The following is a 57,671-nucleotide window of genomic DNA, read 5'->3' as shown; positions in this document are numbered from 1 at the left end:
TTTGCCGGAAGGGGAATACGAATTTGTGGGACGCAAAGTGACGGTACGCGACGGAGCCGCGCGCCTGGAAAACGGTTCGCTTGCCGGAAGCATTTTGATGCTTGATCGCGCTGTCAGAAACATGGTAAATCTTGTCGGATTGCCATGGGCCGAAGCCATACGTATGGCAACACAAACGCCCGCGCGGATTGCCAGCCTTACCCCTCGCAAGGGCAGTATTATGCCCGGTGCCGACGCGGACCTCGTAGCGCTCGATGAGCAGGGATATGTGCAGCACACCTGGACACGTGGTATGCTTGCTTACAGCCGCAATAGCGAGGGAGAAGACCTTCGCAGCACAAGGTCGGGAAGCAGGCAAAACCGCTTATTGAGCGAAGCGAGATGATATAGAGGAGTATATCAATGCAGGAGCAACCACGTCTCCAGGGACGCACGCATATGCTGAACGAGATTCGGGAACAGCCGGAAGCCGTCCGTCGCGCGCTGGCGAATACAGGCGATCCAGTAAGTCGGGTCGCTCAGGAGGCCAGGCAACGCGGCATAGATGTGATTCTACTCGCCGCCCGCGGAACTTCAGATCATGCTGCCCTGTATGGGCAATATCTTTTCCAGTATCTCAACGGCATTCCCGTGGCTCTCGCGACACCTTCATTATTCACGCTCTATGGGGCCTCGCTGCGGCTTGAGCATGCGCTGGTGATCGGCATTTCGCAGTCTGGCGAATCGACCGACATCGTACAGGTCGTTGAGCGTGCGCGCGAGGCGGGAGCGCTTACCGTGGGCATCACCAATATCGAGGGTTCGTCACTGGCAAAAACTGCCCAGCATACCTTGCTCTGCCATGCTGGACTCGAACGCAGCGTAGCCGCGACCAAGACCTACACCACCACTTGCGCCGTGCTTGCGATGCTGGCGGCGAGCCTGCCGGGCGGCGAAGTCCTGCGACATGGCATCCAACAAATTCCTGATCTTGTGACAGCCGCGCTCCAAAGCGAAGATCACATTGCGCGACTGGCCGAGCGTTACGTATTCGCGCGCGATTGCGTGGTATTGGGTCGCGTCTTCCAGTATAGTACCGCTCGCGAAACGGCGCTGAAATTGGAAGAAACCTGCTACATCGTATCCACGCCATTCTCCACCGCCGATTTCCGGCACGGTCCGGCGGCGTTGATCGAGCGCGGATTGCCCGTCATCCTTTTTGCCCCACCCGGCAGGACGGTCGATGAATCGCTCGAACTGTTGCAATTGCTGCATGAGCGCGGCGCGGACTGCATGGTGATTACCGAAGAGGAGCGTTTACTGGAGGCAGCCACGAACTCGATCCTGCTCAAACTGCCGGCTATAGAAGGCGGCGAGGCACAACAAACAGGCGCGGCAACCAGAAACGCGAACATAAATGTGGCCGAATTGCTGGCACCGATCGCTTATATGGTGCCGGGCCAGCTCTTTGCCCAATACGTTGCGCTCGCTAAAGGACTCAATCCCGACCAGCCGCGCGGGCTGACAAAGGTCACACGTACCCTTTAACATGATAAGCCACGTATTACTCTCGGACGGAGAGGGTAGGAGCGACCCTTGCGGCTGTCTTGACAGTAGCAGAGAGGAAGGAATATATGCCAGACATACAGACCGGAATACGCATGCCGCGCGGAAAATTCGATGGTATCAATGCGCTTGCCAATGAACGTGGAGTTATAGCGGCCCTGGCAATGGATCAACGCGGCTCATTGCGCAACTACATAACAAAGGCGCAGGGGCATCCGGCCAGCGAAGCCCAATTAAGCGAGTTTAAGGTGCTGGTCTCGGAGGTGCTTACGCCATATGCCAGCGCCATATTGCTGGACCCCGAATACGGGCTGGAGGCGGTGAAGCGCCGTGCCCAGGGCGTCGGGGTCCTGCTTGCCTACGAGGAAACCGGCTACGATCCCAATATACGAGGCCGCCTGCCAGCATTGCTTCCACTCTGGTCGGTCAGGCGATTGCTTGCTGCCGGGGCGAATGTGGGAATTGGGGAAGGGCGACCACCAGGGTACGCCCCTACTATCAAGGTCTTATTGTATTATGACCCTGACGATGATGAGCAGATAAACAGCATAAAACAGGCCCTGATTGAGCGGGTAGGAGCGGAATGTTCCGCATATGAAGCGCCGTTTTTCCTGGAAATACTGGCGTACAGCGACAAAATTGGTGACGAAAAGAGCCTGGAGTTTGCCCGCGTCAAACCCTCTAAGGTGATTAAATACATGCAGGAGTTCTCGAAACCACAGTATGGTATCGATGTACTGAAAGTCGAAGTGCCGGTGAATATGCGCTATGTCGAGGGAAGTAGAGCGAACACCGGCGGGCAGGTAGCCTATAGCCGCGAGGAGGCAAAGCAGTACTTCCAGCAGGCAGCTGCGGCCTCTCGATTGCCGTTCATCTACCTCAGCGCCGGCGTCAGCAATGAGGTTTTTCTGGAGACGCTCGAACTTGCTGCTGAGGCGAATACACCCTACTCCGGCGTACTCTGTGGTCGCGCAACATGGCTTGATGGCGTCGAAATCTACGCTAAGCAAGGCCCAGACGCCTTGCGCAAATGGCTGCAAAGTCAGGGCGTGCATAATATCCAGGGCGTAAACTCGGCCCTCGCCAAAGGTGCGAAACCCTGGTGGGATTTCTACGGTGGAAAAGAGCGTATCGAGGTCGTAGACACCCCCAATTTTTATTCGCTCAAGGGATAACAAATCCCTCGAATAAACTTGAACAACCAAAATCGGCAATCCACGCGCTCCTCGCTGTGTCATTCTGAGCGCAGCGAAGAATCTCTGCCGGGGTCTGTAGAGATTCTTCGCTGCGCTCAGAATGACATGAGTAGCCGATTCTTACTGATTTTGATTGTTTAAGCTCGCTATCGACCTTTATCACTGATAGCTGATAGCACAGGAAATATACAGGATAAAACAAATGGCAACTATAGAACAGGATATTCGCAGCATTCCCAGCATCTTGCGCCAGGCACATGCACGCGTAGAGGAACAGCGGGACGCGATAGCTCCACTGCTGGACGGCCCGGTGGTCTTCCTTGGCAGCGGCTCATCTTATTGTGTTTCCATGGCCATGGCCGCGTTCTACGAACAGGAACGCCACGCGGCAGGGCAGGCTATCATTCCATCCGACTACCTGCCGCGCCCAAACTGGACACATATCGCCATCAGCCGCACGGGCGAGACGACCGAACTGGTGCATGCCTTGCAACGGGCGCACGAAACAGGAGCACGCTGCATCTTGCTGACGGGGCAGAAAGACTCGCCGGCAGAAGCGCATGCCGATCTGACCCTGACATTGGAATTCGCCGCCGAAGAGGGCGTCATCCAAACACGCTTTATCGTTGCAGCCGTAGAAGCGCTGCGCGTATTGATTGCCGGTGCTGCTGGCCATGGCTTCCTGACCCTCGACGAGTTGCCTGAACGTATGGAGCAGGCGCTTACGAGCTTTGATCCATCCCCCTTGCTGCGATTTGACCATATCGTTTACCTTGGCAGGGCGTGGCGCTATGGACTTGCCTGTACCGCCGCGCTCAACGTTCAGGAGACGGCCTTACTCGTTCCCGAATCCCACCAGACCCTCGACTATCGCCATGGTCCCATCGCCTGCGCCGGTGAAAACACGCTCGTATGGTGCTTCGACCTGCTTGAAGATGCCGCCAGCGCCGCCGTAATTGCGGATGTGCGCAAAACGGGTGCAACTGTGCAATGGGCAGGGATTGACCCGCTCATCTCGGTCGCCCAGAGCCAGCTTTTCGCGCTTCGCAAGGCGCAGGCGCTTGGCGTCGACCCCGCGGCCCCACGGCATCTGACACGAGCCGTGATCCTGTAATAGTACCTGGAGTTATGTCATGTCCTATATCCTTACTGTCGCCTTGAATGCCGCCATCGATACCACACTCACCGTTTCTACTCCTTTAACATTGGGGGAGTCATACAAGGCCGATAGCGTTCTAAAGTTGCCCGGCGGCAAGGGCATCAATGTCGCCCGCGTCCTGCATACCCTTGGAGTGCCGGTTCATGTCACCGGCCTGGCCGGAGGACCGGCTGGCGAATTCATTAAAAATGGGCTGGCGAGGTCCGGTATCAATGCAACCTTTTCGCCTATTGGAGGCGAATCGCGCACCTGCAATGCCATTGTCGAAGAGCCGAATCATCGAGTGACAGAGATCAATGAGCCAGGACCAACCATTTCGCTTGCGGAAGCCGAGTCATTCCTGGACCTCTTCGAAACACTACTGGCGGATGCAAGCTGTGTCGTGCTTTCCGGCTCGCTGCCACCGGGCCTGCCTGACGATTACTATGTGCCACTGCTCCGGCTCGCGAATATGGCCGGTTTACCTGCTGTTCTAGATACCAGCGGCGAGGGACTACTACCGGCACTCGCCGCTCGTCCCCTGCTGGTCAAACCTAATGCAACCGAGCTGGCGCGGTTCGCCGGACACGAGGTGCGCGAGGTTGAAGATATCGTACGTGCCGCACAACGCATGCGGCAGATGGGAGCGCATATCGTTGCCGTCACGCGCGGCGAGCAGGGTGCTATACTAGTAAGCAGGGTTGGCACCTGGCAAGCGAGGGTACATGTACCAGAACCGCTTTCACCAATCGGCAGCGGAGACGCATTCATCGCCGGTTTCATCACCGAACTGTACCACGCTCTCGGCGAAAAAGGAATCGCATCGCTGACTAAAGCCTCGCTTGAAGTGGATGTACTCGAGCACGCTCTTGCGCAGGCTGTAGCCTGTGGCGCGGCCAACACACTACGGCTGGGAGCAGGCATCTTACAGCGCGAAGACGTGGAGCGGCTCAAACACAGGGTCAGGGTATCAGCCGTAGGGGCCAATTGATCGCGCCCACCGCCGATTCATCGGCCCACGTCCGCTGCCGGACTAATTTGCTCAAACTCATCTTCTGTCAAAGGTCACAAAGACCGGAAAGGAATGGAGCATGCGCACCATCACAATCGAAGAACATTTCATGGCTAATGGGTTTAGAGAAGCAACGCAGAGAAACGCTTCGACGGGCGCAAGCGCCTCAAACCCGGCATTCGCCAGTGATCTACCGGCAAAGCTTGCTGACCTTGGCGAAATTCGCCTGAAGGACATGGATGCGGGTGGCATTGATCTGCAGGTAATTTCTCAGGTGGCGCTAGAAATCGGATCATTATCAAAAGAAGAGGTTATAAAATTGGCGAGGCAGGCAAATGATCAACTCGCTACCGCCATCGCCGCCCATCCCACGCGCTTTGCCGGTTTTGCCACGCTGCCCATGACCATGCCGGAAGCTGCTGCTGACGAACTGGAAAGAGCGGTACGCCATCTCGGTTTAAAAGGAGCCATGATCAGTGGCACAATCAATAGTCAATTCCTGGACAATCCCGCTTTTTTGCCGGTACTTGAGCGCGCGGTCGCGCTTGATGTGCCCATTTATATTCATCCGGGCGTGCCACCCGCGCCTGTGCGAGAAATCTACTATTCCGGTTTCGATCCGGCAGTAAACTATGTGTTAGCAACCAGCGCCTGGGGCTGGCACTCCGAAACCGCTATCCATGCGCTGAGACTGGTACTCTCCGGCATATTCGACCGCTTGCCCAACTTGCAAATCATCATCGGGCACATGGGGGAGATGATCCCGTTTATGTTCGTTCGCATCAACGACCGGCTGGCAGCGGTGGCAAAGAATTTGCAGCATCCCGTGTCCGACTATTTTTTGCGAAACTTTTATATCACTACCAGTGGCTTCTTCACCGGGCCCCCGTTCCTGCTTGCCCTGCAGATCATGGGCGCTGACCGCATTATCTTCTCCGTCGATTATCCATACAGCCGGAACGAGCAAGGGCGAGCCTTTCTAGATAACCTGTCCATCAGCCCGGCTGATAAGGAAAAAATCAGTCACCTGAACGCTGAGCGAGTGCTGAAGCTGGAGAACGCTGGCTAACATTCCAGGACTTGCTGTGGTACACTAAAGACAACTCAGCTAAGACTGTACATTCTTTGAACAGGGGGAGCTATTCATGTCTACTTCTGCTCGTCGCGTAGCCACGTTTGGCACAACGGTCTTCACCGAAATAAATATGCTGGCACAACAATATAACGCGCTGAACCTGGGGCAGGGCAAACCCGACTTTGATACGCCGCCAGATATCGTCGAACACCTGATAGAGGCTGCCCAGGCAGGGCAATATAACCAGTACGCGCCAGGTTCCGGCACCGCTTCGCTGCGCCAGGCCATTGTTGATCATGCCGCGCGCTTCTACGACCTGGATATCGACCCTATGCATGGGATTGTGGTCACATCGGGGGCAACCGAGGGCATCTTCGCCGCCATTCTGGGATTGGTCGACCCTGGCGATGAGGTCATCGTCATCGAGCCATTTTACGATTCCTATGTACCAGACATTCTTATGGCAAACGCCGTGCCCATCTGCGTGCCCCTGCATCCCCCAACATGGATATTTGACTTTGATGAATTGCGGGCGGCTTTTAGCAATAAAACACGCGCGTTGATCTTGAATACACCACAAAATCCCAGCGGTCGTGTCTTTACACAGCAGGAATTACGTCAAATTGCTGAACTCTGTATTGAGCATGATGTTACAATCATCGCCGATGAAGTCTATGAACACCTGGTCTTCGCGCCCGCGCAGCATATCCCAATAGCCACGCTTCCAGGTATGTTTGAGCGTACCGTGACGGTGAGCAGCGCCGGGAAGTTGTTCAGCGCGACAGGTTGGAAGATTGGCTGGGTGTCAGGACCGCCCGATCTGATCGATGGTGTAGCGCGCGCCCATCAATTCATCACCTTCGCCGTACATCATCCCTCACAGGAAGCGATTGCCTACGCGCTTAATTTGCCTGATTCCTACTTCGAGGCATTTCGCGCCATGTATGAAACAAAGCGCCGGTTGATGCTCTCTGCCCTCGACAGCGCGGGGTTGAAGTATTGCGTTCCAGAGGGAACCTATTTCGTGATGGCCAACTACTCGGATATATTTGCCGGAACCCCGCTTGAATTCACACGCTATCTCACGCGAGAAATCGGCGTGGCCTGCATCCCACCCGAGTCATTTTACAGCCAGGAACACGCGCATATCTGCCAGGGCTATGTACGCTTCGCCTTCTGCAAAAGCGACGAAATGCTGGGCGCAGTGAAAGAACGACTGGCGTGGTTACGACCACGCTAAAAAGAATTTGACAAAACTCTTGAGACCGTGTAGAGTAGGAGGGGAAAGGTATGGAGGAGATAGCAATGAACAACAATGGGAACACGAATACCGGCCAGACTCGGCAACTCTATCCTCGCATTGTGAGTAAGCCAGGTATCCTCTATGGCAAGCCGGTGATAGAGGGCACCCGTCTGAGTGTTGAGGTTCTTCTCCAAAACCTTGCCAGTGGCTATACCCGTGACGATTTGCTCGATGCCTACCCTTTCCTGGCACCTGAAGATATTACTGCCGCAATTGAGTACGCTGCACGGCTCGCTGCCAATCCTCCTGACTTCTCAGATGATAAAGAGCGCGCCATCTCATGACGTTTCTAGCAGATGTGAACATTGATCGAGGCATCATTGATCGCCTACGTGCAGATGGGCATGATGTGCTATGGGTAGCCGAGAGAAACCGTGAGCTCGATGATATTGCTCTGCTTCGCCTGGCATGGCGGGAAGGAGCTATCATCCTCACCAATGATAAAGACTTTCAGAAGCACGTCCTTAAAGAGAATCATCAAACCCATGGACTCATCTGGCTTCGACTTGGGCTTGTGAGGATGCCCCGTTCTCAGCAAATTGAGCGTACACTTCAAGCTATTCATACCTATCAAGATCGACTCTCCGGCCTGATTACCACGATCTATCCTGACCGTGTTGAGCAAGAAAGCATACTAATGTATCATCGTAGAGCGTCAGAACATAACTAGCCAACCCTTGAACTCCTTTATCATTCTCAAATTTTTTGGTATAATGAATCGCGTCAACCTCTGCTTTTAACAGCTTTCATCTGTACGACACGCGTCGTACTTTGCTGCCTTAAGCGGGGCAGCAACATACCAACATCACGCATTAGACATATTTTTACATTGAAAATCAAAAATTGCATCATTTGGAATTGGGAGGTGTTATGATGACAACGGATACACACAAGGAAACACTTGGCTTTCAGGCCGAAGTCCAGCAATTGCTCAACCTGCTGGCCCACTCGCTCTATAGCAATAAGGAGATCTTCCTGCGCGAGTTGATCTCCAATGCCTCGGACGCCATTGATCGCCTGCGCTTCGACGCGCTCTCCAACCCGCAACTTTATGAAAATGACAATGATTTCAAAATTCGCGTCTCCTATGACAAAGATGCGCGTACTATCACAGTCTCTGACAATGGCATCGGCATGAGCCGCGACGAGGTGGTAGAGAACATCGGCACCATCGCACGTTCGGGCACGCGCCAGTTTTTCCAGTCGTTGACCGGCGACCAGCAGAAGGATGCCAACCTCATCGGGCAGTTCGGCGTCGGCTTCTACTCCGCTTTTGTCGTCGCCGACCATGTCACATTGATAACGCGCCGCGCCGGTTTGAGCGCGGATCAGGGCGTGCGTTGGGAATCTGATGGCCAGGGTGAGTATACGCTGGAAACCGTCGAAAAGCCCACGCGCGGCACGGATGTCATCCTGCACCTGCGCGAGGGCGAAGACGAACTTCTGAGCGCCTATCGCCTGCGCTCGATTATTCGCAAGTACTCCGACCATATCATGTTCCCCATCGTCATGAAGGCCGAGGGAGAAGGTAAGGATGAGGACGAGGTGGTCAACCGCGCTTCGGCTTTGTGGACGCGCCCGCGGGTTGAGATCAGCGTGCAGGAATATAACGAATTCTACAAGCACATCTCGCATGATTTCGAAGATCCCCTGGCCTATGTCCATAGCCGCATGGAGGGCACGCAAGAGTACATCCTGCTGCTCTACATCCCCGCTCACGCGCCATTTGATCTCTACACGCGCGAATTTCATCATGGTGTCAAGCTTTATGTGCGCCGCGTCTTCATCATGGACGACGCCGAGAAGCTGATGCCCAGGTACCTGCGCTTCGTGCGCGGCATCATCGACTCCAGCGACCTCCCTCTGAACGTCTCGCGCGAATTGTTGCAGCATAACCGGTTGATCGATACGATGCGCAACAATGCGACCAAGAAAGTCCTGGGCCTGCTCTCCGACCTGGCAACCGGCGAGAAGGAAAAATACGCGCAGTTCTGGAAAGAATTTGGCCGCGTGCTCAAAGAGGGCCTGATGGAAGATACGGCCAATCGCGAAACCATTGCCAAATTGCTGCGCTTCGCCTCGACCGCGTCAGCCGATGCCACGCAGGATGTCTCGCTCGAAACATATGTCTCTCGCATGAAAGAGGGCCAGGACAAGATTTACTACCTCATCGCCGACAGCTATGCCGCCGCGAAAGATAGCCCGCTGCTCGAAATCTTCAAAAAGAAGGGCGTCGAGGTGCTGTTGCTTTCCGATCCTATCGATCATTTCGTCATCCCCGAACTCACCGAGTTTAACGGCGTGCAGTTGCAATCCATCTCGCGCGGTGAGATCGACCTGTCGAAGCTGGAAAACGAGCAGGAAAAAGAGGAAGAAAAGAAGTCCGCGGATGAAGCCCGAGGCTTGCTTGAGCGTATCAAGACGGTGCTGGGCGAAAAGGTCAAGGACGTGCGTACCACCAATCGCCTCACCACCTCACCTGCCTGCCTGGTCATCGATGAATATAGCATCGATCCCAGTCTCGCCCGCATGCTGGAAGCTGCCGGACAACCGGTGCCCCATGACAAGCCCATCCTGGAGATCAATCCACACCATCCCATCATCACAAAATTGAAGGATGAAAGCGATGAGAAGCGTTTCAGCGATTGGGCCTACATCCTCTTCGACCAGTCGGTTCTCAGCATGGGCGAAAAGCTGGATGACCCCGTAAACTTCGTCAAGCGCCTCAACGACCTGCTGGCACAACTTTAAGGGAGTATGTACATGGCCAGGTTTGTATCACTCTTCCGCGGTATCAACGTCGGTGGCAACCATCCGGTACGCATGGATGAACTCAAAGCCCTGCACGAATCGCTGGGCCTGCGAGATGTGGCCACCTACATCCAGAGCGGAAACGTCGCATTCAGCGGAGAAGATATCGACCTGGCCCAACTTGCCGCCCAAATTGAGGAAAGCTTTGCCCAGCGATTCGGCTTTCGGGCCAGAGTCATGGTTCGATCTGCTACTGAGCTAAGTGAGATTATCATAAACAATCCCTTTCACGATCAGCCGGAGAAAGAATCGAAATGGACGGTCGTGCTGTTTCTGTCATCTCGCCCCGAAAGCTCTGCCCTGGAAGACCTGCGACAAGCGTATACAGGCCCCGAAGAGTACTACTTAATCGGACAGGAGCTATATATCTATTATCCCAACGGCCAGGGACGTTCAAAACTGACCAACACCTTGCTAGAGAAAAAGCTGAAGACCAGCGGCACAGCCCGAAACTGGAATACCGTACTCCAATTGCAGAAAATGATGTAACGCGGCGAATCCGCAAGGGGCGTTTATGAACTTTCACGATCAAAATCGGTAAGCATCAATAAGTCATGTCATTCTGAGCGGAGCGAAGAATCTGGCCCCGGAAGACCGAGATTCTTCCCCATTCGCTCCGCTCAGGGCTCCGGCTTCTTTCGCTCAGCATGACATGATAAGGCCGAGTCGGATGACCGATTGATAAAAATCCAACATCGGCCCCGCGGCGAAGCCACGTAGGGGCCGATTGATCGGCCTCGCGTCCATTGTTGGACTATTTTGTCAAAATCCATTATCGACCCCACATGCTTGTCCAATACGTTTGTTAATCCCGCAAATTACACTCCAGACAACGACAGCGCATCTTCTGGTGTCGTGTAGGTGGCCTCGTGGAGAAGGCCACCGCTCGGCGGCGTGGCAACTTCGATCACGGGAAGGGCATCATCATCGGGCAATATTGTTGTTCCGATGTAATCGCCAGCGAAATAGCCGCGCGTGGTCTTTGCCAGCCAGTCAAGCTTCATTGGACCTGCCAGCTGCTCTTTATTTTGCCACGTCTTGCCGCCATCGGTTGATGAGATAAAGCCAACATCAAGTTTGCAGGTGGAGACGGAGCAGTTGGTATCCGGGAAGTAATAATAGGTCAGCGCCAGGTGCGTGCTGCCGTTGAATGTTCTCGCTGCTATGGCCGGATTGAAGTGATCGACTCCGCTACCGATAGGGTCGATGGGGATGCGCGCGACGGGCGTCCACGTCAGACCATCGGTCGAGGTGGTCATGACCAGGTCATTGGCGGTACACCCTTTTTCGAAGCGGCAATCGTTCCAGATGAGGTAGACTTTGCCGGAACTATCGATAGCCGCGGTGGGGTCGCCATAGTTGGTGCGCATCCTTGGCTCTTCGGGCAGCACTTTCTGGAACGAAACTTTGATCAGCTTGCTCCAGCTCTTGCCTCCATTGGTGGAGATGAAGGAAGCCACATAGTAGATTTTTGGTGTTTCCCCTAAAATGGGGATGATGACTCTGCCATCCGGCTGAACCACGGGTTGGCCGCCCGTGCCGTTGGCCTTATCGGCGGTAGTTGCCGGCTTGCTCCAGGTTAATCCTCCATCCGTAGAGGTACTCACCTGGATAAGGTTGTATTGCTTGTTATTGATGAAGGTGTCCCATTGATCGTAACAATGCCCGTAGTAGGGACTGCTCGGTGTGTTATCGCAGGTGATCCAATCTTTATCGAAAAATATGCCCGTCGAATTTTGCACGATGATGACAGGCTTGCTCCAGGTCAATCCATCATCTTTGGAGAGGCTGACGGCGACCGCGTTGGGGTTGGCAATTTCGTCGAAGATATAGCTGGAGATGATCCAGGTCTTGTGTCTGGCGTCGTAGACGACCACAGGATCGCTGGCGCGGTGATACGCCTTGCCACCCGAGTAGATAGTGAGATCGGGGAGCGAGCCATGCACCCAGGTCTTGCCCCCATCATGTGAGGTGGCCCAGCCATTATCCGAGGCGCCGCCGGTACTAAAACGCCCCTGCTGGAAAGTCGCGACCACCGTCTGCCCGTAGGAATAGACATCGGGTTCGACCTCAGTCGCGTGCTGGCTGTTGCTGTTCGTGAACGGGTCGCTGCTCATCTGTACCAGGCTCTCATGTTGTGGGCTTGATGAAGCATTCGCTGAGGCAGCGAACGCGAGCGATGGAATGAGGGCCATCAAAGTAAGGATTGTTGCCAGGCGAATAGACCATCGAAAGCGAGATAAGACTGCCATATGTTACCTTGCCCTTTCTTTTACATGACAAGCATATTTCCCCCAGCAATCCAGAGAAGAGGAGACGCGCGGATTGCTACTATATAATATTACCACGCTTGCTCAGTAGCAAGGGAATACAGGCTATATTTTAACCGGTTTTTCCTGCATAATTTAGGAAAAGACCGACCAGAATGTAGTGTATTGGATAAAAGGAGATGAAAATGAGTACTTCGATGGAGTCGCCGCGCTCCGGCGCGGACTTTATTCGCCAGTTTTTCCCCACTTCGCCATACGTGAAGCACCTGGGAATGCAACTTACCTCAATCGAGCCTGGCCGGGCTACCGTATTCCTGCCGTTCGCGGATTCGCTTGTGACTATCGGAACAGTCGTACATGGCGGAGTGATTGCCTCGCTCATCGATACCGCGGCCATGGTGGCAGCGTGGTCGGATGCCGAGATTCCGGCGAAGCTTCGCGGCACTACTGTTAATCTAACGGTAGCCTATCTCGCGGCGGCTGAGCGAGAAGACCTGCAGGCAACTGCCTCAGTATTGCGACGCGGGCGCAACCTGGTCTACCTGGATGTCGAGGTCAAGAGTGCATCGGGGAATCCGGTCGCCAAAGGGCTGGTAACCTATAAGATTGGCTGACCGGATATAACGATATTTCACACGTTCCCGGCCTCAAACGCCGGGAAATCATGCCGCGTTACAAAGAGTGCCGGGTCGGGGATAGTTGGCACCAGCCTCTCCAGCACTTTATCATCGATGGCGACCTGTGCCGCCTCTAATGCCGTGAACAGGACGCCGATAATCGGCTCAAAGCGACTGCGCACAGGCTTTACATCAGGTGAAGTCGTGCGCACGCGCTCAATAATGGCGTCGGCCAGAATCGTTGAGGGATGGCGCAGTACGCCTCCGGCCAGGACGAGCGTGAATGGCGTCCCTTCTATGCCTACTTTACGCGCCCCGGCCTGCGCGAAATCGCCAAGCGCGAGGCCATGTTCGCGCACCACCTGCGTGGCGATGATATCACCGGCCTGCGCCTCATCAAGCAGAATTGGCGTTAGCCGATCAACACGATCTGGCGCCCGTTTTTCGCGACTCGTAAACAGGTGCAGCATTTCCTCGACCGTGTTGAGACCGAAAAATTCGAGGAAGCGCGGTTTCAGTGTTGTTGGTGGCTCGATACCAAGTTCTGAACGATAGAGGGCATCGAGCGCCTTGTGAGCCAGCATGGAACTGCCCTGAACCTGGTTTTGCCACATACTGGAATGCCATACGCGCCCATCAGCCGAACGCGCTCCCGTTCCGGCTCCCGTTCCGCACACAACCGACACGCCGGTGGCGTCGGGTGAGACCGCCTGCAAAGCGCCCAGCGCGTCGTTCTGCACCAGGATCGTGCGACCAAATCCACGCTCCTGCATGGCCGCGCGAATATAGACAAAATCTTCTGGCCAATCGGCACCGGCCATGCTATACACGGCCGTCAGCAGGTCAGATGCTTTCACCTGCGCCTCCTGCAGCGCGCTCGTCACTGCGTATTCAACATTCGCCATAGCAGCCGAGGCGCTATCGGACCAATCGCTTCCTACAGCGGCGTTGTAGATATCGGCACAGCCTCCCCGCCCCGCTCCCAGAATAGTTCCATCAAGAGCCGCGACCAATGCGATAGTTTTCGTATTCCCCCCGTCGACGGCTAAGACATAATCCATGCGTGATCTCCTAATGTAACAACCGCTCAGGCAAATATTGCCGGTGCGCGGCAGCCATTGCGTCGTAAATCGCTTCTGCTTTGTGCAGCGAGAAGATGAGCGGGTTGCTTGCCAGGGCGCGGATGGCATCCCTGCGCGTGCCGCTCCATGCCGCCTCCGCCGCCAACGCCTGGTATTCGCCCAGCATCTTTACCAGCCCGACCACGTGGCGCGGCATGTGACCCTGCACCAGGGGCGTGACACCGTTGCGGTCCACGTATGCCACCATCTCGACCACCAGGTCATCGGGGAAGTCCGCCAGTGCGCCCCGGTTGGGTACGTTTACATACCAGACCTCCTTGCGGTCATTATAAATGGCATCCATCACATCAATCGCCAGTTCCAGTTCGTTGAGGCCTCCCCGCGAGCGAGCCGGGTTCAGTTCGGGCACATCCTGCGCGGCCTGCTCGCGATAGTGCGCCCAGTAGTCCGGCACGCCGGCCATAATATCCTGCGCCCGCGTGGTCGGCCTGGCCTGCAATTCCGCCAGAATCTCGTCTTTGAAGTAGTAGTACTGGAAATAATGGCTCGGCAATGAATCCATCATACAGGCAAGCACTGCCAGGCGCAGTTCTTCGCGCGGTATTTCTGGATTGCGCAACATCTCCTCAAGGGCATCGCGCAATATGGGCATGAAATCCTGCCCGTCGTACAAATGGCGTATCGTCCAGGAACCATGATTCAATCCGATTGATACGGCGTCTAGCTTATCAGGGTCAAGACCGGCCATTTCCACAAAATCGCGGTTGCCGTTAATCGGTCCCTCGCACAATGAAATGGTTGAAATAGTGGTATGATGCGTCACAGCCTCCGAAACGATATTGATGGGATTGGTGTAGTTGAATAATCGCGCGTTGGGACACACCTCCTCCATGTCTTTGATGATGCTCTTCATGACGTGAATCGCTCGCAGCGCCATGAAGAAGCCGCCAGGCCCCTGCGTTTCCTGCCCGATCACACCATATTTCAGTGGAATGCTTTCGTCAAGGTAGCGTGCCTCGAATCCACCCGGGCGGAAACTGGTCAACACTGCGTCGCATCCCTGCAATCCTGCGCGCCTGTTCGTTGTTGTGGTAAAGGTCAGGTCCAGGCCCCTGGCGCGTGCCATCTTTTGCGCGATGGTCCGTACAATCTCCAGGCGCTCCTCATCCAGGTCGATCAGCACGACTTCGGAGCCATTGAAATTCTCTCCCTGCTGCACAAATGAAGCCATGGTACCGGCGGCGCGCGTGCTGCCGCCGCCAATGTAGGCAAGTTTTATGCGTGCCATAGATTGTTTTTAGCCTTTCTTTTTCAATTGTGGCCGATGAATCGGCGGTGCCCGCAATCAATTGGGGCCTACGGGCGTTTTTTCAACTTTTTTGCTTTGGGTTCTTTACGCAGACGCGGATTGGCGATTTCGTCGATACCGAAATTAATAAAGGCCAGCCCGGCTCCCAGTACTGCAATGCACAGACCCGGCGGAATGATCCACCACCACGCGCCCAGCAGAATAGCGTCGTTATTGCCCGCCCAGTAGAACATCGTCCCCCAGCTAACGGTAGTGACATCTCCCAGGCCCAGGTATTCCAGCCCGGTTTCCGCGAGGATGGCATAGATGATGGTGCCCAGAAGTTCAGCCGCTACAATCGCGATTTCGTTGGGCAGAATTTCAAAAAAGATGATGCGCATCGATGACTCGCCGCCGGCCTTCGCAGCCTCCACAAAATCGCGGCTGCGCATCGAAAGCGTCTGCGAGCGCAGCACCCGCGCGCCCCACGACCAGCCCGTGATGACCGTGACGAATCCTATCGTAAGCGGGCCTTTTTGGGGTGAAAATGCGGCCAGCACAATTGCCAGCGGCAGCCCGGGCAGCACCAGGAAAATATTTGTAAACAGCGAGAGGACATCGTCAATCCAGCCGCCGAAATAACCACCCGCAAGACCTACAACTACGGAAATGATGGTGGCAATGATGCCGGTGGCAAATCCGAGGATCAGCGAGACTCGCGTTCCCACTACGACTTGCAAGAACACATCCTGGCCCGTTTGCGTCGTGCCCAGCCAGTGCTTTGCCGAGGGCGGAGAGAGGATATCGGCGCTGAAAGCGTTGGGGTCCTGCCGAAAAATAATCGGCCCGAAAATAGCGACCAGCACAAAGAATATGATGATCCCCAGCCCGAAAGCCACCTTGCGGTTCATCGTAATTAAGCGCCACAAATCGCGCAGGGCATGTACCTGTGAGGAAAAAACATTCACTTCCGGAGAAGGCGGTATGCTCACCTCTTGCGTCTGAATGCTCACTGTATTTATCTCTCCTTCTATGAACTTCCCAGGCGTACCCGCGGATCAAGCACGACATAGAGCAGATCGGCCAGGAAATTCGCGCCCAGCACCGCGATAGAAATGATCAGAAAGAGGCCCTGCAACAAGGCGTAATCAAGATTCTCGGCGGCCTGGTAGAGCGCGTAACCAACCCCAGGATACGAGAAAACGATTTCGGTCAAAAGCGCGCCACTCACTACAAAGCCAAGTGAGAGCGCGAAGCTCGTAATATTGGGCAGGATAGCATTGCGCGCCGCGTACATCATCATAATTCGCCGCTGCGAAAGTCCCTTCGCTTCAGCCATCATCACATAATCTTCGGCAAGCGTGGTGATCATCGTATTGCGCATACCGAGCAGCCACCCGGCAATCGAACTGATGACGATGGTGAATGCGGGCAGGAATCCATGTTGAATGGCGCTGGAGATAAAATCGGGACTCCACGCCGGAACGGTCGAGCCTGTGTCGTATCCACCATTGATGGGAAACCAGTTCAGCACATAGCCAAGCAGGTACAGCAAAATCAGGGCCAGCCAGAAATAGGGTATGGCCGAGAGAAAGGTAAACAGCGGGGAAAGTACGCTATCCAGGCCCGAATTGCGCCGCCAGGCTACGAGAACGCCAATCAGCGATCCGATTACAAAGCTGATGACCAGCGAAATGCCCACCAGCATCAGCGTCCAGGGTATTTCCTGGCTGATTACCACCGCTACGGGCGTGGGAAAATAGGTGATCGACACTCCCAGGTTCCCATGCAAGAGGTTATTGAGGTATTGGAAATATTGCGACCACAATGGGTCATGATTAATACCGAAGGCAATTTCCAACGCGTGTTGCGCCTGGGGAGAAACTCTTCCTCGCAGCCGCGCCATCAAGGTCTCGGCAGGATTGCCGGGCGCCAGGCGCGGAATAATAAAGTTCAGCGTGGCCGAAGCCCACAACGCTACCAGATAAAAGCCGATACGCCGCAGCAGGTGTCGCATGTGACTACCTTTCTAAAATGTCCCTGATAATTGTTGTCAACCGAATTGAGGAAGACCCGCCCATCTTGATGAATTTTACCGGGCAAAATCGGGAGACATCGATGATGCATGTCATTCTGAGATTCCCAACTTCATGCACTAGCGTAAAGGCTTCTCGAAAATCGGGAGACATCGATGATGCATGTCATTCTGAGGGCAGCGAAGAATCTGCACCTCGCCGTACCCAGATTCTTCGCTGCCCTCAGAATGACACGGCCTGGGCGGCTCAAATGACCGATTTTGAAAGGTAAAATTCATCAGCACGTCCTCACCAGGATGGTCAGAGAAACAACAATCAATCAACCGGACGCAGATTCAAAAGCACGATCTCTCCATCCGGGAATTGATATGGTGAGGGTTCCGCGTACTGGTGTTTCTGGTCTGGCCAGCCTGTAAAGTGCGCCGTGCTATATTCGTACCAGTATGGCTCATTCACCAGCGGAATGCTTGGCAGCTCGGTCACCATGATTTGCTGTAGCGTATCGTAGGCTTGCTGCTGCATGGCCGAATCGAGCGATGTAGCAAGGATATTCAGCATATTGTCGGTAGTGGCATCCTTCCAGCGCTCCCAGTTGGAATTGGCGGCCTGCCCTAAAGGAGCCGTATTCTGGCTGCTCAACAATCCATAGTACAAAAAGTATGGCGATGGACCAGGATTCGTCCAGGAAATCCCCATATCGAAGTTGCCCACCTGCAAGGCATTATAGTAGGCATCATACGAGATGGTATTCACATTGGCCTTGATGCCAACGGCTTTCAGATCGCTCGCAATGATCTGGCACGTCGTAATCCAGTCCGTATAGCCGGTCACAACATCGATATTAAAAGACAGCTTCTTGCCGCTCTTATCGGCAAAGATGCCATCGGAACCCATCGTAAACCCCGCGCCTTCCAGCAGCGAAATCGACTTGTTGGTATCGACTGTGAACGTCATATTGGCATAGGAGGGCGAGAGAAACTTCTTGCTCTGCGGCAGCAGCAATCCGGTGGGACTGGCCGGTGGCTCATAGCCATTTTCTCCAACCTTGTATATCTGCTCGCGGTCAATCGCCGAACTGATGGCCTGGCGCACCGGCAGCAGGTTGAACGGATATTTCGCCGTGTTCAAATACAGCACCACGATATCACTGGGCGGGAACCAGTAATGATTGTGCGCCGGGTCGCGATTGATGTACGTCTGCTGGATGTTGGGAATGTAGAGGCCGGCCCAATCAACGGTGCCGCGATCCAGCGCCAGTTCGGCGCTGTCGTTGGAATCGAAAGCCGGGAATTCCAGTTCGTTCACCTGCGGCTTGCCCGGCTGCCAGAAATTCGGATTCTTGACCAGGGTCACCAACTGCGGCGTAAATGTATGGAACAGGTATGGCCCCGTGCCCACCGGATTCGGGTCCGCGAACTGGCTGGGATCACCCTTGACGGTAGACCACGTGTGTTTGGGCAAAATCCAGGTCTGCCCACCCAGGTACCACAGGATGGGAACATTGGGCGAGGTAAACGTTACAACAACGGTACTCGCGTCTGGCGCGGTCACGCTCTTGATCGATGAATCGATGCCATTGTAATCCATGGCCGGATATTTCTTGAGCAGGTTCAGCGTAAATACAACATCATCGCTCGTGAACGGCTGCCCATCCGACCATTTCACTCCCTGCCGCAAGGTGAACGTCACGCTGGTGGCATCGCTTGAATACTTGTAGGCGCTTGCCAGCCATGGTTTGACGCTATTATCCGCGCTGTTGAAAAAAAGCAGCGTCTCGTAGATCAGTCCCCGCGACCAGAAGGTAGAGAGGCTGTTATTATAGGGGTTGGAGTTGCGGGTGAAATCGCCGCCCGTGTTCGCTACAATCGATAGAGGACTCTGCACATGTGATCCATGCGATTGCGAGCCACCGCAGGCCGTAACGACGATGGTAAGGATCAGCAAGAACGATAGGGGCACCATGCTCCTTCTTGTCTTTAGTATTGTCACGAGGGATGGATTGAGAGTCATCGAAAACCTCCTGGATGAACAGGTCACGCATATACCTTCCTCTTGCATAGACCGTAAAAAGCCGACCGCGGATTGGCGGCAACAGCAGCAATGACAGATGAACAGGCTAGCGGACCCAAACGCACGATTTATTTGGACAGGAACGGTTTACCAGATGATGTCGAAAATTCATTTTCGAGCGTTGCCCCACACGATTCACGCACTACAAGGCGGGTAGGAAGTGAAATACGAACAGTAGAGGCCTGAGCTTGCTCCGCCCTCGTCCCCGTTTGCGCCTCAATCATGGATAACAATAATTCAATCCCGCGCTGGCCCATTTCAAAATAGGGCTGCCGGATGGTCGTCAGCGGTGGCCGCGTATGCGCCGAAGGTCGATCATCGTCAAAGCCGACAACAGCGATATCTCCCGGCACCGACAGTCCATACACTTCAGCCGCGGCCAGCACACCATAGGCCATCTGGTCGCTGCTGGCAAAAATGGCGGTAGGACGTTTTTCCGGTGGCAGCGCGAAGAGTTTTTCGGCACAAGCTCGCCCTGATTGGGGCAGAAAATCCCCCGCTAACACCAGTTCGGGATCAGGCTCGATACCTTCTTCAAGCAAGGCCTGGCGGTAGCCATTATAACGATCATGCGACACAAGATAATCTGCTGGCCCCAGGATGTGGGCGATACGCCGGTGCCCAAGCCCGATGAGGTGACGAACCATAGTATAGGCGCCCCCGCTATTGTCGACTCCAACCCATGGAGTGACCTGTTCCTGCTGGTCATCAATAATCACAACGGGAAATCCCTGCTTATAGAGGCGCGTCAAATGCTGGGAAGCTCGCGCGGGATAGATCGCCAGCAGTCCGGCCGTCAACTGGGTTGCCAGCAGGCGATTAATCACCTCGCTGCGATCTCTCTCGATATCCTCGTCATTAATGCTGTAGAGCACCAGTTCGTATGGTGTTTGCTTGATATACTCGATGATGCCGGGAGCAAGATCTGAGATCATCCACCATGCCCAGGCCGGTATGAGCATGCCGATCAATCGACTGCGCCCGCCTGCCAGCCCGGAAGCAGCTGTGCTGGGAACGAAGTTCTGTTCCGCTATAATGCGCAAAATACGCTCCCGCGTCGCCGGGTCTACATCCGGCTTATGATTCAAGACACGCGAGATCGTCGTCCGTGATACACCGGCCAGGCGCGCGATATCGTCAATTGTTGGCTTCTTACGCATAGACAAATATCCTGAACGAGTAGTGACAACGTTTTCGGAAGCGCTTCCGAAAGCGACCCTTGATAAGCGATTACGGAAGCGCTTCCGTAATCGCTTACGAACAAGTATACTGACAGGTTGAATGAAAGTCAAGGTTTTAGGGCAAACGATAATGCTCACGTTCAAGAAGGTTCATTATGTCCTTTTTCTTTCGCAATAAAGGATATCTTTTTGGTGCATTCAAGATGTTTAAGAGCAGCATGAACTAGAGTAATATACGAGCGTGATTGGCATAGTGCTGGGAAAAGAAAATATATAACTGTCCGTTCAGGGCTTGAGGTACATGCCTCGCATTACCCTGCCCATCAGCTTAATCGCCATCTTGTGGGGAAGGACGCGCTGCATAACGATATTCGCCATGCGATTACTCCAACCGGGAATAATGAGCGGCTGTTTTCCAAGCGCCGCCAGCGTTTCAGTCACCACTTCGGCAGGTGTCATCGTTGAGGCCGATATGCGACCTGAGCGGGGCGCGCTCGCGAGGTAATTGGGGGTGCTAACCGCGCTGGGGCAGCAGGCCATGACATCGACACCCTGCCCGCGTAGTTCTTCCCACAAACCCTCGGCCAGTAGTCGATTATAGGCCTTGGTTGCCGTATAGCTGCTAATCAATGCCGAGCCTTGCGAGGAACTGAGCGAAGACAACAGCACAATTCCACCGCGACCACGTTGCTGCATCTTCTGCCCAAAAAGATAAGCAAGCGTCATGGGGGCGCGGCAATTGATGGCGATCTCGTCCAGGTGGTCTTGCAGTGAAGTATTTAAGAATGGGCCAATCTTAGAGAGGGCCGCGTTGTACACCAGCAGGCCCACGTCGATATCGCTCGTAGCCGCCTCAACTACCGAACCGGCATCCTCACGCGCCAGGTCCAATTCTAACGTTCTGACCTCTACCGCGTAATCCTGCTGCAATTTCGCAGCGAGTTCGTCTAATACATCTTTGCGCCGCGCAATCAGGAAGAGGTTGAGTTTTTTCACGGCCAGTTGTGTCGCAAATTCAGCGCCGAGGCCCTGTGAAGCCCCGGCAACCACCGCCCATGGACCATAGCGTGCATGAAAATCCCTCATAGTTGCGCTCCTAACTTGATGTTATGGCGCATTATATCACGATGCGGCAGGCGCCCTGGCCCATTGTCCCTAATGATTTTTAACAATTGTGTGATAGAATAAGAGCAATGTGACATGCTCTTATAACTCCTGTACCCTAAGTAGGAGAATTTCCCTGCTGGTGGGATAGATGGTAGGGAAAGCTTCCCATTTTCCGAAAGAGTTGGGGAATTGCCATTGCTGCCCCCGGTGTGGAGTTAACAATAAGCGCTACGACTTCCCTTGCCCGGATACGCGGCAAATTCGCTAGAAGGAGATTCAACCAGCATGGCAACCCCGCCCAGGGAGCAGAACAGGCAGCACGAGAAGGGCCGCAATAGACCGCACAAATCACATCGCTGGATGAATGGTCGCCTGCCCTACAGACCTGTTGGCGCACCCATACGGTATACGTCCCCGCTTCCGCCGCTAGAGCCTCCACCTACACCCAGAGTAAAGACTGTACAACGGCGCCTGGAGGGCCTCTTCCTGGCCGCATTTATTAACCGCAACTTTGCATTGATGTGGTGGGGGCAGGCTATCTCCAGCATTGGTGACTACGCCTGGGATACCGCGCTTGTGCTCTGGATAGCTTCTTATCTCGCGGCTGGTCAGTCCTGGGCGCCGCTTGCCGTCAGCGGTGTTGTCCTGGCAGCCGCCCTGCCACAGATCGTCGTCGGCCCCATAGCAGGCGTCTTTGTAGACCGCTGGGATAAACGGCGTACCATGATCATCATGGCCATGCTGCAAGCAATTGTCGCCACTATGCTCGTGCTGGCGGCCCTCAATATCCGTTTTCCTTTTGTGGGGAGCGAGCAGTTTCAGAATTTCTGGCGCATTGTTGCCGTCTACATTGATGTAGTCGCACTCACCATCTTCGCCCAATTCTTCATCCCCGCACAGTTCGCGCTGATTAAGGATATCGTCCCTGAGCAGAAGCAAGACCAGGCGCTGGAGACAAGCCAGGCTATCCAGGGACTCTCAATCATCATTGGCCCGCCTGTAGCGGCGGCGCTTGTCTTCGGCCTCGGCGTCGCCTGGGCTTTAGTACTCGATGCTTGCTCATTCATGATCGTCCTCTTCGCCATCTTTGCAATCCAGGCGCCGCCATCGGCCCACAGCCTTGCGCCGGGCGAGGCCGGACATTTTTCCCGCGAATTTCTCGATGGCCTGGGCTACGTCATCAACCATCGCGTCCTGCGCACCATCCTGGTCGCCGAGGTCCTCACCTGGCTCGGCTTTGGCGCCCTGCAATCTCTCGGCTACTTCTTTATCACCGAGAATTTGCATGCGCCTGCCAGCGACTATGGATTATTCGGCGCGGACTTTGGCGTCGGAGCCATAGTGGGCGCTTTGCTGGTCACCCTCATTGGACAGCGCATCGGTCTGAGCCGGCTTCTGTGGGTCTCTCTGATCACATCTGGCCTGTTCGTCATCCTCATGTCGCATGTGAGCAACTTCCCTATCGCGTTGGGAGCAGCTTTCCTTTTCGGTGTCTCCACTACCGCCATCATCGTCACCGCCGGGCCTCTGGCCTTGCATGGTACCTCTCGCGAGTACGTGGGCCGCGTCATGGCTGTCATCAACCCGATTGGTCGCCTTGCCGCCCTCGTCTCCGTTGTACTGGCCGGTTACTTCGTCAGCACCGTCTTGCAAGGCTTTCATGCCAGTCTGCTCGGCATCACATTTGGCCCCATCGACACCGTTTTCACCTTCATGGGCCTGCTCGCTATGGCCGGTGGCTTCTATGCCCGTGTCAGCCTGCGCGCGATCGCTGAGTCCGTTCCCGCACCCGCGGAGCCTGGCCAGAACAATGTGCAAGGCCACATGAATCAGTCGCAGCATGCATCATAAAACAAAACACGATCCCTATCGCGCCCTGCGCTTCGGCTCTTTCCGGCTCTTATTCATTGGCACGTTCATCGCCACCATCGGCGAGCAGATGATCAATGTCGCCATCGGTTGGGAATTGTACCAGCGTACTGGCTCCGCCCTGGCGCTCGGATGGGTCGGGCTGGTACAGATCATTCCCGTCATACTGCTTGCGCTTCCCGCGGGTCAGCTCGCCGACCGCTTCAACCGCAAGCGCATCGTCATTGTCACGCAGATTCTGCTGGCCCTGGCCTCCATCGGATTAACCATGCTCTCCTTTACGCATGGTCCGCTGCTCCTGATCTACGCCTGCCTGCTGTTGATTGGCTGCGGCGTCGCATTTGGCAATCCCGCCAGCTCGACGCTGATCCCGCAGATTGTGCCTGAGGACGTGTTCGCCAGTGCCGCCACGTGGTCGAGTAGTTCCTGGCAGCTCGCCGCCGTGCTTGGACCGGCCCTGGGCGGATTCGTCATCGCGGTAAGCGGCGGCGCGACGCTCGTCTATGCGCTGAACGCCACAGCCGCCCTGCTGTATGCCATCCTGCTTTTACCCATCACCGTGAAAAGGCAGGTGCCGCTACCGGCTGAAACAACGACCACCGGTTCGCTATTGGAAGGTGTCAGATTCCTCAAAAAAAGCCAGGTCATCCTCGCTGCCATCACGCTCGACCTCTTCGCCGTCCTGCTGGGCGGCGCGACCACTCTGCTGCCAATCTACGCCAGGGACATCCTGCGCGTCGGGCCAACCGGCCTGGGTTGGTTGCGAGCAGCGCCCTCGATAGGCGCGGTCTGCATCTCCCTTTCGCTTGCCCATATCCCGCCTTTCAAAAAGGCCGGCCTTACGCTTTTGCTGGCCGTGGCGGGTTTCGGTATCGCCACCTTCATCTTCGGCATCTCCACCTCGTTCTGGCTCTCCATGCTCATGCTGTTCCTGCTGGGCGGCCTTGACAATATCTCCGTCGTCATTCGCAGCACCCTGCTGCTGACGCGCACTCCGGACTCCATGCGCGGGCGCGTTGCCGCCGTCAATACGCTATTCGTGGGCGCCTCGAACGAACTGGGCGGCTTCGAGTCCGGCCTGGCCGCGCAGTTATTCGGCCCCGTCATCTCAGTCGCGGCGGGCGGCATCGGGACGGTACTGGTGGTGCTGGCGGTTGCCCTGATCTGGCCTGAGATGCGCAGGCTGGGACGGCTGTAAGTTAGATTTTGATGGCAATGCGAATTACATGCACTCCCGCGCAAACATTCGTATCGAATCCAACTGCACGGCATCAACGAAGCGCACAATGATCTCCTGTATCCCCGCATCTTCGTATTCCCGCAGGCGCTCGCGAATCTGCGCAGGAGTGCCAATCAGGGATTCCGGGAGCAACTCATCGAGGTTCTGGCGCTCGTCCGGCGTCAGTTTCGCGATAGCCTCCTCCTCTGTGCTGGCGATGGCGCAATAATCGATCAAAGTCGTGCGCCGGATTGAGTTGTAGTCCCGTCCCACCTCCTCGCAGTGCTGCTTGAGGACATCCAGTTTGTGCTTGATGGTCGGTATGTCTCCGCCGATGTTGCAGGCATCCGCGTATTGCGCGACCAGCCTGAGTGTCACCTTTTCACCACCTCCGCCGATCAATAAGGGAATATGTGGCTTTTGCGCTCCTTTGGGCTGATTGATGGCTCCTCGAATCGAATAGTATGTTCCCTCGAATGTCGGTTCCTCCTGCGTCCACATAGCCAGGATAATCTGAACGGCCTCGTTCAGACGCTGCAATCGCTCGTGGGTGCCTGGATAGGGGTAGCCATAGGCGAGATATTCGTGTTTATACCAGCCGGCGCCAATGCCCAGTATAAGCCGGCCATGGCTGAGTACATCCACGGTGCTGGCCATCTTTGCCAGTAGCGCCGGATTGCGATAACTGTTACACGTCACCATCTGGCCGATACGGATTTGCTGCGTATCGCGGGCCAGGGCCGCGCAACTCGTCCAGCACTCGAACGTTATTTCCTGCATTGGAGCGGGGATAGTATGAAAATGGTCGTAGAGCCAGGTCGAGACAAAGCCAAGCGATTCGGCCTCCCGCACCACGCGCGTCATCGCTTCATACGCTTCCACCGGGTCGGAAATGTTCACTAAATCCAGGCGCCATCCCTGTGGCGCGATAATACCAAAATCCATCGCCATGCGAATAAATCCTTTCGTTGACTATAAAATAGATCCGTGGCTATGTAAAAATTATACCGTTTTATTCCGGGGTAGGAGAGGATTGGATGGCTTACGATGCCGCAAGAACCATGTATAATAGCCATGTGCGCGGATATGAAAAAGAATAGATACAGAGCGACACTGCAAACAAATCTGTGGCCGATTATGAATTTAACCAACCAAAAACGGTAAATATCCTCTGGCCATGTCATTCTGAACACAGTGAAGAATCTGCGTCGATGCCTACCGGGATTCTTCCCTGCGCTCAGAATGACATGGCCAGAGGGGTGCTTACCGATTTTGATGGTGAGAGTTCATCATTGGCCTTTCCTGGAGAATAGCATGGACGAACACATTGACTACGAAAACATTTTTACGCCCCAGGGCATGCTGGGACACGTCTCGAAGAATCCCAACCTGGATTTCCTGATGAATATCTTCAACATTCCCAGGGTCTATAGCGTTTCCGGCTTTGGCACCTGGAATGTCGGGCAGCATACCGTCGCCGTCGCCTTCCTGGTGCTCTACTGGTCGGTGTTCCATTCCTACCCACAGGAAAAACGCGACCGCCTCGTCACGCTGGCATTAATGCACGATGTGCATGAGGCCGTCATCGGAGATATCCTGCCCTTTTTCAAAACTGCTGCCGTCAAAGAGGCCATCGACTCCATTCAGAACGATATCCTGCAAGCATTTGGCATTGAAGAAGACCAGGAACTGCACGATGAACTGAAATTACTGGACATGATCGGCTTTCTCTACGAAATCGGCCAGTCTTCACCAAGAGGCATCGACCCATCTAAGAGCGAGCTGATCAAGCAGATGTATGCACGGCAAAAAGAGGAAATCCTGAAATATGCCGAGAAAACAAACATCGAGCGGCAAACGGTCAGCGATTTCCTGGCAGCGATGAATCTGTAATGGCCGGTGCTTCCACAAAAGTGTGCCAGTGGGCTGAAATCGGGACGGCTGGACGATATTGGGCGAGAGATTCTTCGCTGCGCTCAGAATGATATGCTCCCGGAGACAGCCAGGTATCTCCGGGAGCATGTCATTCTGAGCGCAGCGAAGAATCTCTCGCCAACTTTTTGGGAATCGCTAGCGTAATTGACCTTGAAAACAACTAATCCGTACTTATCGCATCATCTTGCTGGGTCGGCGCGACATCTTCAGGTATAGGCCCACCAGCATCGAACAGCTTGCGCAGGTAATCGTTGAGAAACATGCCCTGTGGATCGAGCCTGGAGCGGATACGCCGGAAATCATGCCAGCGCGGGTAGAGCGCCGCCAGTTCCCCTGCTGTGCGCGTGTGCATTTTGCCCCAATGCGGCCTGCCGTCGTAGCGGCGGAAAATTTCCTCGATGTGCTCAAAATAAGATTTGTAAGGCATGCCACGGTACATATGCACCGCGATATAGGCCGAATCGCGCTCGTAGGCCGGGCTGAGCCAGATATCATCCGCGTGGACAAAGCGGCACTCCATTGGAAAGTGAACCTGAAATTGCTCGCGGTTGATGCACTCCTGAATTTCCGTGATAACTGCCCTCGTATGCTCTGCCGGGATATTGTACTCCATCTCTTGAAAACGCACCATGCGCGGCGTTGAGTAGAGCAAGTGGCTGTAGTTGATCTCGTCGATATGCGAAATGCTGGCCGCTGAAATATGGCACGCCGTCTTCGAGAGTCCAGGAGCCAGGCGGCAGCATTCCGAAAGTAGCCAGTAGACCCAGTTTTCCAGCACGATCTTATTGAAGGTGCTCCACAGGGTATTCTTGCTCGCCGGCTCATCCGTCTCATTCAGGAATTTGGCCTGCACCCATTCGGTATAGGGGAACCAGAAAAACTCGAAGTGCGAATTCCCCTGCTTATACTGCTCCAGGTGATCCAGGCAATCGGCCAGCTTCTTACGCTGGCCCACGTAATGCAGGCGCTTGGCAGGCACTACCCGCAGCGTCACCTTCGCAATCACCCCCAATGTGCCCAGCGATACCTGCGCCGCCTTGAATATATCAGCATTCTGTTCGGGCGAGCATTCCAGTAGCTCCCCGGAAGCTGTGACCAGCGTCAATCCTTCAACCTGCGTCGCCAGCGAGCCAAAGCGCACTCCGGTGCCATGCGTACCCGTGCTGATAGCACCGGCGATACTCTGCACATTGATATCGCCCAGATTCTCCTGCGCCAGCCCATGCGCGAACAACACATCGCCCAGGTACTTCAGCTTCGTTCCGCCCAGCACCGTTACCCTGCCATGCTCGGTATCGACCTGCTCAACCCCTTGCAGATTATCCAGCGACATCAACACATCGCCGGTCTGTGCCAGCGGCGTAAATGAATGGCCAGAACCAACCACCCGCACTTGCCGTCCCTCGCGCCCAAATTGCTCGATCATATGCACCAGCCCGTTGATGCTGCCCGGTTTCACGATCTGCCGTGGAGCAGCGCGAACGGACCCCGACCAGTTATGCCAGCGTGCCGGGCGTGAGGCCTCTCTATTGCTTAGAGCCATCCGTTTTTTCTCCTTTGCAGTGGGGTGAAAGGAACGACTACAGAAAACATTGCCCATCGCCGCGATAAGTCGTTACCTCGTCCACGACCGCTCCGTTCTGGACAAGCAGCAAATGCGTAAAGCGCTCGCAAAGCTCGCCGGCCTTGCTATGGCGCAGGAATATAGGATCGCCGATTGCAAGCGCTACCGGCCCATTGTAACGTATAGGCGTTTGCACCTCGCCTGCTCCTTCGAGCGCCTCAAGCGCGGCCCCTTGTGGCAAATAGGGTTGGGGTAGCTTCTCGGGGCCAGCAGAGCCGGAAGCAACATAACCACCACCCAGGCACGTGTAGATGGTTGGCTGCGGGTGCCGCACGATCTCAATGGCGAAGCCCGCGGCAGGTTGGTAGCGGAAATTGCGGTAGTTATCGAAGAGAGCCGGAGCGTAGAACGCGGATCCCACCGTGATCTCCGTCACCACATCTTCTGCTCGCGTGCTGTCGATGCTGCCCGTTCCACCACCGTTCACGAAACGCAGCGCTACCCCATATGAGCCAATCATCTCAACCAGCGCGGCCCGCCTTGTGGCAACCTCACGAATTGAGCGCCGCTTCAACTGTCTCACCAGCGTATTCTTGATTGTTTGCCCCACGAAATTATCGCCTACGCCCGCGATCTGCGCCTCATAGCCCATCAAGCCATCCAGCCACACGTGGTCGGACGCTACAATCCGCCTGACCACCGGTCGCGCCTGCTCAGCCGTGCGTAAAGAAGACCGCCAGACACCAAAATGAAGGCCAGGCACATCTAGCGACATATCGACTTCCAGGCACAACGGCAATCGCACGCCATATTGCCGGGCCACCTTCTCGACCTGCTCCACGTGTTCGAGACAATCAACCATCAACGTGATATGCGCCCCCTCTGCCGTCTCGCGCGCTATCGCCGCGATATCTTGCTCGTTATAAGCCGGGTAGCCGAGAAGCAGATCATCGAAGCCCTGCTTCGCCATGTACACAACTTCCCTGGCCGTAAAGCACATCAAGCCTTGAAAACATGGATCGGACGCCAGGATGCGCCGCGTAATGGCAACACAGCGCAGCGACTTGGATGCCAGCCGCACGCACTTTCCCGTTTTTCCCTCGTTTCCCCTGACCCGGGCGATCACCTGGCGTATGTTTTGCTCGAGCAGATCAAGATCAACATAGGCAAGCGGCATCGGGCGGTTACCAAATACCGATTTGTAGTAGGCATAGTCTTTCATCATATCTCAGGAATATTGTAGCATATGGAGGGAGAAGCTATGTCGCTGCATATTGCCCAACGCGTCGTATAAAAGGCAATGCCAGGAAAATCAGGCAGGCCAGCACCGGCGGGCCATATGTCACGACGCAGCTTAGCGGGTTCCATATATAGCCAGGAGGGGCGCCATTGTAGAAGTAGAGCAAGAAGGCCGATGCCGAGAATACCAGCGCGAACGCCAGCAATGCGCGTCCTTTAGGATCATACGACACCGGCAAGCATACAATCGCCAGGGCTACCAGCCATGCAACATACCATGTCAGGAACCACGGCGCAACCAGCAGAAATGCCTCCAATACCAGCAGCGACGCCATTACAAATGTGCGTACCTGCGGCGCCTTCCACATCCACACCATTCCTACCAGCATCCCCAGCGCCAATACCACAACATTAATAAGAGTCCATACCTTGTGGCTGCTCAATTCATGGCTCAGTTGGTACTGTAGCGTGTTATGCGGTAAGGGATGGCCAGCGAGCCACCTCTGCGCGGCATCCAGCATCGACTTATGCGCCCCTGTTGAGGAGGGCGGCGAGGTAAAACTCTGGATAATGCTATGAACATTATGGCCGATGAAAAAAGGCCCATAAAAAAGCAGCACCACGACCGCACTGATAATGCTCGCGTAAATTGCCGCGCCCAACACCTGCCTGGTCGCTTCCTTTGTTGCCGCATCTGTCCTGATCGCTAAAAGGGCATCGCCCACCGCCTGTATGGGCCGATTATGCACTTTAACGGAATACTTCGGTAATGGACGCGAGGCCGATAAATCGGCCCCCTGTGATGACCGACTCATCGTGCCCGGCAATTGACCATCCTGGTGAGAGAACGGCCATGAAATCTGGCGCAGGCGGTAGAAGACCAGCAGAACAATAAATAGCACCACAAGCGGGGCGAGAGTAAACTTCACCAGCGCCGCCAATGTAAAGGCCACGACCGGCAAAACGTAATCCCCGAGCCGCATCTGACCCCTCTGCTCGGCGCGAACGGCGAAGAGAATGCCTGACAAGATGAAGATAATCATGAAAATATCATTGTGACCACCATTGCTGGCCTCAAAAAGCACAAGCGGATTCCAGGCATAGAGCAGCGTGCCGAGCAGAATAGTACGCCGCGAACGGCCCATTGCTCGCAATATGTTTGTGACCAGCAGCGTATTCACTAAGTGCGCTGCCAGGCCGAGCGAGCAGAAGAAGAGGACATAGCGTATAGGATCGGTTCCGCCGAACAATTCGCTTACCGCGCAGACGAGCAGCCAGAGCGGACCATAGGCGGCAGTAGAATTTGTCCAGCCATTCAGATAGTACAGTGGGTCGTGCGGAAATTGATCTGGTGGCACAAAATAGGGATTAACGTGATAGACAAGCATCAAACGGCCATAGCCGGTATATATGAAAACATCGTGTGAAAGTGATGCACCCTCGAGCATCAGGAGAAATCCTGCTAGCAGCGTCGTCAACCATACCAGGAGCAGCCAGCGATTATTTTTGTGTTCAGGCGCTCGTAAAGAGATAAGCAAGGCACACAGGCCATAGATGACAAAAGTAACCGAGAGCAGGATCAGGAAGGATACCGTATCTACTCCCAGTTGCCCCTTTTGCAGGTTCAGAAAGAGGTGGAGTTGACCGAACACCCACAATGCCGCCCCTGATAGCAGCCTGCTCAATGGCCATTGAGAAAGAGGAGATGACAACTCTGAGAGAGGAGCAAGCAGGAACAGGATAGAGATTACAAAGGCGACCGCGCAAACAAACATCAGCGTGCCAAATAGCAGCTCGCCCGTAGCCCGGCCAGGTCTCTCCGCCAGGGATGTGCCGGGTGACACCGCCTGCTCAACCTTATTTTTAATCAACATCAGCTATACCTCTCTATCACCTGAATGGATACCGGGAATGCATCCATGTGGGGGCAAGCATGTGCTGGATACTTCCGCGCACTATCATCTTCTTCCGCTCGCCACTTCTGTTATAGCAAGCAATACTCCATATTTCATAAACGAACATCCAGAAAAAAAGTGACCGCACTGCTGGAAAGTACCGCCTGTGAGTAGGGGAAGCCTGTCACATTTGTTTTCATCTATGCCGCCTGCTTGCTCTATTGATAGTACTCCCATGTGCCGATAGCACGATGTAAGGGCGCGAGTGTGAACTTTGCGCGATCTTATGATAATGGCTTGAAGCATATATGGAGCAATAGCTATGGCTGCGAACTCGACATCTCAGGCATCCATGCCTGCCACAGGGTTTTCGGGAGATGCAAGCACGCCGGATAATCGAGATGAGCAAGGCGAGATTACGTTTACTGCGGAATCGGGCGACCAACGATTGCCTGCTGTGCTGGGACTGCGCGATCTGTCGGTCTTCATGATCCTGACCGTCCTGTTTGTCAATAACAATAATGGTGTTCAGTTCGCGGGCCCGGCAGCTTTTTTCTACTGGACGCTTGGCCTGCTGACATTCCTCGTGCCGTGCGCGTTCTTCACACGGTGGCTCGCGCTGCGCTTCCCCGGTGAGGGCGGCCCTTACCTGTGGGCAAAGCGCGTTCTTGGGGCCAGGTGGTGTTTTTTCTTTGCCTTTTGCGCCTGGTTGCCCGGCGTGCTGGCAGTTGTTTCGGTAGTAGAGGCCTGTATTGTCTTCGTGCAGTATCTTGCCCCCACATGGTTTACTGCTCCCGCGCAGCAGTGCCTGGCAACGATGCTGGTGCTGATTGTCGCCACTGCGATAAACTGCTTCCCCTTAACATGGGTCAAACGGCTGTTGCTGGCTCTTACCGCCCTTTACCTGGCGGTTTTCGCGCTGATCGGAGCGACCGGAATCTGGTGGCTGGAGAGCGGCCACCAGGCAACTCTAGCGCTCAATATACCTGCTGCCTGGGGCCCGGCGATGTCGAATTCTGGCCTCTATGGACTGATTGTACTGGCTTTGCTTGGCGCTAATATCCCCATCATCATGGGGAATGAGATACATGGTGGCAAAGCAGGCTTCAAACGGGCCAGCCGCTACGTCTGGTGGGGAACCGGCATCTCTTTTACTGCCTATATACTCGGCACATTTGGCATTATGGCCATCGTACCGCCGGGTCAATCGGGAGCAATGATATCAAATGTGCAGGCCATCAATATCACCCTTGGTTCAACTGCCGCCAGCATCGTCTCGGTAGTGCTGGCACTGAGCCAGATTGCCCTGGTGGCCGTCTATATCCTGCTATTCTCGCGTCTGCTGGTAGTCCTTGCCGCGGATCGTCGCTTACCGGGCCGGCTAGCAAAACTGAACCGCCGTGGTGTTCCCATCAATAGCATCATCGCCCAGGCGACCGTTGTAGCGATAGTGACAATTCTTTCTTTCGTGGCTATTCCAGGCATCTTCGAGTACATCATCCCACCTGCCGAACTGGCCTTTGAAATCTACAATTTGTTGCAGGCGGCTACAACGGTGGTCTGGGTCTTCTCGGTCATCCAGATGTTCCTGCTTGTCCCCTGGCTTGTTCTGCGTCACAGACGACGCATGCGTACTTCAATCAGGCAGGGATTGCTGCTCTTGAGTATGGTAGCGATTGGTACTATTGCCTCCTGTACCGGCATCTGGGCCACCATATCCCAATCATGGCTCCCCACGCTCATCCCTGATCAACGCTGGGCCATCCTGGTAATAATCATCACTGCCGTTGCGCTCGCGCTTGGATGGATTGTAGGCGAACTACCGCGCGTCAACGCCATGCTGAATGAGCAGCGCCGCCTCAATGACCGCGAAATTGCCCTGCGCGCCAGGCTGCAAGAGGCCTACAATGAGCAGCAAATATTGGTGCAGCAGCAGCAGCTATTGGTTTCCGAGCTAGACAGGCTCTATCGCGAGCAGGCCAGCGCCGCCATCACTGACCCGATCACAGGACTGCCCAACCATCGCGCCGTGATGAGCAGGATCAACGAGGAAGTATCGCGCTGCCAGCGCTCGCAGGATTCATTCGCCATCCTGTTTGTGGACCTCGATCATTTCAAGCGTGTGAACGATACCTGGGGACACCGCGCAGGCGATGCCATCCTGCGCGAAGTTGGCACCCGTTTGCGCAACACCTTGCGCCTCGAAGACCTCGCCGGACGTTACGGCGGAGAGGAGTTTGCTATCATCCTCACCGGAGCGGATTTGCTCGCGGCAAATCAGGTTGCCGAACGCCTGCTGGCCTCGATCAGCGCAAAACCTTGCCTCTGGGAATCTGAAGATACCCCGGTTCCCGTGCCAATAGCCATTACCGCCAGTATAGGGATAGCGGTATACGGATTGCATGGCACCACACGCGAAGCCTTGATCGAGAGCGCCGATCAGGGTATGTACCGCGCCAAACATACGGGAAGGAATCGCGTTTGTGTGGCGGATGTCGAGACTGACCGCCCGGCCATTGCGCGAACCGAACTTGTCCCTTACGACAGGCATACGACGGAAATAGTGGGCGTAAAAGCCCTTACCGCCGCGGCCGCGGCACATGATCGTAGAACAAACGCGCACGCGCATCGCATCGTGCAGCTCGCCGAGGCCACAGCGCGCAAATTGCAGCGCCCCGATGAAGAGCTGCACCTGATTCGCCTGGGCGCGCTGCTGCACGATATCGGCAAAATTGGCATTCCCGACGCCATCCTGCACAAACCAGGCCCATTGACCGAGGAAGAATGGAGCGTGATGCGCAGCCACCCGGAAATTGGCCGCCAGATATTGGAACAGGTGGGCGGCATCTTCGACTACCTCGCCACCATCGTCGCGGCCCATCATGAGCGCTGGGACGGGAAAGGCTATCCACTCGGCCTTGCCGGTGAGCAAATTCCCCTGAGCGCGCGCATCCTCGCGGTCGTGGACGCCTACGATGCGATGGTTTCAACGCGGCCATATCGCAAGGCTATGCCGGTCAGCGAGGCCAGGAAAGAACTGCTTGCCTGTGCGGGCAAGCAGTTCGACGCGGCCGTCGTAGAGGCATTCCTCAGTGTCCTGAGCGAGCAAGATGAGAACTGTGTGCTAGGCGAAATCGCGCAGCAGCCGGACCTGGATGGGTTGCCGCAGCGTGCGTAGCGCCTTTACCTCAATCTGGCGGATGCGTTCGCGCGTCAGTTTGAAGAAGGCGCTCAGTTCCTCCAGCGTATGGCAATAGCCATCCTGCAGGCCGTAGCGCAGTTCGATCACCTGCCGCTCGCGCGCATTGAGGGTTTCGAGAGCGCAGGATATCTGCGCGCGCAGGGCCTGGTGAGTAGCTGCGTCGGCGGGTGCCGTCGTACTCGTATCTTCCAGTGTATCGGCCAGGTGGTATTGCTCATCGTCGATAAGGGGGGCATCCAGAGAGATAGGTGTCTCTGCCATATTTTGCAGCTCTACTACCCGCTCCTTAGTCAGCCGGGCCGCGGCTGCGATCTCCTCGGGCAGCGGGTCACGCCCCAACTCCTGATAGAGCTGGCGCGTGATGCGCTTCATTTTGTAGATCATTTCAACGACATGTACCGGTACATGGATCGTGCGCGTATGCTCGGCCACCGCCCGGCTGATAGCCTGCCGAATCCACCATGTCGCATACGTGCTGAAACGGAATCCTCGATCTGCATCAAATTTTTGCACGGCGCGGATCAGGCCCAGATTTCCTTCCTGCACCAGGTCCAGCAGGCCAATACCGTGATTATTGTAGCGTTTAGCAATACTTACCACCAGGCGCAGATTTGCCTCTACCAATCGCTGTTGCGCCTCCATATCGCCCTCCGCTACACGTCGCGCCAGGCTCATCTCCTGCTCCGCCGTCAAGAGAGGATAACGCCCGATCTCCGCCAGGTACTGGCGAATGGCATTATCCACCATATTGTCACCAGCAGTCTCAACCTCATCATCCTCGTCTTCTTCATTGAAAAGTGCTGCATCATCTTCCTCTTCCAACCACTTGAAATCTGAATCAGAATCTGCCCTTTTTGCAATGGCTACCATAGAATTCATCTCCTTCTACCTACTTTTCCTCTTTGTGTACATACCGGCCAGCGGATTCGTACACATCCACATACTTCCGTGAATTGGTAACCGTGGGGATTGATTCAGGCAACCCGAATACCCGGATTTTTTTCCGGTTTATCCCCCCTACGCATATTTAGTGCAAGAACTATGCCATAATGATAGGACCACGCGGCAATCAAAGATTTTTACATGAAATTCCATCAATAGCCTTTCTATTGGTGATCGCCAATTGGTTTTTAATCAATACCGCTCAATCTACCTGTAAATTTTTTCCTGACCGTGCGGATATTTCCACAGTTTCGAGTATGGTACTTCCTGGCACACGTCCGAAAACCGGACAGGACTCCGTTTATTTGCAGTAGATGTGAACCACAAGATGGAGTATCAGAGTAGGTAGGTAAAGTGACAGATATTTCTCCCTTTAATAATCTTCCCACCGGCACATCCGTCTGGATCGATCCTGCCGTGTATGCGCCCCCTAGCGAGCCGCCACGTTCAAATACGAAAGGGGCAATGAAGGGACAACAACGGCAGTCGAAATTGTCTTCACCCGCGCCAGCGCCATTGAAAAAACACCCGAATCCGATCACACCCATCCCCTCGCAGGACTCTATTGCTCGCGCTGCGAACAGCTCTGTAGGGACAGCGGCTGGTCCCTGTCCGGCTCCTGCCTCAACCACCTGGGAATACGAATCGGAAAACTATGCAGTTGGCACCAGCCTGCCATCGCTCTCATTGCTGGTACCCGAAATACCTACGCTCCCGCAGGTGACCTCGTCGTCAAACGTTCGCCAGACGCGCCGGCTGCCTCGCATCGATGAAATCGATACGACCCCTCCACCTGCACGACCAGGCGCGCAAGTACCGGCTACGCACCACCAACCAGTCTCTTTACGACTCGACAAATCCGAGATTGCAGAACTTTCGCCGGTACAATTCCAGGAACGGTCCCAGCTCTCGATAGAGGAGATCGACACCCTTCCCGACGTTTATATAGGAGTTGGCGGATATTCACGTGCCCTGGTTCCACAAGGGCGACCTCAAGCGTCCCAGACCCTTGCCCCAATAGAGTTTCCAGTAGGGCGATCTCAAGCATCCCAGACCCTCGTCCACTCCGCCCCCACAGAAGGCGGGATAATAGAGGGTGATACGGCATCATGGACGGCGGGCAAGGCCATAAATTCATCCTATGCCCGGCTGATAGCTGATCCTACCTTGCGCAAAAAAAAGCGGCACAAGACCATCACGCTCAATCCCCTTGACCGCGTGCGTTGGTGGTTGCTGCTTCCCGGACGTATTGAATTTATACTCTGGCTATTTGGTACGCTGCTCTTAATCATCGTGACCTGTTCACTCCTGCTGCTGACAGCCCTCAGCTTGAACTGGTTTTCGCCATCTCTACCCGGTGGCACCGCTTTGAGGGTAGTAAGCAGGCAGCCTGGGACAACTACCCAGGCGACGGCAGCATCGACTATTACAACCACACCTGGCCTATCTTTAAATCTGCTCGACAAGGGTCCGTTCCTGCCGGGCCAACCTGTCCATTTGCGTGGTCAGGGCTTCAGCCACTATGGGACAGTCTCCTTTACGTACAATGGAACGCAAGTACTTCTGGACCAACAGGGGAACGTTCTCACCGCACAGGCAGATGCTCACGGGGCCTTCACTGTAACGATCTGGACAGGAGACGGAGATATCTGGCATATCGGACATAATATCATAGTCGCTCGCGATAGCAAAACCAATCACGTCGCGACCGTCGATATTGTACTCGACGCTGCCTCTCTCGGTAAGGCCGGACCAACAGCCCCCGCTACAATCTCAACGCCAGGCACAACTCCGACCGGTTCGAGCGGGGGAACAGGCGGTGGAACGCAGCCGACACCGGTTGGACAGACCCCTGTGCCCATTACGCCGACCGTAACCAGCACGCCATCACCTGCACCTTCGCCCTCACCAACACAGGTACCGCCCTCACCATCACCTTCACCCTCCCCGACATCAACCGTGGGAAGCACACCGACGCCAACCGGCACACCCGGCGGCAATTCTACACCCTCCAATGGGTCCAATAGTTCAGGAGCCTCTAGCTTTGGAAATGCTTTGAACAGCGGTGGTTCCGCTTCATCGTTCTCCTTACCGCTGGCAGGGTTCAATCCTTTAGTACTACTCATGATCGCGTGTTATGCTCTCTCCCTGGGATTACTTGGCATTGCAGGCGTGCTCCATAGACGCAAGAAATGATCCAGGCCTCTTCGCCCAGAGGGGACAGCGGCTTGTCCCTGTCCCCTTCAGGGTCCCAGGACAGGCACCGGGCTCTTTCCTTTCAGGGGATTTCTACAATCACCTCTTGCTTCCCGAGTTATAATAATAGGGTAATGCAAAAGTGTATGTGGGATGCCGATGAATAGGAGAACTCTATGCCAGATCCACAACAGGTGAACGCCCAGGCGCCAGGCGTTCTTGCTTTCTCCATCTCCAGGCAAGAACAACACTATGCTGAATTGCCGCAAGCGCCCAACACTCCATATGTGCTGATCGTCGATGATGACGAAGCCATCGTTTCTGTTTTATTGTTCCTGCTCGAATCAGAGCAACACGCGGGCGTAGGCTTATCGGATAGTAAAAAAGTGTTGCCATTTCTAGAACAAGCAGGCCCTCAACAGCTGCCTTCTGTCATCCTGCTCGATTTAATGATGCCACAACTTTCAGGGTATGAAATCGCTGCTACACTCTCCAAGAATGAGCAATATGCGCAACTGCCCATTATTATCATGACCGCCGACAGCCGTGTTCGTTCTGCCAGCGCGGTTGCCGGTGCTCGTGACTGGGTAGCCAAGCCTTTCCAAATAGACGCCCTGCTCACCAAATTGGAGCAATACCTCATACATTAACGCCTTTGATTCGGTTGCTCCCTAAATATAGAACCAATAGATCAAAATATTGATACCTTCGTGTCTTGCCTCAAGCCCATCAATGAAGCATAATCTTTTGAGATATTATGAATCCTTTTCAACACGTCCGGCCCGTAAGGACAGTAGGGACAGCGGCTTGTCCCTGTCCCTCTCGGCTCACCGGATAGATAGCCCTGTAGGGATTGCGGCTTGTCCCTATCCCCATCAGGGTACCAGAATAGGTGCCAGGCAAAAAACCACACATCTTAAATGTCAGGAGTTAATGAAAATCGCATGCTTGGAAACAGTCATAACCGCCGGGCAAAGGCGACCGGCCTCTCCTTCTTTTTGGGCAATACATTCAATGGGAAAACGCGTCTTTTTCTCGCTCTCTTTTTTGTTCTCGCCAGCATTGGCGTATTTTCGCTGGTGCTGGTCGCGACGCATAAAGCTGCGCACGCCGACCCAACCATTAACGAGGTTTACTTGCCACAGTCTGATATGAACCCCTGGGGAGTCAGCTTTGACCCCGGTGGCAATGTATGGATTGCCGATCCCCAGTGTGATGCCTATGTATGGGGATGGCCGATTTGCAATCCTCCTCCTTCCACCACAGGAAGACTGACTGAATACGCCGCAAATGGCTTTAATTCTGGGAGCCAGCCGCTGAAGGATATCGCATTGCCGGCGGGATATTCCAGCCCGTTCTTTCTCGCCATTGATGGCAGCGGCAATATCTGGTTCTCTGAACCAATCACCAACGCCATCGGCGAATATAATCCCGGCAATGGAACCTGGAATCAATGGACGGTACCGACACCTCAAGCCAGCCCGTTCGACCTCGTCTTTGACCACTATGGGCACCTCTGGTTCACAGAAGAATGGGCCAATCAGATTGGTGAATTCGACCCTGCATCACAGCAGTTTCACGAAACTCCTACTCCAACCGGCGGTAGTCGTCCCTATGGCATTACCGGCCCCGACCCAGGCACAGGCGCGATATGGTTTACGGAAAATAGCAGCAGCGTAAGCAAAATTGCCAGCTTCATTCCTACCTCCAGTGGCACCATGCAGAATAATACCATTAACGAGTATGGTACCAATCCTCCTCCTGGCGGCGCCGATACTCCGCATATGATTACTTATGATACATCCGGCAATATCTGGTGGACGGAAGGACCGGACGGCGAAATTGGGAAACTGGTCATTAGCCAGGCTTCCCCAGGTACAAGCAATGGGGTGACCAAATATATTGTGCCCCCGGCTTCCTGTGTACCCAGTTGCAATACCCATATTTCCGGCATCGCAGTAGACAAACAGGGGACTGTCTGGTTCGATGATGCCGAAAATGCCCGTGTTGGTGCCTATGTTCCCGGTGGCGGCTACTTCGTCATGTATACGGTTGATAATGGCGATCAATACCAGTTGAATGCGCATCCCCATGATGGACTGGCCGTAGATAAGAACGGCAACCTCTGGTTCACTGAGGAATTCGCCAGGAAATTGGGCGAAGGCGTAAACAATGGCATCCCGCAGCCACAACCCAGCCCGACAAATACACCGTCGTCGACACCTTCACCCTCCCCAACACCACCACCGAGTAAAGTTCCGGTCAGCCAGACCTGGTATTTCGCCGAGGGGAAAGTTGGTCAGGGTTTCCAGGAATGGCTCACGGTGGAAAATCCCAATCCCAACTATGCCTGTAATATCAACTTTGATTACCTCTTGACCGGCAAAAGTCCCGTCAATATTTCACGCGTGGTTCCGAAAAATACACGCTATACCGAGTCGGTCAATGCTGATCTGGGCATTGCTCAGAATTCGAGCAGCGTGGACTATGTCTCGACCATCGTCAAGGTCAGCAATACCTCGTCATGCAGCGGTGTGGTCGTCGAACGGCCCCTGTACTACGTCAACTTCTTCGGGTCCAGTAGCGGCACGGATGTGATTGGCGCTACCCATTTGAATACCAGTTTCTACTTCGCCGATATGCCGACCATCAAGGGTAGCGACTCGTTCATCACGATTCTGAACCCGCCCGGTGGCAGCACGGCCCATGTCACGGCCACGTACTATGCCGGTGGGCAGGTGTACGGCACTCCTCAGACAACGAGCGTTCCAGCAGGTTCTAGAGGCACAATTGCCCCACCACCAGCATCGCAGCTCGTAGCCGCCGTCGTCACCTCAGACCAGCCAGTAGTCGTCGAACGGCCCACCTACTTCAACAGTTTCCCGGCAGGCCAGGCGGGCAATATATCGGGAGCCGCTTCAGTGGTTGGCGCGTCTGCGCCCAACAATGACTGGCTCTTCGCCGAGGGGCACGTCGATCCGGGCTTTCAGGAAAACCTGATCATCGCCAACCTGGACTCCAGCAATACCGCCAATGTCAGCATCAATCTGGAATATCCGAACGGCTCGGTCAACACTGTAACACTTTCGGTTGGCCCACAGAGCCAGACCAACTGGGATGTCAGCGCCCATAGCCAACCCGGCGATGTCTCAATCGATATCAGCTCAACGGGAGCAAAAATCGTCGTTGAGCGCGAGGAATTCTTCAAATTAAGCATTGGCGGCAAATCGGGGACGGGCGTCACCGATGTCACCGGTATGCCGGGACCCGCTCAGGCCAGTATTCTCGCGTTCGCCGAAGGATACACAGCGCCCGGTTTTATCGAGTGGCTCACTTTGCAAAACCCAACAAATAACAATGAGACCGCGACCATCACGCTTATCAACGGCTATGGCCGCTCCTACACCTTCACGCAAGCAGTGGTGGCCCATTCGCGTCTCACCGTCAACATCAACTCTTATGTACTGAAATATCTCTATCACAGTGGAGATCATTCCCAGGGCTATGAGGATTCGATGTTCGTGCAATCCACCGGCCCCATTGTAGCCGAGCGGCCCCTGTACTTCAGCGCCGCCGGCTCCATTGGAGGCAGCGACGTAATCGGTTATACCGGTAGTTAACGTAGGGGCGACCATGTGCCGGATAATGAGTTTCGACAAAATAGTCCTGCAACCGGGCGATCAATCGATACTACGGCTCCGCCGTAGGGGCCGATTGATCGCGCCCACCGCCGATTGATCGGCCCCGCGTCCGTTGCCGGAGTATATTGTGAAAAACCATAATTCGCACTCTATAGTGGTCGCCCATCGCACCTCTAGAAGGTGCCAGGTTCTCTAGAAAGGTCAACCCGCGTACAATGCGCAGCAAACAGTTATTCCTTAGTTTCTTATCAATGACCGTACTCCTGGCTGGAGTCACGTTCTTTAGCAGCGGAAGCCAGGTTTTTGCCCTGCGTCCTTCCCAGGTTCTATCGCAGGATTGGTACACCCCCAGTGGCATAGACCCCTGGGGGACAGCTTTCGACAGCAATGGCCACGTCTGGTTGGCAGTCCCTGGCTGCGACCCCCAGCCAGATTGCCCCACGGGTACGCCTCCTGGCAAAATCGAGGAATTTGATCCCGTCACCTCGAGTTGGATCGCAACATACCAGCTACCGGCCCATTACGGGCAGCCGCTCTTCCTGGCCTTTGATAAAAACGGGAATCTCTGGTTTCCTATGTTCCACACCAATACGCTTGGTCGCCTGGACCCCAGCACCGGCACATTCAAAAAGTGGACGCTGCCCACCGCCAATTCTGGCCCCTGGGACCTGGCTATCGACCACAAGGGATATATCTGGGTAACGGAACACTACACCAACAAAATCGCGCGTTTCGACCCCAAAAAGCACAAATTTACCGAATATACCACCCCTACTGCCAACAGCCTGCCCTATGGCATCGTCGTCGACGCCTCCAACAACATCTGGTTCACCGAAAACAACGGCGCGGTGGCACAGATCGGCGAATATGTCAGTTCAAGCGGGCAGATAGAAGAATACAAGATTCGCACCAATCCACCCCCCGCCTTGACTCCTCACATGATCACCATCGATCCTAACGGCAATATCTGGTGGACAGAGGGTTTCGTCGGTATGATCGGCGAACTGCAGGTCAGCCTTGCCCAGCCCGGCACAAACAATGGCGTCACAGAATACGCCTATCCTATTGCCTGCCAGACGTGCGCCGAACATGCCTCCGGTATCAGCGTCGACAGCAACGGCCTCGTCTGGTTCGACGACTCCGAGCAGAACATCTTCGGCTCCTTCCCCGATAGCGGCACCGGCTCGTTCTCCGAATACAACACGCCAACGCCGAACGGGCATCCGCACGACGGCCTGAACGTCGATAGCCAGAACCGCATCTGGTTCGACGAAGAGTTCGTCAACAAGCTGGCCGAGGCGATACAACAATAAGAGGTGCTGCCAGGGGAAACTGGTGATTATCCATAAGTTGCGGCTCCGACTTCCGTCATCCAGCCTACTTTTGGGCAATCACCAGTTCCCTTTCATCTTGATTTTCTCGCCATCGCATGCTATACTTAGTAAGCAAGCAGGCGGCTATATCCCCCGCCGCCTGTAGATATCCTCTACATCCTTTCCTTCCATAGAACTGGATCGCTAGACCGAACCTTAACAACCTCAAATGCTAGACAGGTTTCTCATGAAGCATTCCTCGTCGTCAATTGCCCGCTTTGCCCGGCATATTCTGGGTAAACCGCTGTATCCCTACCAGCTTGAGATCGCTGAGGCCATCCTCGCCTCCATTTTGGACGGCAAGGGAAGAATATTCACAGTGATGATGGCTCGTCAGTCGGGCAAGAACCAGCTATCGGCGGTACTCGAAGCCTATCTACTCGCGTGCATGCCGCGGGGCACGATTGTGAAAGCCGCGCCAACTTTTACGCCACAAATCATTACCAGCCGCCTGCGCCTGCTCTCCGTGCTCGATACACCATTCACGCGCGATCGCATCTGGACGAGCAATGGCTATATTCTCGGACTTGCTCCCACAGCCGATCCTGCCCTGCTGCGCAACCATGCCGGGCCGCGGATCATGTTTTTTTCAGCCGGGCCGGAAAGCAACGTCGTAGGTGCCACGGCAGACCTGCTGCTAGAAATAGACGAGGCGCAAGACGTGCTACCGGAGAAATTTGATCGTGACTTCAGACCAATGGCTGCGGTCGCCAACGCCACGACAATCTTGTATGGTACTGCCTGGTCCGATCATACCCTGCTGGCGCAGCAACGCGCGGCGAATCTTGAGTTGGAGCAGCGAACAGGCGCGCGCCAGCATTTCGAACACGATTGGCGCACGCTGGCGGCAATCAATCCTGCCTATCGCACATTCGTTGAACAAGAAATCGCGCGTTTGGGAGAAGATCACCCGGCCATTCAGACTCAATACCTCCTCCGGCCGCTAAGCGGCGCGGGCTATTTCTTAAATGAGTTGCAGAGAACGCTCCTGCAAGGAACACATGCCTGGGAAGATGCGCCTGGTGGCGATGGTTGGTATATCGCGGGTATGGATATCGCGGGCGAAGAACGTCCTGCGCCGGGAATCAGCAGTGCCGGGGATATACTTATCCATACGTCGCCTGCCGGTTCGCGGCGAGACAGTACGGTCATTACTATCGGCCACGTCTACTACAATGAACTGAACCTGCCATGCATTGATGTTGTGCATCATCAATGGTGGACAGGGCGTCCTTATCTCGAACAATACGCGACCACTCTTGCGTTGGTCGAGCGTTGGGGCATCCGCGCGCTGGTAATAGATGCCACCGGGCTTGGCGCGGGATTGGCTTCACTGCTGTCGAACCGGCTTGGTCAGGAGCGCGTTATTCCTTTCACCTTTACGCGCCCTAGCAAATCGCGGCTGGCCTACACGCTGCTCTCATTGCTCAACAGTGGCCGTCTTAAACTGTATGCTCCTCAAGGCGCTCCGCCCGCGATCTACGATGAGGTCTGGAAACAGCTACGGCAGGCCCGTTATCGCCTACCAGCGCCAGAAGTATTAGATATTTATGTTGATCCCGCCGAGGGACACGACGACTTTCTCATCAGCCTGGCATTGCTGACGGAAGCCTTACAAACGCTCGTTTCCCCGGCAACATCGACGCTGATTCGCCCCAGAAGATTGTATGAGGAAGAAGGAAGATTTTGATAGACGTATTGGGGCCTCTCGTGGTACAATGCCATGCGTTGGGCATGCAATTTACATACACACTATGCTCGAACTCTCTCATCAGTGAGGAATGAAGCTATGGCACGAGGACGCCGGGGAGGTAAAGGACCTCCACAGGAGAGCATTGACAGCATCTTGCTGGCCATGAGTCGCCGCGATGATATTGACCCGGATACACTGGGCCATTATTTTGATCGCCTGGATGAAGATTGGACGGATGGGGCACGCGATAAGGTATTGCACTTACTACGCACCAATGACACAAAGGCACATTCAGCCGCCATCTTGATTCTTTCCGAACTTGCCACCGATTTTGACCTTGAAGAACTCGAAGATTTTGTGGCCGATCCAACCGTCAGCGATCTGTCAAAGTTGACGCTGGCTCCCATTCTCAAAGAACTGGGTTCAGAGATGGCCGATGAAGGCATCATGGACTATTTGAACGATCCCGAAACCGCCATGCTGCAAATGCAGATGCGCCTGCTCGAACTGGTAGGGCAGAGCGAGCTTGGCGTTGAGTCGGTGTTGGAAGATGTTGAAAAGATGCCGGTAGAGCGTCGCCTGGGCTTCATCCACTGGCTGGGAAACAGCCAGGACCCGCGCGCCGCCAATTTGCTCATCCCGATGCTAGAAAATACGTCTACGAAAATTGTCACCGCGGCCATCGACGCGCTTGAGCAGCTAGGGCCTGTTGCAGGCAACCGCAGCATTCCCGCGTTGAATTACCTGCTCAACAGCGCCTCAAATCGCCAGATCAAGCAGCAGGCCCGCACGGTCTTAGGACGCCTGACCATGCAATCTATTCCGGGCGCGGAAGATGCGGCTATGGCTGAAGCGCATCAATACCAACTCCCTTTATATGAGGCACGCGCCAGCTTTGTCGATGGCGCGGGAACTCAAATGATCATGCTCGCCTGGCAACGCTCCGATGGACTATTGAAAGGCGTTAACGTCCTTTACCAGGACGAATGGGGCATCAAAGATTGCTATGGCACAGATGAAATGGAGGTCGAGCGCTGGACAGAATTAATCGAGAGCATGGAGGGGCAGGGCTTCGGTAGTTTCCGCGTCTCGCTGGAGTACTGCTACGCCTTGATTAGCGAGGCACGTGCGGTCAATAAACGCACCCGCCATAAGGTGCCCGTTGCCTATACCGTCTGGCGCCCTCTGATCGAGGGTGGCTTCCAGCACAAGCAGGCCCCCGGCGTTTCCATCAAGCTTGAGCCGCTCCCTTTCACCATAGAGGTGGAAAAGATCGCGCAACATGGCGACGAATTGTATCAACTCAGCGAATTCGATTCCTGGTACTTCGACCCATTCGACAGCGTGAAACCCTACATCAATCCCTACCTGATGAGCAAGGGCGAGACGCATCCTTCTCGTAGCCGCAAGCGTAAGACGCCACGGCGAACGGACGAGGATTCGAAGGCGCAGCAAGAAGCTATCGTCACAGAAGCTCTTGAAAAAGTGATAGACGACAAATGGCGCCTGCGCTATGAAACTCGCCTGCGCCGCCAGGGTATGCTTTTCCAGCTTGCCGGGCGCGCAAAAGATGCGCACCTGGCAAGCGCGACGGCATCGGCGCTGCACCCTGATTCTGGTCTGCCTCCACAACAGCAGCCATTTCTGCGTGCCATGATGCATTATACGCTCGAAAACGGCTTTATTCGTCTCATGGCCGAGGCGATGGAATCAGGCCCATTCCCGGCACCGCTCAATCTTCTGTCCGAGGAGGATGATTTTTACTTTTAGTTTCGATCGCGTTTCAATCTCCGCCGGGAGGTCGGGAAAGGGCCTGGTTCCTGCCGCTTCTCCATGGGCATGTAGGGGCGAACCCCGGTGGCCACCCACCGGTTACATCCGAAAAAGTCAAATGGAAAAGCAATAGGGGGTGTATGCAGGACAATATATCCTTTCTTCCCACGAGACGCACTCCTGCCGAACCAGGGCTGGCAACGCCAAACAATCTACCGGTACAACTCACATCGTTCATCGGGCGTGAGTCGGAGATAGCAACTGTCAGCACACTGTTGCGGCGAGCAGAGGTGCGTCTGCTGACGCTGACCGGGACGGGCGGCGTCGGTAAGACGCGCCTGGCTCTGGAGGTCGCCGGCCAATTCTTGCCCGATTACCCTGATGGCGTCTTCTTCGTTTCCCTGGCTCCTATCAGCGACCCTGAACTGGTCATCCCCACCATCGCACATACCCTCGATTTGTGGGAAGTGGAGGCGGGCGACCATAAGGGTACGCTCCTGCTGAAATCGTACTTGCGCAACCGCCGGCTGCTTTTGCTGCTCGACAATTTTGAGCAGGTCGTGGAGGCGAGCCTTTCCGTAGTAGAACTGCTAGAGAGCTGTCCTGAGTTGAACATCCTGGTCACAAGCCGGGAGGCGCTTCATCTCAATGGGGAGCATGAATATGTTGTGCCAACGCTGGCAGTGCCAGATCTCCAGCACCTTCCGGCTATCGAAGAACTTTTGCAATATGAGGCGGTGGCGCTCTTCATGCAGCAAGCCCAGGCGATCAAGCCAGATTTTCGGATCACCTCAGCGAACGCTGCAACGATTGCCGAGATCTGCGTGCGCCTGGATGGACTGCCGCTGGCTCTCGTTCTCGCGGCATCTCGTATCAAGTTACTGCCACCAAAAACGCTGTTGCAGCGGCTAGAACATCGCCTCTCGATCTTAACGGATGGGCCGCGCAATCTGCCGCCGCGCCAGCGCACGTTGCGCAATACGATCGCATGGAGTTACGATTTGCTCAGTGTCGAGGAGCAGCGTCTCTTTCGCCGGCTTTCGGTTTTTGTGGGTGGTTGCACGCTCGAGGCAATAGAGGCCATCTCCACAGCCCCTGACGATAAAACCACCGAGATTTTGAATCGGGTGACTTCCCTTGTCGATAAGAGCCTGCTGCAACAGGTCGAGCGAGAGGGGAATGAGCCGCGCCTGCTGTTCCTGGAGACGATTCGCGAATACGCGCTGGAGCAATTGATCGCGAGCGGCGAGATGGAAGCCACGCGCCAGGCTCAGGCCGGGTACTACCTGCGGCTGGCAGAGGAGACGAAGTCGAAGTTCGGCGGGCCTGAGCAAACGGCATGGTTGGAGCGATTGGAAAGCGAACATGACAACATGCGCTCAGTCATGCAGTGGTTGTTAGAAAAGGGAGAAACAGAGGATTCGGCGCGTGCTATCGAGATGGCTTTGCAGTTGGGAGCAGCCCTGCGCGAGTTCTGGAGTAAGCAGAACTACTCGCTTGAGGCGCTAAATTTCCTGGAACGAGCGCTTGCCAGAAGTCAGGGCATCGCGCCACACGTAGTGGCAAACGCTCTCAGCGCAGCTACACACATGGCCTACATACAGGATAAAAACGACCTGGCGGAAGAGCTGGCCGAAGAGAGCCTCAGACTCTACAGGGAACTTGAGAATACAAAGGGCATCGCATTATCTCTTCACCATTTAGAAAGAGTCGCCAGGACAAAAGGGGACCTGAAGGCGGCCCGTTCTCGCATCGAGGAATCGCTGGAGCTTTGGACGAATCTGGGTAACAGGCAACGCATCGGATGGTCGCTTTTTCGTCTTGCGCGCCAGCTTACTCAGCAAGCCGAGTACGCCGAAGCGCGCCACCTTTTTGAAGAGAGCCTGGCAATCTTTCGCGAGCTTGAATACAAGGAAGGCATCGCCTATACACTGCTTCGCCTGGTAGAGATGCTCCTTATCTCACTGGATGATCTCGACCAGGTGCGTTCCCTGCTCAAAGAAGGCCTGGTCTGCATGCGGGAACTGGACGATAAAGACGGCGAATCTTTCTGTATCGCTCTTGCCGGGCGGTTAGCGCTCCTGCAAGGCGATGTCGCAAGGGCTCGTGTACTGATCGAAGACTCCCTGCTAACAGCGAGGCAGCTCGGTAATAAAGCCAGCATAGCCGAATATCTCCGCTTGCTGGCAGAGGCCGCCACTACTCAAGGCGATTACGTGAAAGCAGGCGCCCTTTACCAGGACAGCCTGGAGTTGTATCAAACATTGGGCGATAAAGAGGATATGATCTCGTCTCTAGAGGGATTGGCAAGCGTGCTTGTAGAAGAATCTATCGCGATTCGATGGGTCCCGGAAAATTCGGCGTCTGCCGGAAATGATGAGACCTCAGTTCCTCTGAATGTCCTGTGGGCATCTAGATTGTGTGGTATGGCGGAATCCTTACGGGAAAAGATGGGCACACCGCTGCCGCCCATAGAACGGGACGCTTGCGAGCGAACCATTGCCTCGGCCCGTTCGCGATTGGGTGAAGAGGCCTTTGCCCAGGCGCGCACCGAAGGGCGAGGCATGTCACTTGAAGAGGTCTTCTCCCCACCAAAACAACCAGATCCGCTCCTCACAGAGCTTGAGCAAGTTTTACAGCAAGGAGCCATTGAGCAGGCGCCGTCCAGTTATCCGGCAGGCCTGACTGAGCGCGAGGTAGAGGTGCTGCGCCTCGTAGCTCAGGGCCAGACCAACGCGCAGATCGCCGAACAACTCATTATCAGCCCGCATACCGTCAATGCCCACGTGCGCTCCATCTTCAACAAACTGGATGTGAACTCGCGTAACGCCGCGACTCGCTTTGCCATCGAACACCACCTCACCTGACCAGATTCCGGGTCTCGTTCTCAACTCATATCGTTAGTTCTAGCTATCCCGCGCCTGAGATACCAGAAAAAGTCTTCCTCATAAATAGCAAGTTTGAGCGATGCCTTGCTTATGCTTTGCCGTGTAGACTGGAAGCAGGAAAGCAGAATAATACGTTAGCCGGAGGAGACTTCGCATATGTTATTAGATACCTTACAAGCTATGAGCACATCGACCCTGGTAGAAGGCTGCATCAGGGAGCTACAAAAATATAGGCGCGGAGAGCCATCCAATGAGCATTACAGCCTGGAACTGCTCCACCGTGCCCTCATACAACAGGATGTCCTGGCCTGGGAGGGCGTGCAGCAATGCTTTACCCAGTTAATGTACCAGTGGTTGTATTGTCATTCCTTATACAAAATGGCGTGTCGTTTTGAAAGCGACGAGAACTATATCGCCCAGGGCTTTGCCCGCTTCTGGCAGGCGACGATTGGTAACCAGAACATTACTTTCCTTTCGCTGGGCTCCGCGTTGAAGTATCTGCACGTCAGCCTGCACGCCATCATCATCGACACGTTGCGCACCTATTCACGATCAACGATTGTCGCGCTGCCCGCCGACGATGAACCGGGAACGCTTGCTTGCGAAGACGAGTACGATACGAGCGACCTCTGGCAGATCATCGGTCATTTACTCGTGGATGAGCGCCAGTACCGCGTGGCCTACCTGCTCTATCACTGTGGTCTCAAACCACGCGAGATCGTGCAGTTCTGCGGCCAGGAGTTCGACGACGTGCAGGAGATTTATCGCCTGCGCCGCAATATCATTGATCGCCTGCGCCGCAATGCCGATCTGCTTGGCAAACGCTCTGGCTATGACCTTCCCGGTACGCGTCAAGAGGACCTGGCACTGGTGTGAAACTTCAACTCACTCTTCTCACCACAACGGGTTCATCACCAGTCCCGTGATCAGTTTGGGATAAAAGTAGGTTGATTTCTGGGGCATCTTATCGCCGGCGCCAGCGACCTCGCATACCTGCCTTACACGTGTCGGATTCAGCAGCAGCGCCAGTTGCGCATCGCCTTTTCGCACTGCCGCCAACGCTTGCTGCGCGTCACGCGTATAGCGAATATGCGTTCCTGCCGTCACATCCTCGGCGCGCAGTCCCAACAGGTGCTCCAATACCAGTGTATGCGCTACGGCAACATCCAGCTCATTCCAGGCGTCCGAATGCCCGCTGTGGGCCATTCGCGCCCGCCCCTGCTCATTCAAGCTCAATAGCCACGCCTGATTCGCCGTTTGCACGATCAGCGATGGCACGGACGTTCCAGCTGCCGCCAGTTCCTGCAAAAGCGCGTCCGCGTTCGCCTCGCCTGCCTGTCCGAGTGTACGCACCGTGAAATAGTCCGCCAGCCGCCCGGCTGCCAGCGCATCAAGGGCGTCTTGCCCCAGGCCGAATACCAGTCGATGCGTAGGCAAGACCACCAGGCCGGGATCGTCGATATCAATCAGCGCCATCAGGACGAAATTGACGGCGTCATCCGGGCGTAGTTGCCGCCGTTGTTCGAGTACTTCCTCGCGATAATTCAGCGCCGTCTCATAGCGATGATGCCCATCGGCTATAAAGAGTTGACGCCCGGCAAAGAAATCCTGGATAAGCGCGATGTGCTGGCGGTCCGTAATGGCACGCAGCACATGCTCCTCGCCCACTTCATCGGTAATCTTTACTTCCGGGTTGGTGGCAGAGGAATTGAGCAATTTGCGTATGCGCCCCTGCGGATCATTGTACAGGCTCATCAAGGGACTCAGGTTCATTGCCGTGGCGCGCATCAACTGCAAGCGATCCAATTTAGGCTTCGATAGCGTCTGCTCGTGAGGTAGCACGACGCGCGCGCTCCACGGTTCCAATCGCACGCGCGCCAGCAAGCTCGTCCGCGTATAGTTCTGCCCGTTGTGTGTAAATCTCTGTTGATACAGGTAACAGGCGGGCAAGGCATCCTGGCGCAAAACTTCTTGCAAGCGCCATTCCGCCAATGTCTCCGCCGCTCGCGTATAGCGGTTGTTGAGCGAGTCATCTCCAGGCTCATCGCGGGATAGCTCCAGGCGAATAACATTGTACGGGCTGCGCTCGTAATAGCTCGCCTGCGCCTGCTCGGAAATCACATCATACGGGGGCGTTACGATCCGGGCCAGGTCGCCAGCGATTTCACCGGCATAGCGTATGCCGCGCAAGGGTTGCACATCTGCCATGATAGATACTCCACTTTCTTCGGAAATTAGTGTGTGGTACTCATTCTATCATAGTCTTCGCAATCGAACTCGCTCAATGTTCGCCGCGGCATGTTAAACCGCTTTCCGCGAACCGTTCTATTGTACGAGTACACTATGAGCATACGCTGATTACCTATGCCGCGGGAAACGATTGCACTATGATACGCTTTTCTCACATACATGCATGGCTGGCAGAACTCGAACGCCTGGCAGTGGCGTATGAAGCTGCCGCAGACGAGGTCGAAACGCTGATGGATCAACTGGAGCGAGATACCGGAGGCGAGGAGCGCTGGTTTGAAGGCGCCCGGCAGGATGGCGAAACGGCGCGCCGGTTGCACCAGGCGCTAGAAACTGCCGCACGGCTGGCGCAACGAGCGCAGGCCACCAATGCCCTGCTCAGCGACGCGCTGGAAGCAACAAGCACCGGCCTGCAATTACTGGCTGCCCATACTACTGCCGTAGGGGCGGAGGATGCGAGGGCGCGGGGAGAGAACCCTTGCGCTCGCCCGCCACTCATTCAACCAGCAATACCGGGAGAAAACGCTGCTGGTCGCCCGGCATCGGCTATGGAGGCTTCGCCGGCTGCTCTCTCTACGGAGAACGCGAGCCACTCACCCTTACCGGGTGGCACGCTCATTCTGCAGGGGAAATACCGCGTGGTGCAATTGCTGCACGCGCGCCCGCGTTTGCACCTGTACCTGGCGCAACGCCTGCCCAACGCGGGGGCGCTACCCATTGAAGCAGGGAATGGTTCTGGAGAAGGAGCTGCTGAACGAGAACGGCAGTCGCTCGTGGCTGTGCGAGAGCTGGTGCTCGCGGGCTTACCATGGCAGGTGCGCCGGCAAATTGAGCGCGCCGCTTTCGAAGAATTTGTCTCTCCTGTGTTGCCCGGGTCGCCACGCCTGCCGGGAGGCGGCGAGCGCGTTGGTGTCGAAAACGAGCGTCACTATCTCGTTATGCAACTGCGCCCGGCGCGCGGACAGGAGCCTGCCGTGGCGATGACGCTTGCCGAACTGCTGCTGCGGCGGCAATGGCCGGCGTGGCTGGATATGGAGAGGGCGCTGGAATGGGGGGCGCAGCTCGGTCGTATCGTTGCGCGCCTGCATCGCCTGGGCGCGGTGCTGGGAGATGTGAATCCTGCTATGGTGCTGGTGGATGCCAGGGGGGCGGCGGAATGGGCGCCCGTGCTGCTTGCCTGCTGGCCGCCCGCTGCGCAATTCTGGCCGGCTAAAGATGGCGCGTCCGCGCGGGAACTCTACACGCGCGTTTTTCCGCTGGCGCCGGCGGCCGGCGGCAACACCGACGCGAGCAGCGCCTTCGCGGCGCCTGAGACGCTGGCAGGAAGATACGATGAACGCTCGGATGTCTATTCGCTGGGGGCGATGCTCTACCTCTTGCTGACGCACTATGCCCCCGTGCGGGCCGCGTTGCGCCAGCGCGCCGAACAGGGGGACGCGCCAGGCGGCAGGCGGGGGAAAGAGGCCGGCACGCGCCATGGCCGCGCCGCTTCGCGCGACTGCGCTGGCGGTGGCATGGCGTTGATCGCGCCGCATCTGCTCAATGATGGCATTGCCGCGGCAGTGGAGGAGCTGCTGCTACGCGCGCTGGCTCTCGACCCGGCGGAGCGCTACGCGTCGGCCTTCGAGCTGGTTGAGGCGCTGGAAGCGCTGGCCGCTGAGGGCGAGCTGGCTGGCCCATAGAGGCTGCGCGCGCTGCCCATAGGACGAAAAGCCCCCGGATGACGAGGGGTAGCGAGCGGCTGGAGCAGGAGGCCAGCGCGCGAACTATGGCTCCCGCGCTACCCAGGCCGGGCAGGCTGCCCCGCCGCTACTTGAGGGGCAATACCATCAGTTCCTGGTCAAAGTAGCGGTCGTGCAGTTTGAGGGCATGTCGCTCGACGCCGTATGACTGGAAGCCATGCGCCACAAAGAGCAGGCGCGCCTCTTTACTGGTCAACACGACGGCGAGGTTGATCCTCTCCAGGCCGGGCAGCGATTTCGCATACTCGACAGCGGCCTCCAGCAGGGCTTTGCCGATGCCATGCCCGCGCAATTCCTGTGGCACATACATACCCCAGATCAAGCCTTTGTGGCGTTTTTTCGTCTCCTCCTCGCGCCGGAAGCCGGCGATGCCCAGCAGCTGGGCGTGCTCGTCGAAGGCGCCGAAGGTGACATGTTCTGGCGCGCCCTCGCGCCTGGCGAGGCCTTGAGCGGTACCGGCGATGCCTCGTGCAAGGATTTCCTCGTATGAGGCGCCGAAGGACTCTGGATTTTCGTGCAATGCGCGCAGGCGGAGGTTCCAGAATGCCTCGGCGTCGTTCGTGTCCAAGATGCGTACCTGCATGGACTATTGCCCACCTTTCTGTTGTGCAAAGCGTGAAACTGATAGGAAACTGGACGGCAGGAAGCCTGCTGATGGTTGCCTGTTATGAACAGGCACGTCATCATGGTACCGCAGAAGTGCGCGATAGGCAAGGAAAGAGGGGGAGATACGGAGGATAGAGGGAAAGAGAGGCTGCCTGGTTGAGCGAGCAGGGAGAGAAGGCGGGAGCGGGCGCTGATCAAACAATTATATGGCCGCCAGTTGAAAAAGGGATGGATGTATCGTATAGTAGCTCTAGATGTAGCATTTCCTGCTATGCATGCAAGACGCGTCTGTTTACGGAGGCATGTGTGACCGGTGACCGACCTTTTTCTAAGCAGTTGCGCTACGAACGGGAATTGCGCGGCTGGTCGCAGGCCGACCTTGCTGAAAAGATAGCATGCGATCAGAAAACTATTGGTCGCTGGGAAAGAGGTGAAGGCATCCCGCGCCCATACCATCGCCAGCACCTTGCTAAGCTGTTTGGGAAGGATGTCGAAGAGCTAGGGTTGGTCGGAGAAAACTCCACAAAGACCTTGCCGGCACCGCTGCCGGACCATCCTATCGCATCATCCTCGTTCTCGCGAGAAGATTGGGGCGAAGCACCCGATGTTGTTCCTCTTTATGGACGAGAGGAAGAGCAGGCTGTCCTGGCGCACTGGATAAAAGTTTTGCGCAGCCGGGTTGTGGCTATTGTGGGCGTGGGGGGCGTGGGTAAAACTGCCGTTGCAGCCACAGTTGCCAGGCAGGCAAAGCAGGATTTGGAGTATGTCTTCTGGCGCTCCCTGCAAAACGCTCCTCCGCCGGAAATCTTCTTGCGCCAGTGCATAGCGTTCATTTCGCACCAACATTATGCCAATCTGCCAGGAAATAGCGATGACGAGATATCTTTGCTGATTTCCCTCATGCGCGATCACCGCTGCCTGCTGGTGCTGGATAACTTCGACTCCGTCCTTGCGGCAGGGCAGAGCGCGGGCCGCTTTCGCGACGGATATAATGCTTATGGCAGATTGTTGCAGCGAGTGGGAGAGGCAAGGCACACAAGCTGCCTGCTCATTACAAGCCGGGAGAAGCCGAAAGAAGTGGCTCAATTGGAGGGAAGCAAATCGCCCGTCCGGTCTCTGCCGCTTTCCGGCCTGCCCCCGGAAGTGGGACAACAGGTACTGCAAGACAAAGACCTGTCCGGCTCAGATGCCCAGTGGCAAGCCCTCGTCGAGCGCTATTCGGGCAATCCGCTGGCGCTGCGTCTCGTCTCGGAGCCCATCCAGGAACTCTTCGCCGGCAATATCAGCAGCTTCTTAGAGGAGGAAACGCTGGCATTTGGTGGCATCAACGATATGCTGGCACAACAATTTGAGCGCCTGTCAGCACAAGAGCGCGACATTATGTACTGGCTGGCGATTGAGCGAGAGCCAGTATCGCTAGACGACCTGCACACGAACCTGGCGCGTCCGATATCGAGAGGTATAGTATTCGAGACGCTTAGTTCCTTGCGCCGCCGCTCCTTAATAGAGCCGCGCGGACCGACCCAATTCACTCTGCAGCCGGTGATACTAGAATATGTTACCATGCGCCTGGTCGAGCGCACCTGTGAGGATTTCGATGCGGAAGTGCCCGAAACATGGACCCAGTTTGCTTTATGCAAGGCGCAGGCAAAAGATTACGTGCGTGACAGCCAGGTACGTCTCCTGCTCGCGCCCATAGCGCAGCGCCTGCTTGCGAAATCCGGTAAAGAGGACATCGCGCAGAGAGCAAGAAATATGCTGGACGCCCAGCGCCGGCGCAACGCGCAGCAACCTGGCTACCTGGCAGGCAATCTCCTCAATCTCCTGAGCCATCTGCATAGTGATCTACGCGGCATGGACTTTTCTCACCCTGTGATACGCCAGGCCTATGTACAGGGCGTGATGCTCCCTGAAGTCAATTTTGCCCACGCGCATTTCATCTCGCCCATCTTCTCCAATACCTTCGGCAATATCCTCTCGGTCGCATGCAGCCCGATTGGTCATACTGCCGCCGGTACAAGCAGTGGGGATATTCTGGTCTACGACAGCCTTAGCGGGACATTGTGCCTTACCTGCCGCGGGCATAGTGATGGCGTCTGGTCCCTGGCATTCTCTCCTGATGGCAGTTTACTGGCAAGCAGTAGCGATGACGCGAACGTGCGATTATGGGATAGCGCTTCGGGCGAATGCCTTAGCCTTTTACAGGGTCATACCAACCGCGCCAGGAGCATCGCCTTCAGTCCCGACGGAAGCAAGCTGGCCAGTGGCAGCGATGATCAGGCGATTCGCATCTGGGATACGCGCTCCGGCCGTTGTTTTCAGACGCTTCAGGGCCATACACAGCGCATAAGGTGGGTAGCCTTCAGCCCCGATGGGCACATGCTCAGCAGCAGCAGCGACGATGGAACGATACGCAGTTGGGACACGCAAAGCTACCGCTGCCTCCATACCTTGATCGCGGAAAGACCCTACGAGCGCATGAACATCAGCCACGCCCAGGGATTAACGGAAACCCAAAAAGCCAACCTGCGCGTACTGGGAGCAATCGAAGAGGAATAATCGGCAGGCTCCTTCCTTGCATCTCCTGATTGGCCTACAATCTCAATCGAACCAAAACGAGCGAAGCGGCACTAGAAAGTGCCGCTTCGCTCTCTTTTTTACCAGCCATCCCCTGTTCAGCATCCAAATCAATTGTTACAACCTGGCCATCCTCCCCACAAAAAGTAATGTCCCCTAAATGACCCTCTAGTATCCCTTTATTGTCCTTCAAGTGTTACATAAATGGTGTTTACCTGCCTCTCTTTTCAACTTATACTTCTCATGTACATCGGAACGACACAGGGCCCGCTCGACCGAGAACCCATCCCGAGCAATGGCAAGGGAGGGACGAAATGGATTTCACATGCTTGAAAAGCAGAAGGAGTAACGATGAAGAAGGTACGTTCTATCTTTGTGGCAATTGCGTTGGGAGTAACGTTGCTAAGCGGGCTTTCGCTGGGAATGGGGTCAATCGCTCATATGGCTTCGAGCCACCAGGTGGGTTCCGCCAGGTACGCGCTGGCGATGGGGAAGCCAACGGGATCGGGCGCCAATCCTGACGGACAATGTCCAGGGTATGCGACGGATGATTGCTAGTGTAAAACGATAGGTTCTGGCTCCCTTGATGCACGGGCGGGGCTGGATAGTGACTTCTCATCCAGCTCCACCTTCTCTTTTGCTCACAATCCTGTGTAAATGCTTACGATAGGCAATCGAATCAGGATGTTCTGGCCAGAGCATCTTGTCGCAAATCATGATGGCCCTCTGGCAAAAGGATTGGGCTTCTGAGTTGCGGCCCTGTAGAGCATAGAGTTCTGCCAGGTTGTTGAGCTGCTCGGCGACGGTAGGATGCTCTGAGCCAAACGCTTTTTCAAGGATCACAATAGACTGCTTCCAGAAGTTTTCAGCCTGCGTGTTGTTTCCCTGTTGCTGAGAGAGGCTGGCGAAGAGACTAAAAATTTGGGCAATGAAAGGATGCTCAGGCGGTAGAGCCTGTTGTGCGGTTCGTTGCGCTTGCAGTAAAAGCTGTTCGGCCTGTTGATGCTTTCGCTGGTCTACATACAGCTTTGCCAGGTTGACGAAGGTAATCCAGGTTTTAGCGTTCTGCTGGCCGAGCATCTTTTCACGGATTCTGAGCGCCTGTCGCAGACAAGACTCGGCTTGCTCATACTTTCCCTGATTACGGTAAAGCACGCCGAGATTATTCAGACTTTCGGCTGTCGCGGGGTGCTCTGGCCCAAGCATCTTTTCGCGAATGAGCAGGGCCTGCCGGTGGTATTTTTCTGCTTGCTGGTAGTTGTCTTGAAGACGTGCAAGCATGGCGAGGGCGTTGAGGCTTTCAGCAACGGCTATATGATTGGTTCCGAAGAGTCGTTCG

At 55.4% G+C, this 57,671-nt stretch carries 44 protein-coding genes (2 of these 44 cut by a window edge); 27 read left to right on the top strand and 17 right to left on the bottom strand.

Features of this window, described 5'->3' with window-relative positions:
• The 11 genes from nagA to VFA09_21840 form a co-directional block, all read left to right on the top strand.
• Window positions 1–385: the 3' end of an N-acetylglucosamine-6-phosphate deacetylase gene (gene nagA / locus VFA09_21890; GenBank protein HZU69937.1), read on the top strand. The gene continues 923 nt to the left of window position 1, outside the view; 385 of the gene's 1,308 nt are visible here — the last part of the coding sequence; its start codon lies beyond the left edge, outside the window; its stop codon occupies window positions 383–385.
• Window positions 386–402: 17 nt separating this feature from the next.
• Complete coding sequence (locus VFA09_21885; protein HZU69936.1) at window positions 403–1,527, top strand: SIS domain-containing protein; 1,125 nt, start codon at window positions 403–405, stop codon at window positions 1,525–1,527.
• Between the two features lie 86 nt (window positions 1,528–1,613).
• Window positions 1,614–2,720 (top strand): tagatose 1,6-diphosphate aldolase, encoded by a 1,107-nt coding sequence (locus tag VFA09_21880; protein ID HZU69935.1) that lies wholly within the window; start codon window positions 1,614–1,616, stop codon window positions 2,718–2,720.
• Window positions 2,721–2,943: 223 nt separating this feature from the next.
• Entirely contained in the window at window positions 2,944–3,855 is a 912-nt protein-coding gene (locus VFA09_21875; GenBank protein ID HZU69934.1) for an SIS domain-containing protein, read from the top strand.
• Between the two features lie 19 nt (window positions 3,856–3,874).
• Window positions 3,875–4,870 carry a 1-phosphofructokinase family hexose kinase gene (locus VFA09_21870; GenBank protein ID HZU69933.1) on the top strand — a complete coding sequence of 332 codons (996 nt, stop codon included), beginning with the start codon at window positions 3,875–3,877 and terminating at the stop codon, window positions 4,868–4,870.
• A 100-nt stretch (window positions 4,871–4,970) separates the two neighbouring features.
• Window positions 4,971–5,960 carry an amidohydrolase family protein gene (locus VFA09_21865; protein HZU69932.1) on the top strand — a complete coding sequence of 330 codons (990 nt, stop codon included), beginning with the start codon at window positions 4,971–4,973 and terminating at the stop codon, window positions 5,958–5,960.
• Between the two features lie 76 nt (window positions 5,961–6,036).
• On the top strand, window positions 6,037–7,206 hold the full coding sequence (locus tag VFA09_21860; protein HZU69931.1) for an aminotransferase class I/II-fold pyridoxal phosphate-dependent enzyme: 1,170 nt from the start codon (window positions 6,037–6,039) through the stop codon (window positions 7,204–7,206).
• Window positions 7,207–7,271: 65 nt separating this feature from the next.
• Window positions 7,272–7,553, top strand: coding sequence for a DUF433 domain-containing protein (locus tag VFA09_21855; protein HZU69930.1), 282 nt, complete (start codon window positions 7,272–7,274; stop codon window positions 7,551–7,553).
• Entirely contained in the window at window positions 7,550–7,939 is a 390-nt protein-coding gene (locus VFA09_21850) for a DUF5615 family PIN-like protein (protein ID HZU69929.1), read from the top strand. The genes VFA09_21855 and VFA09_21850 overlap by 4 nt, the downstream gene beginning before the upstream one ends.
• A 200-nt stretch (window positions 7,940–8,139) precedes the next feature.
• A complete protein-coding gene (gene htpG / locus VFA09_21845) occupies window positions 8,140–10,020 on the top strand; it encodes a molecular chaperone HtpG (GenBank protein HZU69928.1) in 1,881 nt (626 codons plus the stop codon).
• Between the two features lie 12 nt (window positions 10,021–10,032).
• The gene (locus VFA09_21840) at window positions 10,033–10,569 is read left to right on the top strand and encodes a DUF1697 domain-containing protein (protein ID HZU69927.1); all 537 of its coding nucleotides are present in this window, start codon (window positions 10,033–10,035) and stop codon (window positions 10,567–10,569) included.
• 329 nt (window positions 10,570–10,898) lie between these two features.
• Here VFA09_21840 and VFA09_21835 read toward each other — a convergent pair whose 3' ends face one another.
• On the bottom strand, window positions 10,899–12,332 hold the full coding sequence (locus tag VFA09_21835; GenBank protein ID HZU69926.1) for a sialidase family protein: 1,434 nt from the start codon (window positions 12,330–12,332) through the stop codon (window positions 10,899–10,901).
• A gap of 203 nt (window positions 12,333–12,535) precedes the next feature.
• Between VFA09_21835 and VFA09_21830 the strand changes: the two genes are divergently transcribed.
• The gene (locus VFA09_21830) at window positions 12,536–12,964 is read left to right on the top strand and encodes a PaaI family thioesterase (protein ID HZU69925.1); all 429 of its coding nucleotides are present in this window, start codon (window positions 12,536–12,538) and stop codon (window positions 12,962–12,964) included.
• A 17-nt stretch (window positions 12,965–12,981) separates the two neighbouring features.
• Here VFA09_21830 and VFA09_21825 read toward each other — a convergent pair whose 3' ends face one another.
• From VFA09_21825 to VFA09_21795, 7 genes are all read right to left on the bottom strand, one after another.
• Window positions 12,982–14,028 (bottom strand): BadF/BadG/BcrA/BcrD ATPase family protein, encoded by a 1,047-nt coding sequence (locus VFA09_21825; GenBank protein ID HZU69924.1) that lies wholly within the window; start codon window positions 14,026–14,028, stop codon window positions 12,982–12,984.
• Window positions 14,029–14,038: 10 nt separating this feature from the next.
• Window positions 14,039–15,337, bottom strand: a complete 1,299-nt coding sequence (locus tag VFA09_21820; GenBank protein ID HZU69923.1) for a hypothetical protein — start codon at window positions 15,335–15,337, stop codon at window positions 14,039–14,041.
• Between the two features lie 68 nt (window positions 15,338–15,405).
• Window positions 15,406–16,350, bottom strand: coding sequence for an ABC transporter permease (locus VFA09_21815; protein HZU69922.1), 945 nt, complete (start codon window positions 16,348–16,350; stop codon window positions 15,406–15,408).
• A 17-nt stretch (window positions 16,351–16,367) separates the two neighbouring features.
• A complete protein-coding gene (locus VFA09_21810) occupies window positions 16,368–17,354 on the bottom strand; it encodes an ABC transporter permease (GenBank protein HZU69921.1) in 987 nt (328 codons plus the stop codon).
• A gap of 334 nt (window positions 17,355–17,688) precedes the next feature.
• On the bottom strand, window positions 17,689–19,383 hold the full coding sequence (locus VFA09_21805) for an ABC transporter substrate-binding protein (protein ID HZU69920.1): 1,695 nt from the start codon (window positions 19,381–19,383) through the stop codon (window positions 17,689–17,691).
• 128 nt (window positions 19,384–19,511) lie between these two features.
• On the bottom strand, window positions 19,512–20,603 hold the full coding sequence (locus VFA09_21800; protein HZU69919.1) for a LacI family DNA-binding transcriptional regulator: 1,092 nt from the start codon (window positions 20,601–20,603) through the stop codon (window positions 19,512–19,514).
• A gap of 306 nt (window positions 20,604–20,909) precedes the next feature.
• Window positions 20,910–21,710: an SDR family NAD(P)-dependent oxidoreductase gene (locus VFA09_21795; GenBank protein ID HZU69918.1), complete on the bottom strand. Its 801-nt coding sequence runs from the start codon at window positions 21,708–21,710 to the stop codon at window positions 20,910–20,912.
• Window positions 21,711–22,016: 306 nt separating this feature from the next.
• On the opposite strand from VFA09_21795, the gene VFA09_21790 reads away from it, so the two are divergent.
• Window positions 22,017–23,582 (top strand): MFS transporter, encoded by a 1,566-nt coding sequence (locus VFA09_21790; GenBank protein HZU69917.1) that lies wholly within the window; start codon window positions 22,017–22,019, stop codon window positions 23,580–23,582.
• On the top strand, window positions 23,572–24,798 hold the full coding sequence (locus tag VFA09_21785) for an MFS transporter (GenBank protein ID HZU69916.1): 1,227 nt from the start codon (window positions 23,572–23,574) through the stop codon (window positions 24,796–24,798). The genes VFA09_21790 and VFA09_21785 overlap by 11 nt, the downstream gene beginning before the upstream one ends.
• Window positions 24,799–24,822: 24 nt before the next feature.
• On the opposite strand, the gene VFA09_21780 is transcribed toward VFA09_21785, so the two are convergent.
• A complete protein-coding gene (locus tag VFA09_21780; GenBank protein ID HZU69915.1) occupies window positions 24,823–25,770 on the bottom strand; it encodes an LLM class F420-dependent oxidoreductase in 948 nt (315 codons plus the stop codon).
• 363 nt (window positions 25,771–26,133) lie between these two features.
• On the opposite strand from VFA09_21780, the gene VFA09_21775 reads away from it, so the two are divergent.
• Window positions 26,134–26,712, top strand: coding sequence for a YfbR-like 5'-deoxynucleotidase (locus VFA09_21775; protein HZU69914.1), 579 nt, complete (start codon window positions 26,134–26,136; stop codon window positions 26,710–26,712).
• Window positions 26,713–26,914: 202 nt separating this feature from the next.
• On the opposite strand, the gene VFA09_21770 is transcribed toward VFA09_21775, so the two are convergent.
• Genes VFA09_21770 through VFA09_21760 form a run of 3 tightly spaced genes read right to left on the bottom strand, consistent with a single transcriptional unit; the run spans window position 26,915 to window position 31,431 of the window.
• Window positions 26,915–28,297, bottom strand: coding sequence for a D-arabinono-1,4-lactone oxidase (locus VFA09_21770; protein ID HZU69913.1), 1,383 nt, complete (start codon window positions 28,295–28,297; stop codon window positions 26,915–26,917).
• A gap of 37 nt (window positions 28,298–28,334) precedes the next feature.
• On the bottom strand, window positions 28,335–29,543 hold the full coding sequence (locus VFA09_21765) for an amino acid deaminase/aldolase (protein ID HZU69912.1): 1,209 nt from the start codon (window positions 29,541–29,543) through the stop codon (window positions 28,335–28,337).
• 34 nt (window positions 29,544–29,577) lie between these two features.
• Window positions 29,578–31,431, bottom strand: a complete 1,854-nt coding sequence (locus VFA09_21760) for a hypothetical protein (protein HZU69911.1) — start codon at window positions 31,429–31,431, stop codon at window positions 29,578–29,580.
• 343 nt (window positions 31,432–31,774) lie between these two features.
• Between VFA09_21760 and VFA09_21755 the strand changes: the two genes are divergently transcribed.
• Window positions 31,775–34,630 (top strand): amino acid permease, encoded by a 2,856-nt coding sequence (locus VFA09_21755; GenBank protein ID HZU69910.1) that lies wholly within the window; start codon window positions 31,775–31,777, stop codon window positions 34,628–34,630.
• Here the strand turns inward: VFA09_21755 and VFA09_21750 are convergent.
• Entirely contained in the window at window positions 34,577–35,524 is a 948-nt protein-coding gene (locus VFA09_21750) for a sigma-70 family RNA polymerase sigma factor (GenBank protein ID HZU69909.1), read from the bottom strand. The two genes, VFA09_21755 and VFA09_21750, sit on opposite strands and share 54 nt — an antisense overlap.
• A 426-nt stretch (window positions 35,525–35,950) precedes the next feature.
• Between VFA09_21750 and VFA09_21745 the strand changes: the two genes are divergently transcribed.
• The 3 genes from VFA09_21745 to VFA09_21735 all read left to right on the top strand — a co-directional run bounded on the left by VFA09_21745 (window position 35,951) and on the right by VFA09_21735 (window position 41,412).
• Window positions 35,951–37,792 (top strand): hypothetical protein, encoded by a 1,842-nt coding sequence (locus tag VFA09_21745; protein ID HZU69908.1) that lies wholly within the window; start codon window positions 35,951–35,953, stop codon window positions 37,790–37,792.
• Window positions 37,793–37,968: 176 nt separating this feature from the next.
• The gene (locus VFA09_21740) at window positions 37,969–38,442 is read left to right on the top strand and encodes a response regulator (GenBank protein ID HZU69907.1); all 474 of its coding nucleotides are present in this window, start codon (window positions 37,969–37,971) and stop codon (window positions 38,440–38,442) included.
• A gap of 294 nt (window positions 38,443–38,736) precedes the next feature.
• Entirely contained in the window at window positions 38,737–41,412 is a 2,676-nt protein-coding gene (locus VFA09_21735) for a hypothetical protein (protein HZU69906.1), read from the top strand.
• A 70-nt stretch (window positions 41,413–41,482) separates the two neighbouring features.
• Here VFA09_21735 and VFA09_21730 read toward each other — a convergent pair whose 3' ends face one another.
• Entirely contained in the window at window positions 41,483–41,659 is a 177-nt protein-coding gene (locus VFA09_21730; GenBank protein ID HZU69905.1) for a hypothetical protein, read from the bottom strand.
• Between VFA09_21730 and VFA09_21725 the strand changes: the two genes are divergently transcribed.
• The 5 genes from VFA09_21725 to VFA09_21705 all read left to right on the top strand — a co-directional run bounded on the left by VFA09_21725 (window position 41,649) and on the right by VFA09_21705 (window position 50,036).
• Complete coding sequence (locus tag VFA09_21725; GenBank protein ID HZU69904.1) at window positions 41,649–42,746, top strand: hypothetical protein; 1,098 nt, start codon at window positions 41,649–41,651, stop codon at window positions 42,744–42,746. The genes VFA09_21730 and VFA09_21725 overlap by 11 nt on opposite strands.
• A 247-nt stretch (window positions 42,747–42,993) precedes the next feature.
• Complete coding sequence (locus VFA09_21720) at window positions 42,994–44,496, top strand: hypothetical protein (protein ID HZU69903.1); 1,503 nt, start codon at window positions 42,994–42,996, stop codon at window positions 44,494–44,496.
• Window positions 44,497–44,595: 99 nt separating this feature from the next.
• On the top strand, window positions 44,596–46,269 hold the full coding sequence (locus VFA09_21715) for a HEAT repeat domain-containing protein (GenBank protein HZU69902.1): 1,674 nt from the start codon (window positions 44,596–44,598) through the stop codon (window positions 46,267–46,269).
• Between the two features lie 143 nt (window positions 46,270–46,412).
• Entirely contained in the window at window positions 46,413–49,139 is a 2,727-nt protein-coding gene (locus tag VFA09_21710; GenBank protein ID HZU69901.1) for a LuxR C-terminal-related transcriptional regulator, read from the top strand.
• 177 nt (window positions 49,140–49,316) lie between these two features.
• A complete protein-coding gene (locus VFA09_21705) occupies window positions 49,317–50,036 on the top strand; it encodes a hypothetical protein (GenBank protein HZU69900.1) in 720 nt (239 codons plus the stop codon).
• Window positions 50,037–50,054: 18 nt separating this feature from the next.
• Here VFA09_21705 and VFA09_21700 read toward each other — a convergent pair whose 3' ends face one another.
• Complete coding sequence (locus VFA09_21700; GenBank protein HZU69899.1) at window positions 50,055–51,368, bottom strand: DUF1015 domain-containing protein; 1,314 nt, start codon at window positions 51,366–51,368, stop codon at window positions 50,055–50,057.
• 179 nt (window positions 51,369–51,547) lie between these two features.
• Between VFA09_21700 and VFA09_21695 the strand changes: the two genes are divergently transcribed.
• Window positions 51,548–53,089 (top strand): hypothetical protein, encoded by a 1,542-nt coding sequence (locus VFA09_21695; GenBank protein ID HZU69898.1) that lies wholly within the window; start codon window positions 51,548–51,550, stop codon window positions 53,087–53,089.
• Window positions 53,090–53,216: 127 nt separating this feature from the next.
• On the opposite strand, the gene VFA09_21690 is transcribed toward VFA09_21695, so the two are convergent.
• Complete coding sequence (locus VFA09_21690) at window positions 53,217–53,732, bottom strand: GNAT family N-acetyltransferase (protein ID HZU69897.1); 516 nt, start codon at window positions 53,730–53,732, stop codon at window positions 53,217–53,219.
• A 329-nt stretch (window positions 53,733–54,061) separates the two neighbouring features.
• On the opposite strand from VFA09_21690, the gene VFA09_21685 reads away from it, so the two are divergent.
• On the top strand, window positions 54,062–56,314 hold the full coding sequence (locus VFA09_21685; protein ID HZU69896.1) for a helix-turn-helix domain-containing protein: 2,253 nt from the start codon (window positions 54,062–54,064) through the stop codon (window positions 56,312–56,314).
• A 369-nt stretch (window positions 56,315–56,683) separates the two neighbouring features.
• Window positions 56,684–56,890: a hypothetical protein gene (locus VFA09_21680; GenBank protein HZU69895.1), complete on the top strand. Its 207-nt coding sequence runs from the start codon at window positions 56,684–56,686 to the stop codon at window positions 56,888–56,890.
• Window positions 56,891–56,947: 57 nt separating this feature from the next.
• On the opposite strand, the gene VFA09_21675 is transcribed toward VFA09_21680, so the two are convergent.
• Window positions 56,948–57,671: the final stretch of a tetratricopeptide repeat protein gene (locus tag VFA09_21675; protein ID HZU69894.1), read on the bottom strand. 1,541 nt of this gene lie beyond the right edge of the window; only the last 724 of its 2,265 coding nucleotides appear in the window; the start codon falls outside the window, past its right edge — the gene reads right to left on this strand; it ends in the stop codon at window positions 56,948–56,950.

It is taken from the genome of Ktedonobacteraceae bacterium (genome assembly GCA_035653615.1).
Lineage (GTDB): Bacteria > Chloroflexota > Ktedonobacteria > Ktedonobacterales > Ktedonobacteraceae > DASRBN01.
The sequence above is the reverse complement of the archived record's forward strand: the minus strand, read 5'-3'. Positions and strand labels throughout refer to the sequence as shown.

Bases quoted from the DNA above. Each gene is read 5' to 3' on its own strand.
- VFA09_21770 (HZU69913.1), bottom strand. From the start codon at position 28,297: ATGGCTCTAAGCAATAGAGAGGCCTCACGCCCGGCACGCTGGCATAAC.
- VFA09_21735 (HZU69906.1), top strand. From the start codon at position 38,737: ATGCTTGGAAACAGTCATAACCGCCGGGCAAAGGCGACCGGCCTCTCC.
- VFA09_21875 (HZU69934.1), top strand. From the start codon at position 2,944: ATGGCAACTATAGAACAGGATATTCGCAGCATTCCCAGCATCTTGCGC.
- VFA09_21800 (HZU69919.1), bottom strand. From the start codon at position 20,603: ATGCGTAAGAAGCCAACAATTGACGATATCGCGCGCCTGGCCGGTGTA.
- VFA09_21725 (HZU69904.1), top strand. From the start codon at position 41,649: ATGCGCAGCAAACAGTTATTCCTTAGTTTCTTATCAATGACCGTACTC.
- VFA09_21780 (HZU69915.1), bottom strand. From the start codon at position 25,770: ATGGCGATGGATTTTGGTATTATCGCGCCACAGGGATGGCGCCTGGAT.
- VFA09_21740 (HZU69907.1), top strand. From the start codon at position 37,969: ATGCCAGATCCACAACAGGTGAACGCCCAGGCGCCAGGCGTTCTTGCT.
- htpG (HZU69928.1), top strand. From the start codon at position 8,140: ATGATGACAACGGATACACACAAGGAAACACTTGGCTTTCAGGCCGAA.
- VFA09_21855 (HZU69930.1), top strand. From the start codon at position 7,272: ATGAACAACAATGGGAACACGAATACCGGCCAGACTCGGCAACTCTAT.
- VFA09_21700 (HZU69899.1), bottom strand. From the start codon at position 51,368: ATGGCAGATGTGCAACCCTTGCGCGGCATACGCTATGCCGGTGAAATC.
- VFA09_21840 (HZU69927.1), top strand. From the start codon at position 10,033: ATGGCCAGGTTTGTATCACTCTTCCGCGGTATCAACGTCGGTGGCAAC.
- VFA09_21715 (HZU69902.1), top strand. From the start codon at position 44,596: ATGGCACGAGGACGCCGGGGAGGTAAAGGACCTCCACAGGAGAGCATT.
- VFA09_21870 (HZU69933.1), top strand. From the start codon at position 3,875: ATGTCCTATATCCTTACTGTCGCCTTGAATGCCGCCATCGATACCACA.
- VFA09_21755 (HZU69910.1), top strand. From the start codon at position 31,775: ATGGCTGCGAACTCGACATCTCAGGCATCCATGCCTGCCACAGGGTTT.
- VFA09_21695 (HZU69898.1), top strand. From the start codon at position 51,548: ATGATACGCTTTTCTCACATACATGCATGGCTGGCAGAACTCGAACGC.
- VFA09_21705 (HZU69900.1), top strand. From the start codon at position 49,317: ATGTTATTAGATACCTTACAAGCTATGAGCACATCGACCCTGGTAGAA.
- VFA09_21825 (HZU69924.1), bottom strand. From the start codon at position 14,028: ATGGATTATGTCTTAGCCGTCGACGGGGGGAATACGAAAACTATCGCA.
- VFA09_21885 (HZU69936.1), top strand. From the start codon at position 403: ATGCAGGAGCAACCACGTCTCCAGGGACGCACGCATATGCTGAACGAG.
- VFA09_21765 (HZU69912.1), bottom strand. From the start codon at position 29,543: ATGATGAAAGACTATGCCTACTACAAATCGGTATTTGGTAACCGCCCG.
- VFA09_21820 (HZU69923.1), bottom strand. From the start codon at position 15,337: ATGGCACGCATAAAACTTGCCTACATTGGCGGCGGCAGCACGCGCGCC.
- VFA09_21760 (HZU69911.1), bottom strand. From the start codon at position 31,431: ATGTTGATTAAAAATAAGGTTGAGCAGGCGGTGTCACCCGGCACATCC.
- VFA09_21710 (HZU69901.1), top strand. From the start codon at position 46,413: ATGCAGGACAATATATCCTTTCTTCCCACGAGACGCACTCCTGCCGAA.
- VFA09_21835 (HZU69926.1), bottom strand. From the start codon at position 12,332: ATGGCAGTCTTATCTCGCTTTCGATGGTCTATTCGCCTGGCAACAATC.
- VFA09_21680 (HZU69895.1), top strand. From the start codon at position 56,684: ATGAAGAAGGTACGTTCTATCTTTGTGGCAATTGCGTTGGGAGTAACG.
- VFA09_21795 (HZU69918.1), bottom strand. From the start codon at position 21,710: ATGAGGGATTTTCATGCACGCTATGGTCCATGGGCGGTGGTTGCCGGG.
- VFA09_21850 (HZU69929.1), top strand. From the start codon at position 7,550: ATGACGTTTCTAGCAGATGTGAACATTGATCGAGGCATCATTGATCGC.
- VFA09_21860 (HZU69931.1), top strand. From the start codon at position 6,037: ATGTCTACTTCTGCTCGTCGCGTAGCCACGTTTGGCACAACGGTCTTC.
- VFA09_21790 (HZU69917.1), top strand. From the start codon at position 22,017: ATGGCAACCCCGCCCAGGGAGCAGAACAGGCAGCACGAGAAGGGCCGC.
- VFA09_21880 (HZU69935.1), top strand. From the start codon at position 1,614: ATGCCAGACATACAGACCGGAATACGCATGCCGCGCGGAAAATTCGAT.
- VFA09_21830 (HZU69925.1), top strand. From the start codon at position 12,536: ATGAGTACTTCGATGGAGTCGCCGCGCTCCGGCGCGGACTTTATTCGC.
- VFA09_21690 (HZU69897.1), bottom strand. From the start codon at position 53,732: ATGCAGGTACGCATCTTGGACACGAACGACGCCGAGGCATTCTGGAAC.
- VFA09_21805 (HZU69920.1), bottom strand. From the start codon at position 19,383: ATGACTCTCAATCCATCCCTCGTGACAATACTAAAGACAAGAAGGAGC.
- VFA09_21785 (HZU69916.1), top strand. From the start codon at position 23,572: ATGCATCATAAAACAAAACACGATCCCTATCGCGCCCTGCGCTTCGGC.
- VFA09_21865 (HZU69932.1), top strand. From the start codon at position 4,971: ATGCGCACCATCACAATCGAAGAACATTTCATGGCTAATGGGTTTAGA.
- VFA09_21775 (HZU69914.1), top strand. From the start codon at position 26,134: ATGGACGAACACATTGACTACGAAAACATTTTTACGCCCCAGGGCATG.
- VFA09_21750 (HZU69909.1), bottom strand. From the start codon at position 35,524: ATGGTAGCCATTGCAAAAAGGGCAGATTCTGATTCAGATTTCAAGTGG.
- VFA09_21720 (HZU69903.1), top strand. From the start codon at position 42,994: ATGAAGCATTCCTCGTCGTCAATTGCCCGCTTTGCCCGGCATATTCTG.
- VFA09_21810 (HZU69921.1), bottom strand. From the start codon at position 17,354: ATGCGACACCTGCTGCGGCGTATCGGCTTTTATCTGGTAGCGTTGTGG.